The organism is Paenibacillus sp. J5C2022 (assembly GCF_025567625.1).
Taxonomy (GTDB): Bacteria; Bacillota; Bacilli; order Paenibacillales; family Paenibacillaceae; genus Pristimantibacillus.
In genome coordinates this window covers 115344-170055 of record NZ_JAOQJC010000011.1, presented here as the reverse complement: position 1 = coordinate 170055, position 54712 = coordinate 115344, and the positions used below count along the sequence as shown (strand labels likewise).

The window sequence follows — 54712 nt, the reverse complement described above, 5'->3', positions numbered from 1 at the left end:
GTTTCCGGCCTTGCTCAGACGTTGCGAACCGGTATTTCTCCGCCTCTTCTTCGACCTTTTTCCGTTCCCGGCCACGCTCGGACTCGTCGATGATACGGAGCAAGTCGTCGTAATACTTCTGCGTCGCTTTCTTCCGCTTGTCCAACGCATCTAGCTCGGCCTTCCGCTGTTTGTCGATATTGTCGAGGACGGACTTCGTTAAATCGCGTTGGGCTTTTTCCGCCGTCTCCGCCGCTTGTTTCGCCGCCGCTTCGTCCATCCGGCGCAACTCCATCCGCGCGTCGAACATCGCCTTGTCCGCCCGCTTATAATAGTCGGTATCGGCTCCGTAACGGTTTCGGACGCGCGTCCAGGCTTCGAGGGTCATACGGGCTATCGCCTCTTCGCTTTCGCCCTTTTCCGTCATCCGTCGGGTTTCCATTTCGATCCACTCGGCCGATTTATCGTAGGACTTCCGCTGCTCCGCTTCGGATTGCCGTGCCCGTTCTTCGGCAGACCGTTGTTGGTCCGCTGCCATTTGATCGACGACGCGCTGACGACGTGATTCGGCATCGATCCAAATATCGTCGTACTTTTCGTATTGCTTGGCGAGCCGAGCCAGCGTGTCCGCCTCTTGTTGTTCCGTAAGCTGTCCGAGTAACCGCCGCTTTTCCATGAGTTGCAGCGCGGCCCGGTACGCTTCTTGCGCCAATTGTTCGGCCGACGGACCGGACGATTTAGCGCCGCCTTTACCTCCACCGCTCCCAGGATTATCAGACGGTTTAACCGGCTTATCGTCCTTGATCAGTTCGCGCCAAGTTCCGTTTTCGATAGCAGCTAGCTCAAGTTCAAGTTCGTTGAGGCGCTTTTCCTGGCCCGCAACATCTGCCTGCACTTGTCCAGATACCAACACGTCCGACGCCGCTTTTTGACCTTGTCGGCCGAGAAAGTCCGCAGTTTGATCGGTTAAAAACGGAGCCGCTTCAACTTTACCGCCAGCAACGGCACTTAACGCTTTAAGGTGAGATTTCGCAAGGTTTAGCGCTTCTTTCGCTTCCTTTGCGCGGATTTCCGTCCTTTTCCGTTGTTCCGTCAGCAGCACCGCTGATGCATCCTTTTCGGCGGCAATCAAATCGCGGACAAGCGATTCATTCGTAATTAGCAACGAGCCTTGCTTGTCCAATTCGACGGCCAATTCCGGATATCGCTCCGATAGCTTACGCACGGTCTGCGTCAACTCGTCGTTTTCGTCCTTCGACCGTTTTGTCTGCGTCGTTAATTCGCTGTAACGATCAATAAGCCGCTCAGATTCCGCAGCCTGATCTTGCTTGGCTGCAATTTCGCGGAGTTCTTCCATACGGAGTTCCTTCAGCGCCGATGATGATTCCTCGATTGCAGCGTTCATTTTGTCGACCGCCTGCTCTGCGGTTTCCGCTGTATAACCCATTTCCTTCAGCCCACGGTCTACTTCCTTAACCGCGTCGGCCAGCTCGAAAAGGGCGTGCGTATTCTCGATGGACCCACGGCCAGCGTGCGCTTCCTTTTCACGTTGGTTATACTCGTCCATCAACTTGTTACGCTCGTCGAGTATACCGTTTAGCACCTCGATATCGGACTGCATCGCCTTGATATCGTCAAGTGTTCGATCTGTCGACGATCCCGCCAGCTTTTCGTTAAGTTCCGCTTGGCTTCCCGCAAACTTAAGCGCCGATTCCGATGCCGCATCCGCCGCTGCCGAATATGCCATAAATCCGGCCGCTGCCGTACCGATTAACGCCATTGCCCACCCGATTGGTCCGAGACTGAGGTTTAACGCAATAGCTGCTGCACGCGCCGCCCCCATGACGGTGATCAATGTCGTAAATGCCGCGACAAGCCCGCCGATCGTGACCGTGGCCGCCGACAAGCCCGCGATAACTTCTTTGTTCTCTTCGGCCCATTTCGTAAAATCGACGATGATTGGCGTCAACGTTTCCATTAACTCTTTAAGCACCGGTAAAAACGCTTCGCCCAATTCTGCCCGCGCCATCGTAAGCGTTTGATTAAATTGCGCCTGCGTACCGGCATACCCTTCGAGTGCCTTATCCGCGTTTCCGGTAAACAACTCGGCTTCCTTCATAATTTCCGTATAAGCCGCTTGCACCTTCTGCGCTTCCGTCAATTTGGCCGCCGTCGTCCCGATTGTTTTCGCGTATCGGTCGTACATGACGGATAGGTTCGTCGTGATACCGGCTGCGTCCGTCAGTTCCGAGTTGCCTGATTTGATACCGCGCATAACTTGTACGACCGCTTCGCCCCAGCCGAGATGCGCTTCCCGGTTATAAGCGGCAGCGTCGGCCGTTGCGTTAATCAGATCGCGTGCCTGTTCGAGATTAAGTCCGGCAGATAAGGCGGTCTTTACGGCATTTGATGCTTCTGCAATCGACATAAATCCGCGGCTAGCCAAGTCTTCGGCCAACTTCGTAGACTCCTCGATATTAACGTTCAAAGCCTTCGAAATCTCGACGAGTCCTTGCATTGACATAGCTAATTGGTTCGCTTCATCCGCAAGCGACTTAACGACGCGCGTTAATCCTACGAGCGAAGCCGACGCGCCGACCGCTATCAATGCCGACTCTAATCCGCGGAAACTTGTCGCTGTCTTGTCCGCACCTGTTTTAAGCATCAACATGTCGCGTTTAACCTTGTCTATATGACGTTGCGCCTGCGATATATCAAACTCTATTCGCGCCTTAATAGCGCCTATTTCCGTTGTCATCCGTTACCTCCTTTCTGCTACCGTCCTATCCGACCCCGCAGCCGTTCGACTCCGCGCCGGTCTAATCTATCCGTCTCGGCTTCCTGTCCGCTACCGATATCTGCCTTCAGCCCGTTAACAAATCGCTCGTATACGTCCTTGTCAACGCCTTGGCTGACCGTTGCGATCTGTAGCGCCGTTAACCGGTCGGCCGCCGTTTCTGCCGCTTTGTGCCGCAAAATTACCGGTAAATCAACGAGATAATATTCCGTCTCTATTGCTCGCTGACTAACGCCGAGTTTTACGGCCGCCAACGTAAGCCACTCGTCTAGCGTTAGTCCGGACTGCCGTCCTTGGCTTCCGTCCCTATCCGGAAGTGACCGAGGACGGCGCGGAAGTTTTTTAGCGCGCGCTGCAAATCGTTCTTTTCGATGGTCGCCCGAATAAACTCGGAAATCTCATTGAGATCGGCGTGCTTCTCGACGTACTCCGGTTCGACGTCTGCTAAAACAGCCACGATATTAACCGCTTCGTCCAGCGCCATATTCGCGCCAACAATCGCCGTCGCCACGAAGTCGTCCGATTGCTTGGCGGACAGTACACTGACGATAATCTGCGGCAACGTCTCGATCCGCTCGAATAACGCTTTATATTTTTCCGGTGTCAGCTTCGGGACTTTGACGGATTTTTCGCCCAACTGCACGTAGTCCGCGCCGCCGCCGCCCGCCGATTTATTGATAAACCGTGATATCACGTTCATTTTCGTATTCAGTCTCCTTTCGGATAAAAGCGATAAAAACGATGTAAAAAGACGGCCCCGTTAAGGACCGTCATGACTTCGTCAGCCTTACGCAGTGGCGTCAGGATCGCCGAAGGAAATCAATTGTCCCGTGTCATCGGGAAACGCTCGGAATGTCGTATTCGTTACAAGCTCGTTGTCGTACGAGTAGGTATAATTGAGGTTCGTGGACGGTGCGGCCTTGTGCAAGACTACGATATCGTCCGCCGTCGACGCCGTATCCAGCGGTTCCAGCTTAACTTTCTTGGCGAACGGAAATAGCCGCTCTACGACGAGTGCGGACACGTCAACTCGTTTTTTCGTCGGATCGGTTCCGTCAACAACGAGCGTCGCGCCCGGAATGATTTTCGCCAACTTTTCGAGGTCGCGTTCGACGATTGGTACGGCGATGCTCGCTTGGCGGCCGGTGATAATGACGTCGGCGGGCGTGGTGCCCAGTTGATCGACCGGTACGTCTCTCGTTGTCTCTTCGTATGTTAATACGACGCCACCCTGCGTCTGTTCAAACGTAACCGGCTCAAGTCCGTCGAAGTCAAACGTAACCTTGCACGGCCCGAGCTGGATTTTTTCGGATGCTACTGCCATATTCGGATTTCCCCCTTATAATTGCGCACGAAAAACGCCGGAACCGAAGTCCCGACGTTGATGGTGCGTTATTTACTGTACTAACAACGTAGCCGTAAAATTGACGGAATACATGTACCGCCCATTCTCGTCCGTCCCGAGATAGAGCGGCGCGGATTGATCGGCGAAGGAAGCAACGATGTGTTGCGTGCCGATATCGTAAAATCGCCGCTGATGGAACGCTTCGTATAGCGCCATTGCCACCGTTTCCGCCGCCGGTCCGACGTTACGGATTACGATTTGAAACGATGGCCGCCGCTTGCTCGTCCATTGATCAGGCCGATAGCCGCCCGTTATACGTACATACGCCGCGTTGACCGCCGCATTAACCGGAAATTCGTTATGATAGTACGTGTACGGTACGACGGACTCTACGTATGATTTCAATTCCCCTACGGTAAACACGCGCTACTTCAACTCCTTCCGGATTTCTTCGGCAATCATGCGCTCATATTCGTCGGCATTCTCTTTCAGCGGCCGTTCGAGGTACTTCGGCTGCGTGCCAGGCGTGGTTGGATTGGCAAACGTGTCGCCCAATTCGTGTGTAATCAGCGCATAGTTAACGCGGCCTTTTGCCCCCTGCTCTACCGCGCTATAATACACCTCACCGATAACAAGCCCGTCCGCTTCTTCGACATCTTTCCACGCCGTCGTCCGCAGTGTGCCTTTATCGAGCGGTGCCAGGTCGCGGCTCACACGGAGTAGATCGTCCGTCGCGTCGTGCATTCCACGTTCCGCGCCCTTCCGTACTTTACCGTCTAAGCCCGCCAGCGCCCGTTCCAGTTCGCTTGTATCAAACTGCATCGTCATTTAACGTACACCACCGTCAGTATCGCTTTGCCGTTGAGCCACCGTTTACGCTCCGTTTTTAGCGGAAGATACCGGCGTTCTGAGCCCGTTTCGTCCACGTATCCATATTCGTCCGTTGCCTTAATGGGCGCAAACTTATCGAAGAATATCTGCGCCGACGATACGACTTCCCGGCCGTGCTGATCCGTTACGACCGCCGTGCCCTCTTGAAATCGGCACTTTAGCGTAAAAGGAACGGAACCCGGCGAAGGATTCCACGGATCATCGGACGGTGCCTTCGGATATACGGTCACTTCCTGTTTTAACGGTATCAACGCCATAAGCCGCCGCCTCCCGTCATAGTACTGTCCATTTCACGGCCCGCCGGGACAGCTTTACGCCGTCATTGGCCGCCGAAATCAAGTCGAGGACCGTATCGGATATCAGCGCGTCCAGTCCCGTTTTTGCCCAATCCTTGAACGTAAAATTCGCCACGCCGGTAAGTCCGAACGCCGCGACGCCCTGTTGCTGTAGCCGATTCGTATCGTTAAATGCTACGGACAGGTCGTTCGCGTATTCGTAAACGGCGTCGTCAGGTATCGTGTATTGACCGTACTTGCTCGTCAGCTTCCGACCGGCGACGTTTAGTATCCGTAGTTTTCTCGCGTCGTCGGAAGATTCCCAGTCTTCGTTGTCAATACAGTTGAGCGTAATGTATCCGTCGGCCGCGCCTATATTTACCGCCATATTGCGTCACCTCCGTTTATTTGCCGGAGGTTCTGCGGCTTCGAGTTGGTGCGGGCTTTTGCGTTTCGGCCGGTGCAGGCTTCGGTTCCATCTCCGCTTTCGATACCTCCGGTTTATTTCCGTCACTAACTTTCGTAACCCATTTCGGCACGAGTCCGTCGAGTATCTTAATCTCCGCCGCGTCGTCCGTTTTGCATTCGCCATGATAATCGAAGCGTACCGTCTTATTTCCGACAGCCACAACATACCCCGGAGACGCTTTATATTTCGCCACTAGTTCGCTACACCTCCGTTATTTTATCGTCGTAAGAGGGGCGGCTAACCCCTCCGTTTACTGTCCGATTAAGATACGGATGTTGAGATGTTCTCGAGGACAGCGACTTTTTCCTTCGCATTTTTAACGGTGATTCCGTACTCGCCGCGAATCTGACGGGCCACGAAGTCAGCGCCCGGAATCGACGCGTCCACGTCGTACAGGCTACGTCCTTGTAACGCGTTGAGCGACAGGATTCCACGGTCAAGCAGCGCCACCTTGTTTTTCGGGAAGTTCGGGTCGATAACGACAGTTGCGACGCTGCCGCCTACCAAGTCGGTAACAAACGTCTGGATCTTGTGGCCGGAGCCCGTGTCCGTACGCTCTGTGCGGATGGTATCGCCAGCAAACTTCGTAATCTGACGCGCGCCCGCCGTATTCGTCAGGATAGTGTTTACGCTGCCGCCGCGCTGGAACGTACTTTCCGCCAGGTCGTTAAGCATTTTAGGTGTAATCTCTCCGCCGCTTGCATTCTGTTTCGCCGCGCCGTTAGTCTCCGCAAAGTACAGCAGACCGCCGGAAACGGATGGCTTATTGCCTTGGCCTTGGATACGGCGGCCGTAAATCAACCAATCGTTCAGCTCGCGGGAAGCCTCTTTCAGACGGAGTTGCACCTGATAGTCAAGCTCGTTGGCCACGTTGTAAGTACGTACGGATTGCTGCGTGCCGGATACAGCCGCGTAACGCTCGATAATTTGCGTGTAGTTGTAATCGGTGTAGCGGTCGTGCGACTCGTCAATACCCGGCATTGCGGCTTGGAGTTGCGGACGGGATACGATGCGTAGTTCGTCGCCAGCCCCGATTGCAGCCGCCGTCGTGCCGTCAAATCCGCGAGTAACCGTAATAACATCGCCGTTGATTGCCGTAACTTGCATGTACTCTTCGCCTGCAACTACGATGGCGTTAACGCGGAATTTCTCGCCGTCGCCCGCAGCAACGGTAATGTTCGTATCAACATCGGCCGCACCGCCGGGCACATTAGCACGGTTCGAGTTGAGGTTATCGGACATCCACTCGTATTTCGTTTGGAACAGCGATTCGCTGCCCATACCGACCAATCCGAGCAACGTTGGGGCGTCGTCGATAATTAGTGAGATTCCTGCTTCTAGTTGGCGTACTTGATCCTGAAAATCATAAGTCAATGCTGGCATTGATTATTTCCCCCTTGATATCGTTTAGTTTTTTATAAAATAAAAAGCCGACCGTTTTTGGGCCGACTTCTTACTTAAAGTTGATTAGCTTATTCGATAACTCTACGACTTTACTAAAGTTCTTCTGCTTTTTCGCATCTTCCAATTGCGCTTCTAGCGTCTTCTTCTCGTCAGGTTCCGGATTATTCGGTTCGCCGATCTTCTTCGGCTTTGCCGGTGCCTGTTCGATAAGGTACGGCTTTGCGTCTACTAACGCTTCCAGCGCTTCTTTAACGCCGACCACGTTCCCACCGTCATCGACCGAGATTCCTGCCTTATCGACGAGAACATATGCATCGTCCAACGCATCCTTCCGGATGTTAGCGCCAGCCGCCGCAATCTTAAATTCCGCTTTGATTACGCGTTGGTTCGCCGCTTCAATTGCCGCCGCCGATTTACTGTCCGCTTCTTCCGCCGCCCTCTTCGCCGCGTCAAGCTCCGCCTGGATACGTTCTTGTTCCGTCATGGCCGCTTTCTGCCGCTCGGCCTCGGCGGTCTCAAATTCTGTGAGCTTCGCCTTCAGATCGTCATAATCGGCGTATTTCTTGCGTTCGCGGCCGAGCCGTTCTGCAATCTTCGCCTCGAGTTCCGCCTGCGTAAACGTCGGTTCCGGCGTTGGTTCCGGATCAGGATCGTCACTAAACGTCTGCAAATCGAGTGCAAGGCGGTATTTGTTCGTTTCGATAACTTCGTTACTCATTCGTATACCTCCACCGTATAAAGCCCGTCGGCTATATCCGTAGCAGTTTAGCGACTTATACGTTCGGTCGAGATTACGCTTAGTTAATAATTCCGAGCTTAACCGTCATTGTTCCGGTCAATATTGTTGATACATTGCCGGATGCGTCCGTTATCTCCGCTTCGTGAACGTAGTTACCGGATAGTCCCGCCGTATCCTCCGGCTTCAGTGGTATCGTAAATTCTCCGGCCGCCGCGCCCGTTACCGTAATACCGGCGTCCGTATCTTTATACAACACGTACTCCGCGTCATACACCGTCTTTTTAACCGCCCATTTTACGGTCGCGCCGCTTAGGTTGACGCTATCCACCGTTACCTCAATGTTCCGTGTATCGCCCGCCGTTAGCGTAAAATCTTGCCCTGTCGCCATTACGTTACATCACCTCGCAATCGCACTGTTATCGTCCGGCTGCCGACAATATAGGCCGTTAACGTCCGACTACCTTCGAGCTTGACCGTAGCCACGATGTCCTTTACGTCCGGCGGTCGGATAGCTACGTTATCTTCCGCCAAGATGACGTCATATAAGCGTACATCTCGCGCGGCCGCCGGGGTCACGTTATCTACTACCGCCATCCCGTCGGCGATCGCTTTGTAAACCGCACGGCCTACGTCATCGGCTGCGCTGACAACGTCAAATAACGTCACAAGCTTGCCGCTGGACGTTTGTATTGCGTCTATTATCGATATAGAGTCGGTCGCGCTTCGGTCATAATCGCCTTGCCCGCCAAAACTATCCGCCGTGCCGATCCCGTCCGCCAGTCCTGCCGATACTGCTTTACGGAGTGCTTCGGACAGCGCGAAGGCATCCGAAAGCATGACGGATTTGCCGGAAGTTACGGAGACGCTGTCTATGCCGCTAATATTATCCGCCAGGTACCGGTCAGTTCCGCCGCTTACTCCGTCGCCCGTATTGATTGCGTCCGCTACTGCGATCGTCAGGCGTTTAGATAACGAGTCGACAACGGTAAAGCCGTCAGACAATGCCGCCGTATATTCGGTCCCGCCGCCTTCGCCGTCGTCGAGCCACGTGCCGCCCGTGAGCGTAGCGTCATGGCCGTTTCCGGATTGATCGGCGACTGTGCCCGTAGACATATCGTAATGGGCTACGAGAGCGCCGCCGTTGTAATATTTGATGTCATAGATTTTACCGCCGCCAAATCCACTAGATCCGTTGTTAGATAGGATATATGTCGCAAGGGAAGTTCCTGACAACGTCTCTATGTCGTACAGATGCCGAGAGTCTAGCGAGATAAACGGTGTCAGGTCGGCCTGCTCCGAACCATCCCGTCGTACTGAGATTACGTGGTCGGGGTTCCACTGAAAATTCTCGGACGCCGAGTTGCGCTGGACCACGAACCCGAACGGTTTCCCTATTACTTTTCCCCAAGACGGCACTTCCTCGATCGTAGCGTCAAGCAGTATTCGTGAGAACGTTATCTGCGGTATAGTTAATGCGTCATCTACGCCATCCAACTGTAAATAGACCGTCATTACTCCCCACCTCGGTACGTATCCACGATCACGCAAGGCTGCGGATTAGGCTCGTCGTGCGTGCATTCATGCCAATCGATACGACCGCCATGTCCGTCAACATACGGTTTCAGCCGATCAAAAAGCGCTACTCTGTCAGCCGCCGAATTGATCCACGCTTCAAACGTAAATAGCGGAATCCCCTGTTCGTCTTGCGTATTATCCGAGATCAGACGCCACAACGTATAGTCGTTAATAACGTCGATAATCGGGCCGCCGTCACTCACCGGTAAAAATCCCCGAACGCTATACTTCATCGTCAGCTGACCGTCACTTGCCACGTTACCTGTAGCGAGTCGGATGCGGATGATAGCGTAACCGGACCGGTCAATTGGTGCGCGAAAAGCGTCCCGCCCGTGTCCGCGTCAAACAAGCCCGCCTCTTCGACGGTCACCTCGGCGGACAAGCCCGTCAATGTTGCCGTATATTGCACGACGTTTCCGCTCGGATTCGATCTGGCGACGGCCACTCTTCCGTAGCCATTGCCGGACAGTTCCGTTCCGAGTGCCGCGTCGGCCACGTTGACAGGAGCGCTAGCTGTGCCGAAGCCCATGTGCGTAACGAGCGATGTTCCCGCGGCCGCCGACGTAAGTAACGTAGCCAGCGCATTTTTACCGGCCGTCGTAATCACGTTATCGCGTTCGGCCGCCGCAATTACTTCGCCGTTCCGGACGTGCTTCCACGATAAACGGCCTTTCACCGTTAACTCTTCGTTCATTTATCGTCACCTCTTCGTCTAATTTCGCACTCTTGCCGGATCGCGTACCGGAGTTACCGTGTGGCGGCAACATGGATGGAAAATTTTTCTACGTGGCAGCTCGCCAATATAGGGATAATCGCCGGGCGCGTCCGGTATCAACTTTACGATTTTACCTTCGTACTCTCGGCAGGCGTCCGTCGCACCGTGCCGCGATATAACGCCATAATACGCCTCACGCTGTATAGCTTCGTTCGTCGCCGCGTTCCGGGACATTTCGGCCGTCTTTGTCCGCGTGACCATATCGACGTATACTTCAGGCTTCCACCGTCGGCCTGCCGAGTCTATGATTCCGGTATCGACCGCTTTGCCGAGTTCTGCCCGTAATCCTGCGAGAATGTCCCGGCTTATTGTCCGCCACCCGTTAATACCCGCCGCCATATTCGCCCGGAACGAGTCCGCCGCCACTTTCCGGACGGTCGCTTTCGTCCGCCGGTCGATGTTTTGCGTTACGGCGAGTAAATCGGACTGCGTATCGGCGATGGCGGCCGCTACCATGTCCGAGTTAATACGGTTAAATTTCGCAATTTTCTCGGCCGCTTCAACGGATTCCGCAACGCCAAGGTCGATTATCGCCTTTACGACTCCGACACGTGCAGCTTCCGGAATATTCGTCGCAACCCACTCGGCCGATTCCTTGTTCAGCGCCGATAATATACGGGCGACCTCACGTAAGGCGGCAGCCGTGTTAGCCCGCGACATGTCCGTCAAGTCCATCGAGAGTAGTTCCGCCCGAATACGTTTAACGGCGTCTTTATATGCGGCCGCGAGATCGGTCATTATACGACCACCTCGTTAAACACCGTACCATCTACGGTTCCGGCCGCTTTCTCCTCGTCTTCGTCAATCCTCGTCATGATTTCGTCGGCCTGTGCGTCATCTAGTGCGTCCATCCGTTTGATTGCGGTTCTGACGTCGGCCGTCGGTTTTGCCCCCGTTCGGATCGCATATACTTCGGCTTCCTCTTTTTCGTTGCGCGGGATGCCGTCGCGCCAGTTAATCTTCGGATATACCGGTTCGTATGGATTAAAGCCTTCGACGCCTTCGTTCGCGTAGTTTTCAAGTTCCATCGCCGTCCATAACGCGTCACGGAGGGCACGGTCGATGTGCGAGCGGATACGCTTCACCTTCGATAAGATCGGCATAAAGCGTGCTTTGATCGCCACGCCGTCCGTGTGCGACGTGCCGGTTCCGCCTTTGTCCGCTCCTGCTACGATCGTACCGAATAACCACTGCGGTGTTTCCGATTGCGTAAAAACCAACGATAGCAGCAAGTCGAGTTCCTTAAAGGCTCCGTCAAGCTGCGAGTCCCACGTCATGTAACCGGGAACCTGGTCGCCTTTTTCAACGGGGATATATTTACCGCCCCACCGTACATCTCCGTTACCATCATCGCCTATGTCGTCGGGCCCGTAGGCAATCGGGTCCGAATGCTTCCACAAGATGTAATCGATCTGCACGATACGGTCGTTAATAGCCGCCAGTACCGATTCTAACTTTTCGATGCCGCCCACGCCTTGCCACGTATCGTCAACGGACTTGTACGGTGCATGGAAAATGAGCGGCCGATTGACGCCGGTTTCGACGATGTCCGTTTCCCGTCCGGTCGGTACTGCGTCGCCGATCGTAAACACTGGAATATTGACGCCGTATTCTGCGTTGACGCCGCGGGCCGTCAGCTTGTACCGTTCATAGACGATATAGCCGGGTAAATGGCGCTCGACGTTAAGGTACGGCGTTTCGTCCGTCTTCTGACCGGATAGCACGGTTTCCATTACGCTCGTCGATTCCGATACCCACTCGACATAAGCAACGTTGACGGCCGTAAACTTCTTACGGCTACCTTTCGCGAGTTCGGGGAATACGTAGCAGCCGTCGACCGCTTCGATAATCGGCTCGGGATCGACGTCGGGGACCGGAAGACCGGACTCCGTCAAGGCCGAGAAGTCCTGCCGGACGGAATAGTACGTCTTAAACCACGCGTCGCCCCGTATGCCGCCGCCCGTTACCGCTTCGTGTACGAGCTGGACGACGTCGTTTTCTTCGACGATTCGGTTAAGCGCGGCCTGTTCGGAGCCGTCCGATTCCTTACCGGATTCGAACGTTGGGGGCTCGCCGACCATCAAATCGGCCGGTTTACTAATTATCGTATCCATCAAGTTTACGGCGATATATAACTTTGCAAGCTGCGGTGCGGCGGGCGTGTCCTTCAATAGCTCCGATGCCCGTTCGTACACATCGTAAAGCCGCCCGTCATAGATTGCGCGGGCACGTCGGTACTTCGCGATCCGTTCGATATCGGCGGCTGGCGGGTACTGGGCGTCAGGCTTAAATAGTTTCGGCACTCTTCATCCTCCTTTCGTTCATCTATCGTTGAGTATTAATTTTCATTCCGCAACTTTTTCGTAAGTTGCATCGAATATTTCCGGCTTACACGGGTAACACTCGCCCTGGATTCCTTTTATAACGTAGTCTCCGAAATCCGCCCGCACGGTCCCTTCCAACGTTCGAATATCGCACGAACCGTTGTCATACGTGACAATCTCATTGCTGTTACGTTTATGGTTGAACCAATCCGGCATGTGTTCGTCGATCATAAACCGGAAAGCTTCGATAACTACGGGCTTTTTACGGTATTTCGCCATTTCATACCCCCGTCTATTTACCGGCTTCGCTTAACGATAGAATACGGACGGTTTGTTCCGTACCTTTTTCCGGCCGGATTTCGATATACTCACGGCCATTTCTGCCGCGTCAATTACGTCATCATGCGAGCCGGTTCCGTATTGCTCGAATTGTTCGAGAAGCAACGCATGCCGCCGCGTAAATTGAATAGCCCCGGACTCGATGTCGGGGGCCATCGCTTCGATCCGGAGTTCCTTCCGTGACCGCTGATATATCTCTTTGACGCGGGCGCGTGCCGGGTATCCAGCGGACGTGAGCGCCTGCTTCAGCTTATGAACGAAAAATTCCTGCGCCGCCTGCGCTTCGGCCGCGATACCGTTCGGCTGATACTTCGTAACCTTCTCCGTAATGATTCGCAGGAATACGTCGGGATGCACCCGCTCGCCCCACGCATCGATAACGTAGATGGTCCCCGTTTTCTTATGCCGGGCGACCGTAACGACTGCGGAATAATCGCCGCGCTGCTTGCCCATCGCGAAGTCAACGCCCATGTATACGTCAAATTGGTCGGTCGGCCGTGGGTACTGCGTCAGTAGCGCGGATATTTCTTTCCCGTCCCAATACGAAAAAGAATCCGGCCTGAACACGGCGGACTCTTCGTCAATCGGATTATTCATGTACTCCGTGTTGAACGCCTTGCTGCCGTTGTCCCATTTCCACGTCATCAGCTTCCATAACGATTGCACTTCCGGCCACAATACGGTCGCGCCGCGGTCCATTTCGGCTTTGTTCGCTTCGTACAAGGCTCGCGCTTCCGCCGTCCGTTCAGCCGCCGCTTTATCCGGGTCCTGGTATACGAGTCGGCACGCTTCCCACAAGTCCATCCGCTCAGGCCATTCGATAATCGCCCGGTAAATCTTCGTCCGAAAGTCGGACCTTTCGGTCAATATCCGTATGAGCAGCGCGTCATGATGTACCGTCGTTCCCATGTATACGATTGCCGTCCGCAGCCCTTTCGGATCGCCTAGCGGTATAACGACTTGCGCGAACCAATCCCGCATTTCCTGTCGAAGCTGCTCCGTATTTGTGTTCCGCTTATCTTCGAGATCGTCGCATACGATCAAATCCGGCCGCACGCCGTTCCAATTCCGGCCCCGCAACGCCTGACCGGTACTAGCGGCTTCGACGCGGGCTAGGGGGCGCTTGCTTCCGGACGTTCCGTCTATTTCCGCCGCGATAAATTCCGCCGAATTATCCTTTACGTTTTCCTGCTGCTTAACGGATAGTAACGGACCAAAGTCGGCTCGAAGCTTTGCGTTATGCTTAAGTTGCGTCGCGATCCAATCGAGATTGCCTGACGATACCGAAGGCGTTTCCGATATAAGGATGCAGTATTTCCGTTTCCGATAGCAGATTTCGCGGAGTGGGAACGCCTTTGACAAATACGTCGATTTGGCGTGTGACCGCGGGGCAGCGACGGCAACCTTCGCATTCACTTCGTTCCCGGATACATCGTCCATGATTTCGGCAATCTCGCGGTGGAAATCGGGCATATCGGCCACAGACTCGCTGTCGAATCCGTCCCAGTTGCCGATGTTGCCGGGGTTTCCGTACTCCGAGAAATATTCGAGCGCAAACGTTAACAGGTCGTCCTCGGCCGCGTTGATCCGCTCTAGCCGTTCGAGTTCGGACGCTGACGCGTCTAGTTCCGTTAACATATCGGACGGTAACGAAGCAATATCGATGTCGGCCGCCGATTCGATTAGCGCGGAATACTCCGCAATCTTACTATTCCGTTCGTTACGAGTAAGCCAGCGTGATTGTCCGTTTAGCCATGACATGCCGAAGGCATTCCTCCTTTCGTAATTATCTCGTTAAATTTACGTTAAATTACCGTCCTATATCGTTAATAGACGGATTATACTACCGAACGGCTAGGACGGCTTACAGCGGAAAATAGACGGCCTTTAGCAGGCGTTTAGCCCGGGTTATTTTACGTGTCAGCAAGCTTCGTCTATTCTCCGTCTGTACTCGGCAACCTCGACGGCCAATTCCGCAAGATCTTCGTCAATGCGGCCGCTGAACTCGTAAATTAACGATTCTCCGTCGCTGGCGTAGTGTTCGAGTAGTTCTAACGCGATCTTCCGTAACTCTTCCATCGGATAACCTCCGTTTCGATTACGATACTAGCAGCGCCATTAGCCTCGCCCGTTCCCGTTGGTGCGCTTGTTCAAATTCGTGGGACTGTGTTAGCAGTCCGTTAACTTGTTCCGTAGATTTACCGGACATTGCAGCCATGTTAGCGATAATGGCGTCGTATCGATCATCCGTCAGCGAAGCCGTACGGCTGTGGAAATCGGCGAGCGATGCCGAACCTTTCGACGAATTACAACTAGCGCATACCTTTACGAGATTCCAACGGCTATTCGGCCCGCCCTGAACCATCGGAATGATATGATCGATATGGAATGCGCGCTTGCCGTCGTTTGGCCCTCGTTCTTTGCCGCAGTAACCGCAAGTGTCTGGCGTATGGTGAATGTCGTATGCGTCTTCAAGCGTTAAGTCCGAGTATACTCCCGCTTTGCCCGCTAAGTATCGAGACGTCATGTGAAACGGAGTATGCGGGTACTGCTCTCGAAAAGAGCGCGCCCTCGCTCCGCCTTTACTTTTTATCCCTGTACCGTATGCTGCACGTTTCTTACGATATCCCTTCGCATAGCATTCGTCACAGATTCGTTTGCAATTAGCAATAACTCTAACCGGTAAGTCCTTCGAGCAGTTTTCGCAGATTGTTACGTCTACCATCGCTAACCTCCGAATTTCAAAGTTATTTTTTGATGCGTAGATTTTACTACCGCCTAAAGCGGCCTCTTGACGATACCCCCCTTGGGGGCTTGCGTGTGCTACCGTAATAGTACAGTATATCATCACAAAATCCGTATTTCACGTAATAGTCCGCCAACTCTCCGAATCCCCCGCACCCCGCACCACTACGCCATTCTCACCCGTTCTCACTCCGCCACCGCCCGTCCACGTCCGCCAATTCACCGTCAAATTTGCACTATTTTACGTAAATGGCGGTGATTTTCGGGTCGAATGCGGCCGGTTCCGAAAAATTCCGGAGGGGCGTCCGTCAGAAGCTCGTTGCAGATATTTACGTCAAAAGTCGGAACCAGTCGGAAGCCTCTAACGCCACCTATCCGTATTCCTACATCTAATAACGTCAATTTGACGGTATCATTCCGTATCCGACGGACGAGCCTCCGTCTGCCTACGAACCTTCCGCTTTCCGTTCCGCTTTAAGCGACTCAATCCGCTGCCGCAACGCTTCTATATCCGTATCAACGACACCTTTCGTCTCCACCTCGACCTTATCCGTAAGCAATCCGTTAATCTGTAACGCTAGCTTCGCCATGGCCGCATTACCGTCTCGTATCGCTATCTTCGGTAGTGACTCGATAAGGTCCGGCAACATGTCCGTACTGTTACGTACCATCTGCCGTTTTAACTCCGCCTCGAATAACGGGTCCTTCTTCCACTCGAATATAGTCGATCGATGTACGCCAACTTCCGCCGCTATTTCGTCTACAGTCGGACGTTCCGACTTAGGTAACGCTAAGTATCGGATAGCTGCGTAATGCTCCGTATTCAACGTTTTCATACGTTAACCTCCGTTTCTATAACGAAAGCTCTCGACTGGACGGGAGCTTATCGCAATTTCCGTTTATATACAGGGGAAAACCGCCCCTGTCGTCCAGCCACAAAACCGTGGCTGTCCGGCTTATTCTCTTTCTACGTGTGATCTTTTACGATAAAGACCAACGCATAAGTATAGTTGTCCCGGACTTTTCCGTCAGGAAAAGGACGGTAATGTTTACGCTCTTTACGAACTATGCAGTATTTGAACCAGTAGTACCGTTATCTACGCTTACTCCCGTATAAGATAAGATACAATTTCCGGATTTTTAGCGGAAAATCGCCGAAATCCCGCGCCCTGTCTACGATCTCAGCGATTGACCGCCGTGCAAAAAACCTTACCTATTCGGCCGATATCGTGCAAAAAACCTTACCTATTCCGGTTGAACAGCGCTATGACCAGCGAATCCGGCGCGCCTTTTTTACGATAAAACACGTGCGGATTAAGTATCGTAAACGTGTCCCGGCGGTTCTCAGCGTTAATATATCCGCGCAGAATGTTCGATTTCCGCAGCCGCCTAAGTACCGCTATCGTCTCTTTTTCATGCATCCCGATAAGTCCCGCAATCTCTTTTTCGTTGAGGAATCGGATTTCTTCCGGGCTGGCGAAAGGATCGGCGCACACGGTATTCGTTTCGTAGTGAACGTAAGGAAGCAGTTTGTATACGAAGCCTAAGTCGGCCGCCGTCATGTCGAATTGCTTCAACGTAGTAAAATACGTGCGGATCAGCGCATTCACGCCCTCGCCCGCTTTGTCTCGAAAGTGATAGCGTTCATTTACCGCGAATTTGCCATCCATTTCGAAAAGGATGCTCCGCGCTTCTAATTCGCCGACGACCGTACGTGCCGTCCGTTTAGTGACGTTCCATACGCGCGCCAAGTCGTTGATATTGAGCGGAGCAGTACCGTGCCCTTCCGCTACAAGTACGTTGGACTTAAACGCGATATACGGCTGCAATAATAGTAGATAGCCGCAATACTTATTCGATAGCCCTTGCGTAATTTCACGCATATATTGCATGTGACTGAACGAAAAATGCCGCTTATCACGCGCAACCCATCGGCGGCGTTTAGCGGCTTCTACTCGTTCAGCTTGCGTATATTTGAATAATGCGCCTCGCTCGTCGCGTGCCCATTCGGCGCTTACTGGCGTCAAGTTTCCGACAGGTTTGCCAGACTGTAGTCGTGCTACTTTTCGTACATGTTCTTTCGGCACTTTCTACGCTCCCTTCGAAAATAGAGCGTTAATCGGACGGAGTTCATGCCGCCACATTCGTTTATTAACGCAAATAAAACCGCCTTAAACCTGCGGTTGTATCGTATAGCCGTAAGAATGACGGAAAGTAAAGTACGTATATAAATACGTGCATTTTGTTGACACGTATAATCGTACGTGTTATAATAAATACAGAAAGGAGGGACGAAGACTTGCGGGGGAAATCATCAAGGTACATAATAAAGTTGCTGGAAGAACACGGATGGTACCTTGTCCACACTAAAGGCAGTCATAAACAATTTAAACATCGCACTAAGAAAGGCCGAGTGACGGTACCCCACCCGAACAAAGACTTACCAGCTAAGACAGTCGAAAGTATCCTAAAGCAAGCGGGGCTTAAATAGCCCCCTTCGCTCAAGGAATAACATAGAACGGAGAGTGAAGAACGTGAGCAAGCCGAAAGACCGCTATATCTATCCGGCAATATTCAGCTACGAACCGGACGGCATTTCCGTCGAGTTCCCCGATTTGCCCGGCGCATTTACATGTGGCGATACAGACGAAGAAGCGCTGCGTATGGCGCGCGAATGCATGGCGCTTCACCTTTACGGTATGGAATCGGACGGCGACGGAATACCGGCTGCGTCCCGTACCATCGACGTGAAAGTCGGCGATAACCAGGCGGTCGTCCTCGTCGAAGCGTGGATGCCGCCATTCCGCGACGAAATGGAGCAGAAGGCCGTCAAGAAAACGTTAACGATTCCGAAATGGCTCGACGAATTGGCCGTCGAGAATAACGTTAACTTCTCGCGTATACTCCAGGACGCGCTGAAATCGTACCTTGACGTCAAGTAACGGAAGTATCGAAGTACCGAATATGCCCGTCGTAATTGGCGGGCTTTTTGCCGAGGTGACGAACAATGACGAAAACACGCACGTTAATATCGCCGATCCACTTTCATACGGCCGCGCTCGATCGGGCCGTTATTCTCGTATTCCAAGACGGGGAACTAATCGGTAGCGGCCGCATTTCCGAGATCACGGATAGCGACGTTAAAATCCGCGACGAGTATTTTGTAATCGAAAATTGCACGTTTCAGTATGCTTGGCCCTTGAATACGAACGCACGTTCCGCTATACTTGCGTTGAAGGAGTGATAACAGTGCTAAATCAACGTAAGAAACTCGAAGGTAACGGATTGTGGGAATCGTCGCGCATGATGCTGCCGGAGCATATCCGGGCCTTAAACGAACAACGTCGGGAACTTAGCGCAAAGAAAAAACCGCTATTGGACGGCGATGCCATCGAAGACATCGAACGCGCCATAGCGGAGTCATTTAACGAAAAGGTTAGCATATCGCTGCATATTTACGATAAGTACGAGGAGTTACGGGCCGTCGGCGTTGTCGAGCGAATTGATACGTACGGCCGCCGCGTTATGATCGATGGCGAATGGTTCCGACTGAATGACGTAATCGGCGTCGGCTAGTATACGAGACTCAGCGAATCACGCCAGCGGGCCGCCTGCTTCCGCGCCATAACGAACGGCTCCGACATCGTAGTAATTACCGGGCCGGGCGCAGTATCACGCCGGTATTGCGCCTTTCTAGCGCGGTTGTCAATCCGAATACCGCGATCCATGAACGTATGCTCCCATTTGCTACGCATCCGCTTTTTCTTCGGCTTATGATCCTGTCCGTCGGCCCCGAGATTTTCCGCAACCCATAAGGATACTTCGCGGCGGTGGCGGCGGTCAAATTGATGCTCGCTCAAAAACGGATATTCTTCGTGCTGTACTTTATGCGTATCCATACTCGTCAACTCTTCGCGCAAGATATAGTCCGCCAGCCGCTCGAGCTGCTTAGTATCCGGCGTTTCGCCCGTTGCGGATATATACTTATCCGTAAGCGTCCGTACGGCTTCGATACGTTCCGCTCTATCGTCGATTCCTTGTGCTATTAATTCCGTTACGGCCGCGGCAAATTGATCCTTATTCATCCTCTGCGCCATCCCCTTCGGCTTCGATCTCTACCGCAATTTCCCCGTACTCCCAACGTTTAAATACGTCAGCTATCCGACCGGCCGCGCCATCCACGAAGGCTTTAACGCCCTGCTTCGTACAGCCCATGATTTCGCCCGCCTTCTCCAGCGTAATGTCAGCCCCGTATACCCACGCTAGCGCCTCTGTTTGCCTGTCCGTCAGCCCGGCGGAGTTGATAGCGGAATGCAAATCGATCAAAATATCGGACGCGGCCGTATCGCCCTTGAATCGGCGGGCCGCTATCCGGTGCCGATCGCGGAGCAATGCTTTAACGCCAGCGGCCGAAGAAAGCGAATAGGTTTCCGTGTACTTTCGTGTCTGCTTCGTTAAATCAACGTTGCATGCGCCCATCTATTCGGACACCTCCGTTTCTACTTCCGTAACTTCGACGTTTATATCGAGTTGTTCCGATCCGCCGTCCAATTCTTCGGTAAAATAACGCCTGACCTCCGCCTTTACTTCGCCCATCATCATGCCGCGCTGCACGTCCGTCAATCCCGCCCAGTACTCCGCCTCTTCACCGTATACGGCCGTCCGCGCCGTTACCTTTACCGTCATTTCGTACCCTTTAGTGTTGTTCATTCCGCATCCCCCTCCGTAATGACTCCGTCCCACGTCGCGAAAGCTTCCGCTGATTGGCGTTTGCGTTCGGCCAGTTCGCGGGCTTCGGGTAGAAGTCCTTGTTATCCGTGTATATCACTATAAAGCCGCCTCTCTTTCGTCATCCTTCGTCATTTTTTCGTTTAACATCGCGATTAACGGCTTGCCTATTGCCGCAATTACGCTAACCGTAACGGCATTTCCCGCCTGCTTGTAACGTTGGCTATCGGACACGCCCGCCGCTTTTACGGTTTCGTGCGAGCTATCGCTAAACCCTTGCAACCGCCAGCATTCGAGCGGCGTGAGTTTACGGATGCGGTAGAGGGATCTTTCGATAACATGAGTCCTCCGCCCTTTGCCGACATCGCCCGGCGACGTACCTTTTGCGTAAGTAGCTTGAACGCAGTACGCAATGCCGGAACCGTCAGAAAACTCGGTGACTTTCACGCCTTCGCCTTTATTCGTCGTAAGCGTCGGACTGAGTCCGTTCGAATCGTAGACACTCCCGTTCATCCCGCGCCCCGACGGATTAGTATTGCCGACGACCACAACCTTCGTTACCGCGTTTCCGTGCTGATTCAAGCAAGTCGGCGCGATTCCGTCTGTTCCGTAAACTCCGCCCGTCTGTCCGCTATCTGATGGTATCTGTCCGACTTTTTCGATCTGCGGTTCGCCTACGTACGTCAACCGCTTCTTGCCAAGCGTCTTTTCGGTCAACTGCGTCTTGTGCCCGTAGGACGCCGTTAACGCATACGATAACCCACATCCTTCGTTGACTTCCTGCGGTTCTGCAATCTTCTGTTCACGCCCGCCGCCGCTAACTACCGTAATCGTAGGCGCAACGCCATTAACGGAATAAATACGACTCATTTGATCGTTGCCGTAGTGTTCGAGCGACCCATAAACGATTGGCTCCGTGTAATCTATACGTTCGTTAAGTTGCGCCAACAACTTCGCCGTCTTCTCTTCGGATAAATAGTATTTCTCGTCAACATTCGGTTCCAGCACGTCGCGCAACCGACTTGTTACTGTGCTGATCTCTGGCCAATCGAAGTTAAACGTCCGCACGCCAGCTTCGGCCGCTCTACGTTTCGCCTTCGTCACAACATCGTTGCCTTTTCCGATATTCCACGGCTCGTACGCGGCGTCACGGCTGGCTACGATAAATATCCGCTCACGGTTCTGCGGTACGGAAAAGTTTTTGCTATTAAGCACGCGGAAATCGATTGCGTAGCCTATATCGTTAAGCGCCGCACACATGACGTCGAATGTCCGACCCTTATCGTGCGATAGCAAGCCCTTAACGTTCTCTAACAGAAGTAAACGGGGTTTCTTTTCGGCTGCTATACGGGCGATTTCGAAGAACAACGTACCCCGCGTATCTTCGAATCCCTTACGTTGACCCGCGACAGAAAACGCTTGGCACGGGAATCCGCCGACCAATATGTCATGATCCGGTATATCGGCCGCCGCGATAGCCGTAATATCTCCATGTAGTTCCTGCGCTCCGTTATACAGCGCTTTATACGATTGCGCCGCAAACTTATCGATTTCGGAAGCGAATACGCACTCTCCGCCCAGCGCATCCAACGCCTGCCGGAATCCGCCGATCCCCGCGAACAATTCGATATATTTAAATTGTGCCTTCGTAATTAAAACCGCCTCCTACCGTTTATTGTTGTATTAGCGGAGCGCTAACGTTATAATTGCGTTAGTAACTCGTTAAATATCGGAGCTGATCCCGTGTCAAAACGTTTTAATATCGATGCAATACCGCTCGTCACGCTATACGTCGCCACCGACAAGCACAAACGGCTGAGGCTCTCGGCCGATTTCGTAAAATTGTACGGACTTGATGCCGGTAATCGCGTCGCCCTCGGATACGACTCGAACGCCCGCGCAATTGCCCTCCGACAGTCCGCCAGTTCGTCCGACCCGACGGCGGCGAACGTAGATAAGCGCGGATACATATCGGCCAGTCGTTTTTATAACAAGACGAAGCTAACGGCGGAGCGCGGCCGCTTCGTGTTTGCCGCAGAGCAGGACGGTTGGCTCGTGTTTGTTAGCGAAACAGAAGAGTAGTGATTGCCTATTTCGGCACTCCCCGGAAAACTACGACCATTGATGGAAACGGTGCAGAGTTTTTAGCGTCGCCGAACTTTAATCGTCCCTTTACGAATCGGATCTCTTCAGCCTTACCGTAAACATAGTCGTGAAACCACCGCGTATCCGTTCTTGCCGGAACGAGACAAACTACGGTTGCGCCTTTCCGAGACTCTTCGTACGCTTTGCGAATCCAGTTCGCAATTTCGCGACCGTACGGCGGATTCATAAATACCGTATGAGTCGCCCATTCTTGCATGAGTCCGTCGTCTTCCTTCGTGAAGAATATCGGACATTTTGCGTTGTCGGTCGTTGCGCAAGGGTCTAACGTAAAGTTAAACTCCGCATGAAGATCGTCGTAAAACGTTTGTGGAGTCGGCCACAAATCAGTTTCGGATGAAAATAATACCGCTGTATTCACGAGGCACCTCCGTCAATTTCCGTCATAAGCTCGTCTACACGCCTGTACAACTCGTCCAACGTCCCGTCGTTTACAATCTCATAGTCCACGTCGAAGCCGTCCGTATGCTGCTCCGTCTCATGCGTTAAATCGGCGGCCGCAAACGTATCGGACGATTCGACCGCTCGCTGAATGCGAAGCCCGGCCGCCGCCTTTACACGGATGATGACGAAGCCTTCCGCACGACACCGCTCGTACTCGTTCGGCTGGCGTAGGTCGGTGATTACGGCGCGCTCGACTATCCCGTAGTGGCCCGCAATTCCCTGCGAGTCTTCGATTTCCGCGAAACATTGCCGCACCCATATGTCTTCGTCGAATTGGCGAAGCGCCTGCCCCACGCCCTGAAGCAACGCTCGGGGCTTTTTCCTGTTACCGGCTTTGTCTGCGAATCGGTCCGGATATAAGCGTCTGCACACGTCCTTGATTCCGTCGCCGAACGCGAACCGTACGTAGCCATGCCGCTGACAAAGACGATTGCCTATTTCGTCTTTGCCGGAGCGGAGCGGTCCCGTAAGGGCAATATTCGGCCTTGCAACGCCAGTCGGTAAACTCATTCGAACACCTCCGTCCATTCATCGTTATCGTCGATGATCCACGCAAGCTTTATCGCGCGCTCAACGTATCCAATTCCGTACTTTTCCGTTCGGGTGCCGTAATGGTAACGTAGTGCTAATTTTGCCGACGATAACTTAACATACGTTTTATCGCGGACGACTTCGCCTGTCTTTCGGTCCATAATCGCATACAGCCTCATTCGGACACCGCCCCATCACGGCTGTCGTCGTAAAAGACAAGGATATCGAACCCTTTACGCAAATCACCGCCATTCGCCATATTACCAACACTATCGCCTCGGACTGACGTCAGAATCCGTAAATTGTCGCCCTCATCCAACGACGTAACCTCGTATGTGACTTTTCCGTACCATCCATCGCAGTCGTCAACCGGAAACGTAACAACGTCGCCCACGCGCGGCACCGTCGGCTGTGGCGCATTAACGTACTCGGACGGAATCGGCAGGCGGAGCGCCCTTCGTAACGCAATCGCCTTACCGATCCACACGTTAAAGCAGTCGCCGGGGGCAGTCTTTGCCTTACCACGGTAATTAACAGGGCCGCCACCGATGTACTTAACTAGTGCAACGACGGTACGTTTCTCGCGGTTGATGACGTATTCGACTTCGTGAACAGCACCATATCCACGTTTCTCGCAACCACGCGGCCAATACGATACGCCGCCTGATCTGTCGTAATGCTCCGTACATTCCAACTCCGCCACGTCGGCCTTCGCGCGCTCCACGATTCCGTCGCGGTCGTCGGCCTTAGCGGTCATTTCCGCCGACTTTCCGCATAGCCTTGCCGTCAATTTCGCCACGGTGCCGGTCAGCCCGTCAAGTTGCGCGCCAGCCTCGTCCAGTTTCGTTTCGGCTTCGCTCAACTTCGTTTCTGCATCCGTCAACCTTCCCGTCAATTTATCGATTTGGCGCTGTAGTACGAGCAACTCGGCGGCCTCTTCGGTCGGGTCGGGCTGGTCCGATTTTAACGGCCTCTGCTGTGAAACCGACTCAAGTACGCGGTATTCTCGCTCATATAGCCATCCGCAGAATACATTGCCAGCCTTGCGCGTCTGCTGCGAGTTGTGTTCGTTCACTTCCGTAATCGTAAGCACATCGCCAGTACGGTGAACGCTCGTTCCGGGATTAAGTACGATAATACGCTCGCCCTCCGCTGCCGCCCGTTCGACCATTCGATACCGGGTGCCGTCGACCCGTACGATATCGGTCGGTTCGAGGACGACGTACTCGTTGTCTCCGATGCCCTGGTCGTACTCTGATGACACGACGTAGCCTCTCACTCCACCGTACCCCACCGCACTCTCCACGGTAAGCACATCTCCGACGTTATACTTGTTAAGTGGTAGATGTAGTACGATCTTAATCCGCTCGCCCACGGCCGCCTTCCGGCTGACGCTGCGATATTCCCGCTCAACGCCGAGGACTTCGTCCTTTAATACGGTAACGTTCGTCAACCCCCTGTCTTCCTCGATTACGAACCAAGTAGCGTACGACAAGCCCTCATCGTCCGGAGTTTTCGAATAGCTAAGTTCGTGACCACCGTCTCCGTTAATTACGTAGTAATTTCGCGTTTCCTCTACGATCTCATACCTTTTGCCCTTCGTTGTAAATTCGTTAGACTCTGCCACCATTACGAGATACCGCTTCTCCATTCGTCATTCCTCCGCTTCATATTCGTTTATAATCCGTACTTCCACGTCCTGCCGCCCGAAAGCATACGCGGCCTTTTTCGTTGCGTGCGCGATATCGATCCGCCGCCCCTTAATTGCGGCCCCGACGTCTTGCGCTGTGCCTTCGATAATCGCTCCGTCGGACAGCCGTATTTCCACCGCCGAGCCTAGCGGAATCACGTCCGGATCGACGGCGATTACGGTTAACCCCTCGTACATTACCGATTCGCGGATATCGACGCCGGTCTTTGTGATACCCGTACATCCGTCGCAGCGTGCCGTGTATGCGGTCGCTTCAAACGTAACCCAACCTTCATCGGCAATTTCCACGACTTCGGTCTGTTCCGGCTGTGGCACCGTAAGAAGCACCGACACCAACGTTAAAATCAACACTATAACGTTAGCTTTACGCATCCCCCTTTTCGTCATGCTTCGTTAAAATCTCGTCAATAGCAACGGGAAACCTCGGCTCTATTAGCGCCAATATCGCCTTCGCATAATCCTGAATCTCGCGCTGTGCGTCGTGTTCAAGCCGCTGTGTGAGGAAGTGACAAACGGATTGTAGCGATGCCGTCCAATACCACCGGACGTACATGCCGTAAGCTGGCAGGAATAGTCGCGCTTGTTCGGCGCAGACTCCGCTTTTCATCGCGCGCTCGTACAAACGCTCTCCATACGCCACGTAATCAAGTAAATCTTGCGTCGCAATCTCGCCCTGTTCCGTCGGTATCACTTCGCCGCTACCTTGCTTAGAATTATCCGGAGCCGACCGCCATTCGCCCGGCGAAGGCACGTAAAATTCCAGTTCCTCCGTGATATAGCGACGACTGCTTTCGTTCCAGGCGTCGAGACTATCGCCTGTCCCTTCGTAGTGGGCCGATCCGACAACGTATTTCCACCATTGGCGGGCGACCATCAACGGCGCGTACACTTCGAACTGAGCGATAGCGTGCCGGAACGGTGACGTATGACCTTCGCGGGCGAGGAATGCGATTAGCCGCCGGTCGCGGTCGGATAGTGTAGCCGACTCCTTCGCATAGGATACGCGGGCCGCATTGACTACGGTCAAGTCGGAACCCATTACGTCGACCAGGCGGACGTATCCGCGATCTAGTACGTTGATTTTATTCAAACAATCACCCTCCTTCGTCTAGTCTCGGAACATTCTGAAAGACATGTACGCAAGAAATGCGAGGAATCCGCATACCGCAATCGGTTGTACGATAAATTTGCCGATAGCCTCGATTAGTTCAACGGTCATTCCGCCACCTCCCTTTCTTCAATTACGTAAATCTCGCCGCGCTGCTCGACGATTTCCCACCTGGCCGCGTCGATAACATGTCCGGGCTGGACGGTTACTTCGTAGCGGATCGGCTCGATGCGGTCTGCGAACCAAAGTACCGAAGCCGCCCCGCACAATATCGCCAACGCAGTTATCCCGGTCGCAAAGAACGTCTCTCGCTCCGCCGACAACTTGAATGCGTAAAATAAACACCCTGCCGCCATTAAAGCGTACATCACCGCCAATACGATGGCCGCTGCCGACGGCCCACCGCCCATTTCGTTCAGTACGTTCAATCCCGTAAACTTTTCGTCCATACTTCGTCGCCCTCCTTTCAGGCTTACGGGACCGTCATCACTAACCGGTCCCTCTACGTATATAGTCGTAGCCGCACGCCGTTTCGCACACTTTACGGTCAAATACTTCGCTCGACTATCGGCCTTCCCTCGAAAATAAAATCGGCATCCGTCATCTTCTCGATATTCAGCGCCATTACGTACCCGTCGCCCTTCTTCGAAAAGAAATCGTGATTCACCGTCCCTAACGACAGTCCGTTCGCCACGATCGCGCTGAATGGTTCCGGATTGAACACCGGCTCCAGTCCGAGATTCATGAGCGCCTTATTCGCGTTGTACTCGACGAAACGCAGCACGTCGGCCGTCAACCCTATTCCGTCATAGATTTCGCGCGTGTATTCCGCCTCGTTATCGTACAAGTCCGTTAGGAGCATTTCCGTTTCCTGTTCGGCACGCTCCCGTTCGGCTGCCGTCAACTTCGCCCGCAACTCCTGCGCCACCATACCGACGAACAGTCCGTGGATGGATTCGTCGATCATAATTTTGCGGATGACTTCGCCGGATATCGTCATACGGCCTTGGCCCGCCTGATACAACGGATAGTAGAATCCGGAGTAGAACAGGAACGATTCGAGGAAGACGGACGCGACGCACGCCATGTAGCGTTCGTATACGGTCGGCCTTTGCGTCAACAGCGCGCGGTAATAAAGTCCAATCCGCTCGGCCTTGTACGTTAGACGGGGATGTGACGCGGACCAATCGTCCAGCAGATACGCCGTGTCTTCCGTCGTGATAAGCGTCGAGAATATCGACGAATACGACTTCGCATGAACCGACTCCATAGCAGACATAAACGTCATGACCGCGGCCTGGCGGTTGTTATCGGTATGGACGGCGATTAGCGGCATGCCTTCGCCGCCTTGCTGCGTATCCAAGCCGGTAAGTCCAGCAAGGACGCGCTTATATACGGCACGCTCGGCGGAGGTCAGCGAATGCCAATCGGCCAAATCGTCGGATATCGGGAACTCTTCGTCGGTCCAAAACTGCGCGATATTCTGATTCCAAAACGTGTTGACGTAATCTTCCGGTACATTCCAGTTAACGGCTTTCACGTTGATATCATCGTCTCCTTTTCGTCGTAGTAATTAACCCCAAATCAACCATCCAACGAATACTCCTGCGCCGAAAACAAGCGATATAAAACCGACAATCTTCACAAATGCTTCAGCTGCGATTGAGTCAAATCCGCCCACTTAGTCGTCCTCCTTCGTGATATGAAACCTATTAGATAGCGCAGCTCGTACATTCCGACGGATCAAGCCGTTTCGTACGGGTATAGTAAAGCGATTTCAGCCCGCGATGATGTGCGTAAGCATACAACCGGCCGAGCATCCGCGTCGACACATCCGAATTAACGTAAAGGATCGTCGATATGCCCTGGTCAATATGCGGCTGAATCTCCGCTATCAAATCTATAAGCGCGAACTGGTCCACGTTGTACGCCGACTTGTACACGAACATATTATCCGGAGATAGGAACGGCATCGGAAAGTACGTCGTGGCGTTCGCATACGTCCGCGTCTCGATATGCTCTACGATCGGCATAACGGACGACGTGGCGTTTTGGATGTACGAAATGGATTGCGTCGGGGCGATCGCCAGCCGGTACGCGTGATATAGTCCGTATTCGCGTATGTCAGCGGATAGTGACGCCCATTCATAACGCGAGGGTAGCGTGAATCCAGCGAACAATTCCCGTACGTGGCTCGTCCTCGGCACAAAGTCTTCGTTGATATAACGTTCAAAATACGTGCCACTCGCGTAATCCGACCGCTCAAACCCTTCAAACGTCCGGCCGCGTTCCTTCGCAATCTGCATCGAACGTTCCAGCGAATAATAGTTCATCGCCGCGAAGAACGTCCGGCAGAAATCGCGAGCCTCCGCCGACTCATACGGAATACCGTTCTTCGCAAGGAACCCGTTAAGGTTCATGACGCCAAGCCCGACGGAATGCAGCTCGGCATTTGCCTTACGTACTCCTGGCGCATTCGGAATACGTGACCGGTCCGATACGACCGTCAGCGCGTCCATGCCGTCATGTACGGATTCGCGCAGCTTGCCCGTCTCCATTACGTTGACTATGTTGAGCGACGCTAGATTACAGGAGATATCGCGGCGGTATACGGTGCCTTCTTCGCCGATGTCCGCGATAGTGGACGTTTCCTGCAAATTAAAAATTTCCGTACATAAATTAGACATTTTGATACGGCCGAGTACGGAAAGCGCGTGCTGCTTATTCGCGTTGTCCACGTTAGCGATATACGGATATCCCGATTGAAGCTGCGTAACGGCGATCCTTTCCAACATGTCGCGGGCCGTGCCGACTTGACGTTTCTTGACGGCCGGATTGGCGACCAGTTCGTCATACATCTCCGTCATGTCCATATCGTCGAGATGTACGTTATACTCCTTGTATACGGAGTACGGCCCGAAGACATATAGCGGCATGTTCTCGGCGGCCAACTCGTACAATTTCGATGGGACGATTAGGCCGATGGATAGCGTTTTGATCCGGACTTTTTCGTCTGCGTTGATTTTTTTCGAATCGATGAACTCGATAATGTCCCATCCGAACACGTTATAATACGCCGCGCCGGACCCTTTACGCTGTCCCATTTGATCGGCGTACGAAAACGCGTCCTCCATCAATTTCATAACGGGCATGACGCCTTTTGCCGCGCCTTCTACGCCTTTGATCGGTTCGCCCCGGCCACGGAGTTTCGATAGATTGACCGCCACGCCGCCGCCAATTTTCGATAGCTGCATGCAGGTGCTTAGCACGTAGTTTATCGAGTTCAGCGCATCGTCCATTTCGAGTAGAAAGCAAGATACAAGCTCGCCCCGTTTCGTCTCCGCCCGGCCAGCGTTCATAAACGTCGGCGTCGCGGGCTGTAACCGTTGCTCCATCATTGATCGCGCATACCGTTCAGCCGCCGCATAGTCGCCGCCTCCGAGCCATAGCGCCACGATTGCGATATGCTGCTCGTAATCTTCGAGATACTGCGCCTTGTCGTCCGTTTTGAGCGCGTAATCCTTGTAAAACTTCGACGCGGCCATGTACGAGGCAAAGCGGAAGTTGTACGAGTAACAGACGTTTTCGACCGCCAGTATCTCCGTAGCGGTGTATTGCCCTTGCACGTTATAGTAGTATCCGTGGAGGAGCAGCCAGTGGTAGCGGTGCATAGGTTGGCGGAATTTACGTGTCTTCGCGTCCACTTCCGCCAAGAAAGCGTCAATGGCCGCCTGGTCGCGGTCGAGCCGGTACCATCCGGATTCGTCGCGCTGCATAATTTCGTTGTTTAATTCGATATGGTTCGTAATGATTACGTCACTCCTTCGTCAATTTATCGGTAATTGTATCGAGTCAAGCCGTTTATTGGCGGTTGTGATATGATCCGCATCGAGTTCGAACGAGATGAAATTACGACCGGTTTTCGCTGCAGCTACGCAATCTGTACCGGAACCACAGAATGGCGAAACTACAACGTCACCTGCGTCGGACGATTTACGGATGAGAAACTCGACAAGCTCCTCCGGCTTTTCGTGACTATGACGTAATTTTCCGGACGAAACACGGTTAAAATGCAAGATGTCCGGATGTCGAGTTTTACCGTCAACCTCGTTTAGTAATCGCCGTCCTTTCTGCGCGAATAGGATATTTTCGTACTGACCGGCGTAAGCTCCGAAGAGATCACCCATCGACCAGTTATTCTTCGCCCATATCAGCGAATTTTTGACGGTGAAGAAGCGTTCAAGCAGCGGTTGCTGCTCAGGCACTTTATCCCAACGCGTAAACCAGTAAATGTGCGCGTCCGGTTTTAATATGCGACTTAGTTCCGTAATAACCTCCGCCAAAAATCCCGCATTATCTACGCCGTCATTAGCGATTCCGCCCGTAGTTTTGAGAATGCTTGACTTGCGGTGATTACTCCGGAAATTTATCCCGTAAGGCGGATCGACTATCGCAAGGTCAACGCTTCCGTCCAGAATCATACGCATACCCTCGATACAATCACGCTGATATATCCGGTTAAGCTCGATTTCGCCAAGCATTCGCTTCCCCAATCTGCGTCACCTCTTCGTTAAATTTTCGAACATCTTCGTCCGTTCCCGATAACTCAAACCGTAGCAGTAACGGAACGGCATACGCTTCCGCTATTTTCTCACCGGCCGCGCCAAAGTTCCGGCCCCAATTCCGATTACCGCTAACGGCCACGCCGCGGATTTCATCGGCATTGTACCGGATAAACCTGTCGACCTTTTCCGGAACTTGCCCGAAGCCCGTCGTTGGCGTCACGATGATATAAGGCTCGTCCACCACTTCGTACGGTCCCGCAATCTCCCGGAAGGGGAGGCCGATCCGTTGGACAAACCTCCGCACATTCCCGGTAATCGAGTAATACACGATTAAAATGAATGCTCGCCTCCTTTCCGTAACGGCTCCATCGCAGTGATTCGGGCTTCGATCCGTGCCAGCTCCGCACGTTTTTCCGCCAGCCACGTTTCGGTCCGCTCGATGTTATACGCCATTTCGTCACGCTGCCGGAGTAATGACGCATATAATCGGTCCATCATACGTCAATCAGCTCCTTTTCGATCAGCCACGCTAGTACGATTCCGGCGGCATCAGACTCGTCGTCCGTGGCGAAATAGTAATCGTCTGCTAACCCGAGAATCCGCCGGACGCCCGCCGCCACTTCGTCCTTTTCCGCCTTGCCGTGTCCGCCTATGATCCGCTTAACCGTTGTGGCGTTAATTTCGTCGGTGACCCGTAATCCGACCCGTTGCAGTCCCGTATCGACCGCAGCCCATGCGCCGAATACCGTCTGACCTTGCCGCTTGCTGGCCGGACGCTTGTAATCTTCGCGCACCACCGCTGACGCGTTCGTGTACTGACTAACGAAAGCGACCGTACCGGCTTCGACCAGTGAGTACCGTAGGCCGTCGGATTGTTTCGAATCCGTAGTAACTGCATCCGTTTTGAGCAGCGTAGGCTTGCGGTTTTTTACGGAGATGGCGGAAAATCCCGGCGAAGTTAGCGATATGTCCAATCCGATATACGTGGAAATCTGCGGCGTCTTCGCCATCTATACCGCAACTCCTTTCGACTCTCGTATCGCCTTAATCTCCGCCAGCGCCTCCGCATATTGCCGCTTCTGCCAGTCCTTCAGTCCCGACCGTTGAATTGCGTCAACTTGTCGTTCGAGCTGCGCTACCTCGTCTTCCGAAAGCCCGGCCGCGCACGCCGTTTTAAACGAATTGAACGTCCAATCTTCGATACTAAGCGGCGGCGGCGTTCCTTCTTCGGCATCTAGTACGATGCGGGCGAAATGCTCCACGACGGCGGCCCGGTCCGCGTCCGTAATCTCGATGCAATGCACGGCGATGTCTGGATTCTTTTCGTAATCCTCAGCGGACATGTTCCACGCCCTCTTCGATCCGTTAACGTAGAGAATGACGTAGTAATCCAGCGGTTCGTCGGCTTCGCTATACATTAACGAGTAGCAGACGCATTGCTTGGCGTGCTTCTCTTCGGGGCCGTTTCGTTGAGCGAAGCTTGACGTCTTACTGTACGTACCTTGCTTCGATTTAACCTCGAGGCCAACGCGTATAATTTCGCCGTCGTCCGTCACATAGCGCATAATACCGTCGCAAGTACCGTACAGGTTAAATAGAAGGTGGCCGTCGGGACCGTATATCGGCTTGTTCATCTTTGCGAAGTCCTCGAACATTGGCTCGGCCTTACCGTTCCGCTCGAGCATAAACCGCGGCCGTTCCGTATGCTCCTCCGCAAACAATAGTTCCCGCTGGATTACGTCGCCGATCGCCGTACCAATCGATGTCCAGCGGCCTTGATGCGGAGGCTGCCCCGTAATATCACGTTTAGCGCCGCGCAGCCTTTCGTACTGACTTCGAGGGTCCGCGCTTACTGCCGATGGTCCGAAATATGGACGCCTCGGCCATACTTTGCGTTGCCTATTCGCAAGTATGTCGTAGTACCACCGATGGATTTGCGCATCTAGGGCGTCATCGTACACTTCCGGGCGGCTAAACCAGTCGTCGAGATGTGTGCGGAAATTGGCCGCGATTTCTTCCGTTAGAGATGCGTTATTTACTCGTTTGAATATCGTTATCTAAACCGCCCCCTTCGGCTTCGCTACGTATCGCGTTACCGTTACTTCGCGTGGAACAACTTCGTCCAGCTCGTACGAAAAATCCCCGCCGTCCTGTATCTCCGTCGCCGGTAATTCACGCCACAGCGAAAAGTACGCTACTGTCCCGGATTCCTCTTCGATTTTATGAACGGTTGTCCGGTAATTGCTCCAACGGCCGCCGTCTTCGAACTCTTCGTCGACTTTCTCGGCAGTATACGGACTGACGCCATCCTCTCCGCTCAAGTATCCGTCGAACGCTACGTCAATCTCTTCGTACGCTTCGTCCCATACTTCGCCCTGCTTACCGACGTGTTTACGCAACATCTCGATAACGCTATTCATTACTCGTCCGCCTCGCTTTCCGGCTTCGTACGCCAGCTTAATTGCCGCCGCAATCGAATAAGCCCCGTTCAAATCGCGGTAGAATACGGCGTCCTCAGGTTCGCCCGCCATGATGTCGACCACCTTGCTGTTTCCAGCGTCGTCCTCGACCGTTACCGTCAACGATCCTTTACCGCAGTATTCGTATGCATCAAAATCGCCGATATCGTGAGTTTCCGTAATCTTCATATTTCCGCATCCTCCTCGACTTCGTCAATTATTCGTTGAATATCGCGGCCCGGCACGTCCTTATACGCCGGATACGCCAGCGACGCGAAACTAAACGCATCCGCAACGCCGCCGGATCGGAGGTAATCCCGGATATCGGCCCGCAGTCGTCGTTCGCTGTACGGTTCCCATCCGCAGCGGCCGCACGGATGATCACAGGCCTCGTCCGCCAGTTCACGGTTCCTGGCGTGGCAATTCGGGCATGTCCACGTTGTTGTTTCGCGCATACGTTACGCCTCCCTACGTTGAATATTTATTTTCAAACTCCGGCTTCGGGCGGCACTCGGCGTAATCCCACTCGTCCGGCCCGAACTCTTGCATCCAGCGCGGCTCGATTACGATATCCGTTACGAGAGGAACCGTTAAGTCAGCGCCGCACGTTCCCGTCATAATGTCGTCGATTAACGTTATGGTTTCGGGCGTCAAATCCGCGTTCGGGACCGAATTTTTGATTTCATCGTGAATTGACGCGTTAAACTCCCATCCCCTCGCCTTGCATTCGCGCGCGTTCCGGTTTCCGTTCATCTTCAAGATGTCCGCGCCGGTTCCTTGAATCACCGCATTGAATGCCGCCCGGTCCCAGTATCCGATAAGCCCTCGGTCGGCCGCTAATACGTCGATTTCGTCCTGGATACGCTGTAATCGTTCGGCATCCCGCGCTGTCAACGATTCCCGATTCCGCAGCGCTTTCCGCTCCGTATACAGCCGGATAAGTTTCTGCTCGTTTCGGGCCGCCGCGACCGCCACCGACTTATAATCCGGGAACCGGCGCTTCCTTCCGTACAACGTCTCGACGTACCCGTTCGTCCGCATGAACTCGCGAATATCGGCGACCATTTGCGTAAATGACGGGAACGCGGCGTCGAAGCTTTCGAAAAAGTGCGTGGCGACTTCCATCGTTACGCCCATTTTCCGCGAAAAGGCTTCCGGCTTCTGATCGTAAGACTTCGCCAGCACGCCGGTTTTCATAAGGCCGCGCGGCTTAAACGTGCCGGTCGGATCATACGCCTTGTCGACGCAATACTTCTCGTCGATTCCGAATGTCTGAACGGCCATCGTCGTATATAGATCGAGCCTGCTTAGGAAAATCTGCCGGAGCGAGTTATCTCTGTATCGTTCGTACATGATGTGCGCTTGGATACGCGGCTCAATTTGGCCGAGGTCAGCGCCGACGAATGTATAACCACGTTTGGGAACGAACTGGTTCCGTACAAGGACGCCGCCGCCCTTCGATGGCATATTTTGAAGATTCGCTCCCTTCGGAACCTTGCGGTCGTCGGCGATGAGCTTTCGGACGATGGCGTGGTAATTAGCGTCAGTAACTACGAGACTCATTCGTAAACTACCATCGCGGAAAACTGTGGTCCGACCTCGGTCTGCTGAATAATTTCGTACTGAATCCGTAATACTTCATTAGTACAGTTACAGATAAATCCGTTTATTTCATCTGCAAGTTTATCGTAATCACTATGAACAAAGAACGTAACGCTAGGCTTCACGCAATCCCTCCGTTTCAAATTCACGTAATATATCGATAGGACGCCCACTATACCCTGACGAACTATATCGTCCCGTCGCCGTTCCGCCCGCCTTGAACTCCGAATGAAGTCGACCATCCGCCTCAACCGCCGTCGGAATCTTCGTCACGTACGTATTCAGCAGCTTCTCGTACGCCGCAACAGTCGCCAGCGGCTTCAGCGCATCTTCTTCTTCGTAATACGCCTCCAATACATCAGCCGCCGTCGATCGGGCTTTGCCACGCTTAAACTGGCCGGTTCGGTCGCGGATGCTGAGATGGTCGTAAATGAGATACGCGAGATGGTTCCCGTTCGTAATCGAAAACTCTTCCGTAAACAACGGCGCGTGTTCTTCGTCGGCTGGCGTTAAATCTTCGGCTTCTAACTCGGCCAGCTTCGTAACGTTTTGTTCGTATCGCTTTAGATGCGTTTTTCCCGCCGCTTCGTCCGCCGCTATATCTGCCTTCAGTTTCGCGGTCCGCTCGGCGTGCCGATCGATCTTCCGCTGCTGTGCCGCAATCCATCCGTCGATTTTACGTTTATTAATCGTCCTGTCCATCTTCCGCACAAACGAAGCATCGATTCCGTACGATTCGAATACGGCTGTGCGGGCTTCTTCGAGCTTCGGTTTAAACTCGGATTCCAACGCGGCCAGACCGTCCAAGTCGATACAGAATCCGCACCGCGCCAGGAACACGTCCGTCTCCGGAAGCTTACTGTCGATTTTGGCGTAACATTCGAGTAGATTGCCCGCCGCATTCGCCATCGCCTCGAATTGCCACTCGAACAGTTTCCACCCGTACTTTACGTCATTAATGGCGTAGATTCCGACAAGCTCCGTATTGAACGGCGCAGGCGATCGGTTTCCGAACAAGTCCTCGAACGTGAAGATCGGTCCGGGTATTCCGAATAGCGCGCCGTACTTCGCAATCAACGCCTTCAATCCGTAGCTCTGCTCGTGTTCGTTCAGCGTGTGCATTGCGTCGAGCGTGTCCCATACGCAACCGCCGATTTCGTAACCGTCTTTGATCGCGACGTGTAAATCGTAACGCGCCGATCCCATATGGAACGTTTTGCCGTGTTCGGGCCGCCTGAGATACGGACTAATCGCGGCGATTACGGCCGACCGCGTAAGCTGCTTGTCCGTTGATCTGAACGCCGACTCTTCCGTTAGGAAATAGAAACCATCCGCCGGACTGCCGCCATTGAACATATCAACGTGACCGTACGGAAGGTAATAGCCCTCGTCGAGTAGCGGAAGCCATATCGAGAATCCGATTGATAAGTCGATATACGTATCAACGCCGGTACCCTCGAAATCGCCCGCCGTCATGCTCCGTACGCCGAGAATATCGAAGCGGTCCGTCCACTCCGCCATTTGCCGTCGGCATTCTTCGCGGATTCGTTCGATAAACGCGGGCAGTTCCGAATCAGCCGTTAGAATCCGATAATTGTCCGGTTTGGATAGGAGGACGGACTTAATCCGCCCCTCCCGTTCCATCTCGGCCGCCGCCGCCTGTAACCGGTAACCGGCGGTTGTGACGTCCGCCTTCGTCCACTTCTTCCCGTCAGATCGGACGTTGCCTATTCGTCCATCTCGGAAAGCTTGGCGAGCCACTACGAATGCCGCCCGTTCCTTATCCGTTAATGACATTGCGGCGATTCGGCTGAACGCTTCCTCGGCCGATTCCGGTTCGGACGCTTTGCGTCGTTTTACGGCTTCCTTTACGGCGGCTCCGGCGTCCATACTCGGGCTGCGTGCGTTTTCCTCGTTTAACGTTATCTTTATTTCGATGACGCGCCGCCTCCTTTAACGTCGGCATCGAACCGCTGCTCGACCGGAACAATTAATCTCATATCGCTTAGCTTCGTCCAATTCGAGGTATCACCGTAGCCTGCGTCTACTCGGTAACTTCCGGTCGATGATCTACGACCTTCTGTTATAATACCGAAGGCTCCGATTTCGTTAACGCTGCTGTTCGTATTAGCTATGACCTCTACGACGTCGCCCGCCTTATACTCGGCTACCGCCCGCCCGATTGCGGCCCATTTCGCCTCTTCGTCCGACAATACTTCGAGCTGTTCCGGTTTATACCAATCGTAACCGTCTCCGTTGAGTAATTCGCATTTGTACGGCCAGCTTGAGCGGTCGGCCGCCGTCACTTTAGCGATAGCGTCTTTCGGCAGCCTTTCGGAATCGGTCGTAATTCTAACGGTGCTGCCGACTGCGATGCGGGCCGGTTCCGGCTTCGGTGCTGCGGGCTGCGGCTTTGGCTCTTCGTACTTTTCGAACTGGTTCTCGCCGAGCCAGCCGGAACCTGCCGATGTACGCCACGCCAGTCCGTAAGAGCTGCCGTCAAATTCCGGGCAACGCTCCTTTAGCGTAATAGGGCTCTTAGTGTATTTCCGCCATACCGTTTCGCCGGGCTTGTACGTCGGCTTCGGAACCAGCACGACATACTCCGAATCACTTACCGTAACCTCCTTGCCGCCGATATCCGCACGGCCGACTCCGCTAAGTGGCCGCCCCGTTACCGTACCAATCGCGCCAATTCCGTACCGTGTTTCGCCAGGCCACTCGTTTACGATAAGGATGCGGTCGGACACGGCGGCCGTCCGTTTCTCAACCGTAAATTCTTCGTCGATCGTTACGGATTCGGCCGGTACGAGTGCGTTGTATTCTCGTTTATATACGTAATGTTCCGAGTCGATAAGCACGTCGCCGGTCGAGTCTATGCGGACGTTTTCGTACACATAGTCGTCCTTCGCCGGGTTAGACGGAAGGTGATCATCCGCATCGAAATTGACTACGATAATCGTCTCGCCTTCGGCCGCAACACGCGCCTCTTTCCGGTAAACTTGTCCGCCGTGGATGACGTATTCGGAGGGGAGCGACGGCAACTCCGATTTTACCGGTTCTAGTACAGCGTAATTGCACGACCACAGCCATGTATCCGAGCCTTCTTTGCGAATAGGTCCCTCATCACTAACGTAATCCGCTCGATAAACGCAGCCCTCGAGGTAGTTAATTCCGCCACCAGACGTTCTGACGACGAGTTCGCCGACGGCCGCTTTACGGGCAACTTTCCGATATTGACGGCCTTCGTGCGTAATGATATCGGACGGCACTTCCGACTTCGGCTCCGCAACCTTTTCGTAAACTTCCAACTCACAACCGCACGTATCGAACTCGTCTCCGTCGTCATCCGTCACCTGAGCGTCGCCGAACGAATCCACCTCGTCGACCTCGTAGAATCCGCCGTCCGTGATACACGAAACCTCTGCGTCCGTAATCTGCACGATATCGCCCGCCTCCGCAGCCCGATCAACCTTGCGGTACTTCACGACAGCCCCGTCCGCTTGCTTTACCGTTACCTCTGCGGCTACCGCTTCAACCACGTTAACTACGTTCAATTTCGCCATTTACACATCGCTCCCATTCGGATATTTATTCGATAATTCCGCGCTTGCTTACCGTTCCTTCTGCGTCATAAACTCGTTCCTTTGCGTACTCGGCCGCGCAGACCGTCTGCCACCCGTTGTGTACGAATCCGTCGCCGAACGTTCCGTTTATCCGCACAACTTCGTCGCCTTCGTAAATCTCGCCGCGGCAATGTTCGCAATAGGTTACGGCGACTACCTCCGCTGGATCACGGCTATGCCGATACATTTGCTTCGCTAAAGGTACTCCGGTCTAACGCGATAGGAAGTTCGATCCAGCGTTCGGCCGCCTTCGCCTCCGACGCCCAATACTCGCCGATGCCCCGATTCTCGAACATAAAAATCCGAGGGATTTCGCCGTCGACCGCCCAAACGCCAACGATATAGTCAGCGTCGGATTTGTCGTAGGTCGATCCGTCATTCTTTTTCGCGTAGACGACGAGTTCGTTACCGCGGTCAATACGCTGCCTAATCGTTTTGACTTGGATTTTCGAGTGGCTTCCGGTTAGTGGGTCGGTTGCCAGCACGTCGTACGATTCGTCCGTGACCGCGTCGTGAACCGTCCACCCGGCAGCCAGTAGCGCAACTTTCGCGACCATCTCCGAGTATCTTCCGGTTATCTCCGTAATATGTGCCGTGTTAACCGCTCCTCTCCGTATTTTCCGTAATGCCCGAGGACTGCCGTATTAGAACGGCAAGGTATCCTCGGAAATTTCGATCGGGCGGGCATCGTCGTCGTCGGGACCGTAAGATGGCGTGCCGATCGTCAGTCCGAGCCGCCCGATATCGAATCCGGCAATGACGAGATTCTTCGTCTGTTCCGCCTCGTCCGCTTCGAACAGGAATCCTTCGAACGCCGCGAAATCGAAAGGAACTGCGCCACATTTCTCGAAAGCCGCGCGTTCCTTGTCCGTCAAGTCTTCGTCCATATCGAGGACTGGTGAAAGCGATACGACGGTGTTCGTAGAGGAACCGGACTTGGACAGCTCAAACGCAATCTTATCGAGCTTCTTCGCGTACTTCTTGATCGCGGCGAATACCCCTTGCGCTTGTTTCGGCGTCAGATCGACGAATCCGTCCTCGCCCGTTTCCAGGTTGCCGAATCCGACGAGGTAACGCGGCTTCGATTTCAGCAGATACGCCTGCTTCCGGATTTCCTCGGCGGCCGCTTCGTCTCCGGAATCTTTCGCGGCCTTGGCGTCGGAATATAGCGCGTCGGCCGCCTGATCCCATACGGAAGGATTCGCCGTGACGTAGCCTTTCGGATTTCGCTCGGCCGGGACCTTCGGTACAAACGTGTTAACTTTGCCGAAGATACCGTGCGCATAATACTCCGCGCTGTCTTCCGCCGACTTGATACGGACTTTCAGCGTTGTGCCGGACGGGAACGGTACGTGTGCCGACGTTCCGTTATCTTTCTCCGCCGTTGCTGCTTCGACTGCTGCCGTGCCTTTACGTGTAAATTGACTCATTTAACCGCTCCTCTATGTTTTATTTCCGGCTTATCTCACACGGCCGGACGTTCTTCGCTGTCGTGCGCCCCTTAACGGGGATATCTAACGGCGACTAAAAGCCCGTTTCCGTGTCTTATTTAACGTCCCCACGGCGTGGAATCCGTCGTCGCCCAAACGGACAGTTTTCGTGCTACATCGTTCTCACCTCCATATAAAATTCGGACAACATCGTATTGTCGTCGTCCGCGAGACGGCACTAACCGCTGGTCACGCCCAGTTAATACCGCCTCGCCGACGAGGGATTATCGCAATCCCGTCGTTAGCATTTCGTCATATGTACGCTATTAATCCGCGTGCAATCGCCGACTTTTCCTTTTTCACTGCCAGTACTTCCGCATCAATCTCCGCCATTCGCCGGTCAATCTCGCGTATTCGTTTTGTATTCGCCTTGATAACGGCCGCGCTCGGCGTAACCGTCATGCGATAATCGCATTTCGCCCGTTCGATCGCTAACTCGGCCCGCTCAATCGCTGCTTTGCGGACGGCGGCGGCCTCTTTTCGTTCGGCGCGCGTCAGTTCTCGGTTAAGTAACGTCTGCACGCGGCCGCTTATTGAGGAAAGCGAGTGGTGCTGCGCATACACCGTAATGACTCGATCCATGTCCATTGCGAGCAAGTACGCTACACGCTGCCATACGAATAGCCGCGATTCCTTGCCACCATCCTCCGCCGATACCGTGACGGAGACGAATCTCGCCTTTTTAACGTTATCGCGTACCCATTGTTCCGCCTTTTCCGGCGCAATGCTGAACCGCTCGACGGCACGGTCGATAGCATGCTGCGATACGTAAACTTTTCCGATAAAATTGCGGCTTTGTTCCTTCACGCTAACCTCACCGCCTTTTCGGGTGGGACCGCCATATAATCGGCTGCATCTTCGTTCGGATCGGGCCGACCCTCATAGCGAAAAATATTCTGAAGAATTTCGGAATTATTCGAAACCGGCGCGTTATTAGCTCGTATATAGTTACGTAAAGCTTCGTTAGACATCGTTAAACCTCCGTTCGACTTCGTTAAAATTGAATATCGTGTGACAACGCTACTAAAACACCATAAATGACCGTCAATCGTATTGACACGTATAAAATTCTACGTTATAGTAGAAACTGTAATTGTAAGGAATAACCAACAACATCGACCGCAGTTAACGGGGGTCCTATCACCCGACGCAATGCCTAAGCGCCGGGAGCGTGGATTGAAACCGTTAAAATATACTCATTTAGCGTATGACTGCGGATATGTTATACTTGAATTGTTAAACGGCAAGGTAATCGTGGTAATCACCGAAACGATTAGCGTCGTAATAACGTGACAATGCGGTCAACTTACGTTTAACGGTCTGATGATGCATCCCGATACTTTTCGCGATTGCGTTATCGGAAGCGCTGGCTGGCGCACTTAACATTGCTTCGACGATTGCAGTCGTCGTTGCGTCGGGATTGCAGTCCCGGAGGAAGTCGATCACTTGCAGGTGGTCGGCTTTCCTATTTCTAATCGTATCTATTTGTATAACTTCGGATTCTAGGTCGAAATCGCTACGTAAAGCATCAGGAGTTGCAGCTCCTTTGCTTTCAGCTATCTCTACTATTGCGTTTAGAGACTCTACCTTTCGTAGTCCATTACCTTTTCGTAGAAGATCGATCCTCCTAGATTTTAATCTGCTATTCAACAATGCTTCAAAGTTCTTATGTACTTTCTCTTGATGCAACAAGTCCATTATTGTATCGTCGAACAGTGCGAGTGCGTCTGCTTCATCGAATCCAAAGTACTTTTTAACGACGTGACATGTGACTTTTCGTTGCCTTTCGGCTGCTTTATAAACTTCAGCAAAAGATGCATCGCCTCTTCTGTACTTCAAGTATAGAATATTCAGTTTTGGTTCATACAACAGTTATCATCTCCTTATATTAATTAAACCGTAAGACACCTATGTTTCGCACACTTTTGCTAGAAATAATTTAATATTTTTTTCGGAGGGGCACCGATGCGCATTCAACCGCGTCGTTGCGCCATTCCGGACTTACTCGAAAAGTACGGCTGGACACAGCGCCAGCTTGCGGAAAAGTCAGGCGTCGACGAACGGGAAATCTCGTTCTACACGACTGGCCGCCGAATGCGTATGTCGCTCGCGACCGCCGTTATGCTTGCGGATGCGCTTAACGTAAATCCCCGCGAATTGTACGAGTGGTCATCGGAATGAGCGCTCGGCCGGGCGAAGTTCTACGCTTTGTTAGAAACAAACGGTGCCTTTCCATTGTAAACGCTGCGCATTCCGACATCAACGTAAATTAATCGATATATTTCGACATTTCCGACTTCTCCCGCTGCACACGTCCCATCCGTTCATTACGGCCTCGTTAACGTCCTTCCCGAATCGCGCCGGTACCAACGCCAGCCGCACGTCAATCTTTCCGGCCAGTTCGTCCACGATCCGATTCCGCCAAGCGCGGCCCGGCCCGTCGTTGTCCCGATATATCGTTAACTCTTCGATCGGGCTACGTAATATTAATTCCGCCTTCGCCGCCGTGAACGCCGTCCCGCCGGTCGCAATCGCAAATATTCCGTGTGTCATAAGCGTTAACGCATCTACTTCGCCCTCTACGATAGCAACCTTCGTTATCCGGCGGCCATACACGATATTGATACCGTAGAGCATTTCGCGGATTGGACGGGCATTTTTCGCATACCAAAACGCCTTTCCCGACACTTTACGGTATTTGACGTTACCGAGCGATCCGTCAAGATTAAACCACGGAATTGTAACGGCCTTTGTACGCTTATCGTACCCGATCCGCATAAGCTGCTGGACAGGCTCCGTTATCCCCCGGCGGCCAAGATACGGTGATCGCCAGCGGTACTGATCGAGTATGTCGGCTTCGCTTGCGTCGTTGCCTATTCGATATACTTTCGGCTTGTCCGCCAGCAGTTTCGGAACCTTCAGCGTAATGTCGGCGTCTGATCCATCCGCATTATCACCGTACTTCACCGCTAAATACTCGGCCGTTTCCTCGACCGTCTCCCGCCGTAAGAACGAAAGTAACCGCACGAAGCTTCCGGACTGCCAATCCGAATCGGTCGCGCCATAGTCACGCCATCCGCCGTGTTCGAGTATAACGGCAAAACTCGGATGCCGCTCGTATCGGAACGGACTGGCTGCGACGAGTTTATTATCCGTCCAGGTTACGGACGTCCATTCATGCTCCGCAAGTTCGGCGCGGATATCGACAGGGAGTTCCGTTTCGACTCCGTCTGAACAGCGCATCGTTATCATGACGTCACCTCTCTGCTAAAAATTCCCGACGAACTTCGCCGCCATATCCTCGGCAACCGGTTCCCTTACGATGCCGAAATTCGGAAGGTATACGATCTCGATCCGCGTATCCTCCCCGCCGTCCCGTCCTTTCCGCAACGCGATCATGCCTCGGCCTTCGTGCGCCAGCGAATCGAATGCGAAAAGTAGCGACGCATCTTCGAGTACGGCTTTCGTTTTCTTCACTTCGGCCCGGACCGGCGGTTTCAGCTCGCGTTCGTCGCCGTCTTTTTCGGACGTGTCCTCATCCGCCTGGGTAATAATGTGGATGACCGTATTCGTTGCGCCCGCCAATCGACGGAGGCCTTTGGACGTTGCCGCAACATCGCCGCCCGCCGTTTTCGACGTGTTCGCCTCGTAATCCATATAATAGATCGGATCGATAACGACAACGTCCGCTCCCACTTCTCGAATATCGGCTTCCAACTGGCGAAGGCTGCGGTCGCGGAAATCGGGATCGTCGACGGCGCGAACGATAATACGCCCCTCGATTGCGGAATTGACGGAATTAACGAACGTTTCGAGCTGCGCTTCCGTCTCTTCCGTTAGCTTCCCGGAAAGCATCGCCCGGTTATCGAAGCCTGCGTCGTAATCGATGCCGTCGATATTGGCGTTGAATATACCTTGCCGCCCGCTGATTGACGTATAAGCGCGCGCCATAACCTGGTACAGTATCATCTCCATCGTCCAAATTAGCACGGTCGCCCCGTGAATCGCCGCTTCGATCGCTTCCTCCAACGTTATGACCGACTTGCCCCGGCCCGACCGCGCGAACCACGTGTACATATTTCCGCTGTAATAACCGCCGCCCGCCGCCGCATTGACTCCCGGAAATTTCGACGGCCAAATTTTGAACGAGCGGCCATCCTTCCGCGCGCGGTATTCGGTCATGAACCGTTCGGCGGCCGCAGACAGGTCGATACCTACGGATTTACGGATACCGGACTTTACCGTTATTTCGGCCAGTTTCTTCGTCAGTTCTCCGAAAAACCCTTCGATATCCGACGTCTTGCCGATCTCGCCGAACATCGCGTTAATCTCGCCGGACCCGAAGAACTGCGCAATCTCACGCTTCCCCCACGTTTCTTTCAGCTTGCGGGTAAGGTATTCGTAGCTGTCCGTCACCGCCGGTATGTACGTAAAGTCCGGCACATTGGCGACGAGCGTAGCGTAAGAAGGAGCCTGTCCTTTGTTCTCGGCCGCGTACCGCCGGATAAACGACTCGGCCGCTTTGCCTACGGTCGATTCGAAGTGTTCCGCGCGGATACCGAAACGATCCAGCGCTAAGACATCGTTGTTATCGACCACTTTCGAGAGTAATGATTCCTCTGCGCTCAATTATGCGTCACCTCCGGTAAATATTTCAATCGCCATATTCGGGCATTTTCGCGATTCGATAGTCTCTAATAATAAAAGGGAAATAATTTTATTTCCCTTCGAATTGCTCTCGTTTCCTCCGTTTTTCGCAATTTCGATTTCCGTATATTTATTATGTTTCATGCTTTCCGTTATTCCCGAACACCCCCTTACGAATTTTCTGTTATAATCTCGCTCATCCTCTCTCATACGCCGTTTTTCGCAGTTTATCGAATCCCCCGTTTACTCTCGCCGCCAAACGCCAGCTCTAGCGTCATGTCCCGAATCCGATCCGCAAGCCGCCGGTCGAACAGCGTCTCCATCTCGGACATGGCGATATTTGACGTGTATATCGTTGGTAGCCCGTCCTTGATTCGCGCGTTAATCAGCGTATGCAAATCCGCCCGGAATGCTTCGGACGCATCGCGTACTCCGATATCGTCAAGCACGACGTACGAGGCCGACATCCCAATCCGCTGCGTCAAATAGTACCGCTCGGCGGCTGACGCGGCGATCGATTCCGGCACGCGTGGCCGGTTAAAGGCGTTGTAATCCGTTTGCCACTCGTTGACGTCGACGAAGTAGATTGGCCGTTCAGAAACGTTCCGTTTCCGTGATACCGATCCGATATAATAAGCGGTCAGATACTCGTTAAGCAGCGCGGCCGCCGTCGTCGTTTTGCCGGTGCCTGGTTCGCGGCTGTATAGATATAGCGATTTGATGGCGGGGCCGTCCGGATCAAACTGGCGTACAAATGTCGCAACGTAATCGGACAAGGCCGTATAAACTTCGGGCTGGCCGCCGCGGGCCGGACTGCTATCGAGCGTCAACAGCCGGTACTCTTCGGGAATGCACGCCGCACCGTTCCGGCCGCCGTCACCGCCGATGCCGTGTATTGCGATATATGACGAGCAGAACCGATTGCATTGGTCGCTTCCGGCCGATCCGCAGGGCTTGCGTAAGATACATCTCGATGAATGTGTAAGTTCGAACATCGACAGCCTCCTGAGATTATTTTAGTAAAATTAACCTATTGCTTCAATTAAACATTTGATTCCTCCGTTTCCTCTCGTCGGTCACCCGGCAGTAATTCGCCAACCACACGCGGCGTAGTTTTTCGTTCCCTTCCGCCATATCCGCCAACGTCAGCAGCAGCCGTCCGGGATTGCCGATGTAGTCCGCTACTTTAGCGTTGTAACCAGTCTCGCTTAATCCGTTCATTTTCCGCTAACCTCCTTACCGCTGATTTATACGCCATGAGCCGCGCGAACCGGGTAGAGGGGATTGCGTTCCCCTCCGCGCGGTTTCGGCTATATGCGGCCGATTTCCGGGCATAATACCGGATGCGGTCGAATGTGCGTTTACGATTCATATCGTCATCTCCGCCAGCCGCATAAGTCTATCCGCCTGCTGCCGTGTATATCCGCATAGCGATATCCATTCGTTAAATCCGCCGATTGAATCCGCGAGTCCGAGCCGTTTGACACGGAGCAAATGACGGCCGGTTGCGATGCGGGCTGCGAGTGATTGCGTTTGTTTCATTTCGTCGCCTCCTTAATAGAGCATACGTTCCATCTATGTTAACCATACTAAATATGGTAAAATATGAAATACCTTGACGCTTGTTGCAGATGCTACGTGGGAGTAGATGCCTATTACCCTCATAATAGTACAAGCCGAAAGTAGGTGATATGATGGAGTTCAAAACGGGAAAAGGTTTCAAACTCCGTATTTCCGAGAGCGTGATAATAGCTCTGGTATGTTCCTTCTGCGGACCATCCGTTGCGACCGAAATTATCAAGCTCTTAACGTAATCGCTGCGGGAATACGTAGACGGGGCGCAACCCGTCTATCGTTGAACCGTCGGACTACACTAATCTTAAAGCACGATTACTCTCACCGCGTATCCGCCTGTTAACGTGCCTAAGCATTATATCCCCCTTATCTTCGTATATCATTGCGTTAAGCCGCGACTCCTGGTACTCGCCTATATCAACATAATTGCGCTTCCCTTTCGGGATGATATCTCCGTATTCTTGCGCCAATTCCTTATAAATCTCCGTATAGAATGAACTAATCATTTGAGCGGTTACGGCATCTCCATACGTCATTTTAGCGAGTTCGGTTACTGCTTCGACGATTTCCGCCCGTTGGTCGCTGTGCTTCTGTTGTAAATCGCTCATGTCTTTACGGCGACGTTCGTGTTCACGGAGCTTCATCTCTCGCACGGCGTCCTCGGTAGATGATGGCTTGTTTAACGTTACCTGTACGCGCTCTTCAATATTACCGGAACGCTTCGCCTGTCTTAATGTCGCTGTTGATGACGTCGGTACTGTTAGTGGTTTCGTCGGCTCCGGCGATTCAATATGTAACTGTCCGCTCTCTGCGATACCTTGAGCAATTTGGACGAACATCTCGAATGCCTGCTTACCGTTCTTACCGAAGCTCAGACTGTAGTTGCCGGTTTTGTCACTTTGATACAGCCCCATAATCAAACTCATCGTTAGTTCCTCCCTTTAATTGGCTTTATATTCGTTAATATCGATGATTACCGCTTTTCCCTTCGGCGTCGCGCTCATGACGCGTTCCATTCCGTTGACAAAATCCTTCAGCGCGTCCAAGCTTGTCCGGTATTCGTCGTAAGATTCGTCGGACAGTCCGGTAAATGTTGACCGGTACGTTGTCAGGTGCGCATACCGTAAAAGTAACGTCTGCACATCGTCTGAAAAGGCCGACGCCGCGCCATCTACTTCGGTATGATTCGTAATCCGCTCCGTCACCTCCCCGTCAATATCCCCGAACCTGGCTTCGTATCGGGCTAACCGGTCAGCCAGCGTTGGGTCGGCGTAGACTTCACGCTGGACTTCGATACGTGGTGGAACGGACTTTAACGATTCGAGCGTATCCATTAACGCGTGATTCGTTTCGGCAGCGGCGTCCGCCCGTGCTTCGGCTTCCTTGCGGGCTTTTTCCTCCGTCCCCAACTTCGCCACCAGTTCGCGGTACTCTTTCAGCGTCGTAATGTCGCCGTTAAGTACGGCCGCTTTCGCTTGACGTTTTGGTTCGGATTTCTCGGCGGACGGGGCGGCGATTTCGTACGATAGGGATACGGGTAAGTCTTCGAGTAACTGTCGCTGCTCTCCGTTTTCACAATTTGTTAAAGCGGCATACCTTTGCATAAGTCGATATACTTGCTGCGTACTATATCCGAGAGACTCTATCCATTTTACGAATACACCGTCATATCGGCTTCCTGCTAGTGCATCTTGCGCTTCTTTCAATTCCCGACCAAGCTCCGTGTATGCCCGGCCAACAATTTCCCGCATGTTACGTTCTTTCGTCCTAAGGAAGTCCGCCGTCTTGCCGTCGAGCTGCCCGTAGTCGAACGTTGTCAACTCCGTGGTCATATTTGTCAACCCCTTTGCGAACATTTGTTCTCATTATACATACGTACAAGGCGCTTGTACATACCCATTTTACCCTCAATTTACCGTCAGCCTTTCGGCCTATACTACGAAAACACGCAAGATAGCCCTGCGCTGCTTAACGTAAGAGGTACGTCAAGCTGTCGTCAGAGATACGTGAGGGGCACGTATACCTCTGTAACATTTTAAGCGGAGGGTATCTTGCGTGGTTAAGCTTCCGATCAGCATAGACGGGGATGTCTGCGGGGCTGGTCGTTGGCTTGCGGTATGTACTGCGTGGTGAGGACCGGAGATCGTCCGGCTTGTTGCGTGGTGTATTTCGTGTCGTTCGTGTGTCTTCGTTAACCTTATGACGTAATACTAACTCTATTTGCATGTGTTGTCAATCACTTTTTGTGAGTTCTCATTCAAAATGTCTAAAGTCACCGTCCATGTGTTAAAATAAAACCATCCCAAGATAGATAAGTAGGTGCGCTATGAGACTAAAACCAAGTTATAAACCGTTGCGAAAAATACTAGTAGACCGTGACATGAAACCCTCATCCTTATACAAAGAAATGGGAGTCTCCCGTTCTACAGCTTCTGCCATTAACCAAGATCGTTTCGTAGCCATGGAAACTATTGCCGTAATATGCAACTACCTTAATTGCGGCATAGAGGACGTCGTCGAATTCGTTGACGAAAACGGACGTCCCATGAAATACCGCGCTGACGAGCTTCTTTAAACGTCATTTCACACGGACAAGTACGTTCACACTCCGCTTTTTCTTACCATTTTTGCGGTCGGCTTCCGCTTGTTTGACCGTCCGCAAATACTCCGCTCCGATAGCGTCCGGTCCCGTCTCCGGCCGTATCCCCTTACTCGCTAGCAGCCGGTGAATGAATATCCGTCCAGCCTGCGTCCATTTCGTATTCATAACGGATATTGTCTCGTCAATTAACATCGTCTGCGAATCCGTATATCCTTGTCGCGCGTAAGCAGCCGTAAGCAGCCATTGATTTCCGCGTTTATATTGGACGCCCTCCGCTTTCAGTACGAGATTAAGTTCTTGCGCGGTCAATCCGTAATCCTTCGCAATTTGCGAAACAAGTAACGTACCTTCTGACGCTAGTATTTGATCGTAGTAGTTCACTTTCGGCGCTTGTTCCGCCGTGACCATTTCTAGCCGCTGCCTTTCCGCGCGCTCCGTTTTAAGCTGCGTCGCCAACTGGATAATCGTATCCGGGTTAAGCAGCGCCTCTTCCACTTTCTCCGGCGTCAGGTATCCGCCGTGCTTACGTATTGCCGGGAGGACTTCGGACGTGACCCACCGTTTAAATGCGCGGGCTTCCGGCTTGCGGCTGGAAATAATTGCAGAGTATAGGCCAGACTCGTTAATCACGGTAACGGATTGTTCGCCAGCAACGGTACGCACATTCTGCGTACCCTTTTCGTCATCATCCAGATTCCTCGTCATGTCACTAGCCATTCGGTATCCTAAAATTTCAGCTACATCCTTCGCAACAAACCACGGCTCGGCTTCGCTTTTTCCCTCGACCATCACCGTTCTGACTTCGTTTTCACCGTATTTGAATAGTTGATTCATTCCGCATTACCTCCGTTTATTTGATTTCGTCACCTACGAAATAAAACCGTCCATCATCTCCGCGCACAACTAGCGGACTATTACACGAGTCACACGTATAAAATCCGAGCTTTCTATCGTTCCATTTCGGATCGAAAAGATCAACGAAGTGGTACCCGTCGCCGCCGTGACATTCACAGTTTACCCGCACAAACTTGGCCGTGATCTGCCCGCCGCCTACCATATCGCCTTCAACTCCGCGGCATTAACGGGCGTGGCCGCCTTCTCCGATTCCCTCCGTTCAGCATCGGCTTTCTCCGACAGCAACCTCGGAACTATCGAATTAATCCGATACGCCACCGCGAAGCCAGCCGTTAGAATCGGATACGCCCGCGTCGGCCGATAGCCATTGAAGCACTCGTCGAAGGCGGCACGGAGGATTTCCGGCCCGTATTCGTCCAGCGCCCGCTTGATTACGCCCTGTTCAAATCGCCAGTTGCGTAACGGCGCGTATTCAACACCGTAAAGCTCACGGTTCTTGTCACGGAAATACTCCGTAAACGTCAACGTGTTCCAGTGTTCGGCCGGAAGTGTGCGCCAATTCATCCGCTCAGTTTTCGTTATTCGGCCGCCACCTTTACGTTTACTCGTCATCGTCCGATTCCTCCTCGTAATATTTTTCAATAATCTCCCGCGTAGATAGTGAACAATCGTGATCGTCTAATATTTCGGTTACCATTTCGTCTACTTCGGCCGCCCACGTTTCTGCATCGTACACATCGAGACGAAGTTGCCTATTCTCCGCCTCTAGTTCGCTGATCCGATCCAATGCCGCGGGCCAGCCGGTATGGGCTTCCGCGATGAAACGGGCTTCCTCCTTCGTATCTAACTCGCCGTAGAATAGCGGGTACCAGTCGCCGTCATCGTAATCGAAGTACATTACCGTTTTGCCATCCGCCTTCCAAACGCCTGGTCCGCCCGTCGCCGCATCACATACCGCCCGATCTGCCGCCCAATTACGTTCAGATCCGTTACTCTTCGTCATCTACGGCCCACCCCCTCATAATCCGTTGTATTTTTACCGCATCCCTACCGCGAACACTAACGCCACACGGGAATTGAACGTACGCATCCGCTGCCTGACCGTGACCACAGCAAGCGTTCATAACTCCGGGCAGCGTGCCGAGACAACCGTCATGTCCCTCTGCCGTATTCCATTTTCCGCAGTGTCCACACGGCCTACTTTCGTATGTTCCCGCCGTCGGCCCGCCTGTATCGGAAAATACCCACACGCCGCCCCGCCGCTCGATTTCGTATCCGCGGAGGTATGATTTATTCGTCATCTATTCGTCCTCCCATTCGGATAACTCTTCGAAATGTTCGGTAGGTTCGCCGCCAGGGTAGCGTCTCTTTACGTAGACCAACCCGCCATCGACCGCGATTTTACCGCACTTACACTGCCGGTAATCGTGCCTATACGTCGATTCCACCACGCGTCCACACGACAAGCACCGCGCCGCATTCCGTTTAAGCTTTGCCATCGGCCGTATCCTCCTTTATCGCAGCTCCATACGCAATATCCGCCCGCATCGCCATCTCTGCGTAAACGTCCGCGCGGCCTAGATAATAACCTGTCATCCGTCCCGTCACGCACATCTCGGCCGCCGCTTGTTCCCGTGCATAATCGCCCATCGCTAAGATGTTCGTCCTCAACCGGGCAATCTCCGCTTGCATCTCGGATCGCCGCTCCGCATGATACGCCTGCACCGTTTGGAGTATTTCCGTTGCTGATTGCGTAAAGTCGGCCGTCATTCAGCGGTCACCTCCGGAATCATAGCCGCGCTGATCAACGTATTCAGCCGTGATAACTCCGCCTGAATTGCCGCAAGGTACCCAGCCACGTTCGTTCCGGCAAAGTTATCGTTAACCGTCCGGTGCGTCACGTATAGAAGCATCGATTGCATTCCGGCAGGCTTCAGCGGATAGTACCGGCTGATTGGCCGCCAGTCTTCGTATGGTTCCGGAACAGGCGCGCCCTCAACGGGTTTATATGCGGGAGATTTCGTCGGATCGATCGTCATAAGCCGGTATAACGCGTACTCCCGGTCGGATACGGTAAAGCCGTATGTTTCATTGATGGCGATGATTTTCGGGCCTTTAGCGGTAGCTGTCATTAATCGGTCACCTCCGGGATATCGATATTTAACGTTCTGAGCGTGTATTGAATACCGTCTGCGAATCCGGTCTGTTTCGACGCAAGACGTTCTGACATCCACTCGTATCTTCTCGCGTCACTTCGCTTTGACATGTATTTGTCACGTACCTTCTCAAGCGCTTTCTGATGTTCCTCTTCCGCCGTGAGTTCGATTTCGTAACCGTTGACGAGTGCGGCCATCAGCGTATCTAACGGGATGGATCGTAGAAGCACCGCCATCTCACCGCTCCCAGTTGCGGCATGATCGGTAATTCCGTAACTAGTGTAGCCTTGACTGCGGAGGTAGCCGAATGCTTTCGCAACATCACGTGGGATTACGGGGATTTCCGGATTCTTCTTCGTCATATATACGTCACTTCCTTTTCGTAAGTGGATGTAAAATAGTGCAAACTTTTCGGACGGCCGCGGGTGTTTTCGTTAAGTTTGCGTTGGACATACGTTACGACTTCGCTAAAATAACGCTTGACATTTCGCAAATTAGCGCTATAATATAAAATCTTTTAAAGATCTTAAAGAACTTAAAAGATCTTAAGTATTAATATCACTACGTTCTATTAATACTTCCGCCATTCAAACTAAAAGCATGTTTGAATAACGGGATATATACACATATCTGATACGTATAAGGTTTTAACCCAAAAGATAATACGTGCCCCGGCCACCTTTTTCCGGCCCCGCCCGAATCTCCGCCATACCCGCCCACCTCCTCACGTGATTTAACCCGTAGATTTTCCGTTGTAAGCCGTCCTAGTATCGAAATAGTGTTACGATAGCCACCCGCCTATTTTGACGGCTAATTCTCCATGATTTTCAGGGGACATATTTTGTCCCACTTAAATCGGCGTAGAATGAACGGGATTGTTGAACGGGGCCGTCCGCAGTATACAAATAGTGCAAATACGAGTGAATACGTCGGGATTACGTTATTTGCGGCTATATTGAATAAACCGTAATACATACCCGTTTCGCACACATTCGCGCAAAATAACCGTAAATTTTCCTTCGTAGAGGCGTCCGACTTTGCCGGAAGGGGTATCGTAGCCTGGACGTGGTGGGGCGGTAATTTGACGGGAAATTTACGGGAGGATTGCGCCACCTACTACAGTAAGTACACGTTGTCGGGAAATTGGGACATCGGGAGGAGAATTAATTTTGCGGTCGCCAATATTCGGACAAACTGGTAAAATTGAACGGGGAGGTGAATCGAATGAAAGCGTGGATGATCGTGTTATATATTGCAGCTGTCGGTTTCGCGATTGCCGGATTCTACGTCATGTTTTACTATGATGCGGATGATATGTCGACAAAGATAGTCGGAGGGGACGCGTACAATTACATAATTATCGGAGTGCGCGGCGTAGGAATCATTTGCGTAGGGATTATATCGGCATTGATTGCGACAGGTATGGCGATATACGATTCCAAGAGCGGAGAACATACGGCAAATACGTATGAAGCGCCGAAGCCCAACGTTAAGCTCGGCGAAGTTAGCGATTATAAGATGAAGAACGTTGACTAAACGAAGAAAAAGCCCCGTACAAGACCGGCCAATTATCGGCTGATCCCGTACGGGGCTTCTTTTATATTCGCGTCGATCCTCGAACCAACGTATTAACAGGCGAATAGCTATCGTGGCTATCTCGCATTTCCTTCGTATCCATCTGAATATAACGCCGCATCGTCCGAATATCGGACCAACCGCCAAGCTTTTGCAACGTGAATGGGTCGCAGCCGTTGAGTATCATACTCTTCGCCCATGTATGCCGATAAACGTGCGCCGTATACTTTTTAGCGCTGACGCCCGCTTTCTCGGCGTGATGCTTCAGCCGTTTATTAAAGTGGTTCGCCCCGATCGGCTCGCCGTTCACCGACAAAAATACGAAGTCAATCGTAAAATGCCGCCGGTTCTCAGTCACAAGTTGGAGTAGCAGTTTTGCCGTGTGCGCCGATATCGGTACAAGCCGTGGCTTGCGGTTCTTGCTCCGGTCGCCGGGCAGCTCGATAAACCTCGTTTTAAAATCCACGTCGGATACGCGCAGGCCCAGTAATTCGGATACCCGAAGGCCCGAATCGAGCAACAAGACGATACCTACGTAGTCACGGAACCCTACGAAATCCCGACGGTCCGGCTGCGCTAAGATCGCCTTTACCTCATCGTCCGTTAGGCAATTCGTCAAATCAACGTCCTGCCGGATTAACTTAACGGCCGCAACCGGATTCTCGGCGATAAGCTCGTCCCGTTCGAGCTGGTTGAATACCGCTTTCAATACGCGTAGCCGAATATTGATCGTAGTATCGGACAGTCCCGTTCCATGGTCGCGATTATTGTTATACTTGTGCCCGCCGTACCTTTTCGCGTCGTACTTCATCCAGGCGACGTGATCACGAAAAATTCCGGCGTTTAATTCGTGAACGTATTGAATATCCGGATGATGCTCCGCCAGCCACTTCGTAAAGTATCCGAAATCCTTCGTGTAGTCCTGTAGCGACCTTTCGCGAAGCCCCTCCGCTTTTTTAACGGAGATCACCATATCCAACGCTTGCTGAAGCGTAAGCTCCGGATAATCCTTACGAGCCATGTCGATGCGCCGCTTCCTTTTTGGTAACGCCATGTAAAAAACCTCCCCAACGGTATGGTACGTGTAGATACCGTTAGAGAGGCCGCAGTCCCGCAATTAACAACCCTTAATCGCCCTTTTCGGGATTGTTAACGTACAATTTCGGAGCTGTGTACGCGCAAATTTCGCGTGTAATTAACAATCCTAACCGTCATTCC

75 protein-coding genes (1 of these 75 running past the window's edge) are annotated in these 54712 nt (G+C 52.9%); 8 read left to right on the top strand and 67 right to left on the bottom strand.

The features are described 5' to 3' along the window. From M6D81_RS11545 to M6D81_RS11435, 23 genes are all read right to left on the bottom strand, one after another. On the bottom strand, positions 1–2737 hold the 5' portion of the coding sequence (locus tag M6D81_RS11545; RefSeq protein WP_262677031.1) for a hypothetical protein. The gene continues 800 nt to the left of window position 1, outside the view; only the first 2737 of its 3537 coding nucleotides appear in the window; its start codon is at positions 2735–2737; the stop codon falls past the left edge of the window. A gap of 17 nt (positions 2738–2754) precedes the next feature. Next, positions 2755–3030: a hypothetical protein gene (locus M6D81_RS11540; RefSeq protein ID WP_262677030.1), complete on the bottom strand. Its 276-nt coding sequence runs from the start codon at positions 3028–3030 to the stop codon at positions 2755–2757. 20 nt (positions 3031–3050) lie between these two features. After that, positions 3051–3476, bottom strand: coding sequence for a hypothetical protein (locus M6D81_RS11535; RefSeq protein WP_262677029.1), 426 nt, complete (start codon positions 3474–3476; stop codon positions 3051–3053). Between the two features lie 87 nt (positions 3477–3563). Next, complete coding sequence (locus M6D81_RS11530; RefSeq protein WP_262677028.1) at positions 3564–4100, bottom strand: hypothetical protein; 537 nt, start codon at positions 4098–4100, stop codon at positions 3564–3566. A 72-nt stretch (positions 4101–4172) separates the two neighbouring features. Further along, on the bottom strand, positions 4173–4544 hold the full coding sequence (locus tag M6D81_RS11525) for a minor capsid protein (protein WP_262677027.1): 372 nt from the start codon (positions 4542–4544) through the stop codon (positions 4173–4175). Positions 4545–4547: 3 nt separating this feature from the next. Beyond that, positions 4548–4949 carry an HK97 gp10 family phage protein gene (locus M6D81_RS11520; protein ID WP_262677026.1) on the bottom strand — a complete coding sequence of 134 codons (402 nt, stop codon included), beginning with the start codon at positions 4947–4949 and terminating at the stop codon, positions 4548–4550. Beyond that, entirely contained in the window at positions 4946–5269 is a 324-nt protein-coding gene (locus M6D81_RS11515; RefSeq protein WP_262677025.1) for a hypothetical protein, read from the bottom strand. Before M6D81_RS11515 ends, M6D81_RS11520 begins: the two co-directional genes overlap by 4 nt. 16 nt (positions 5270–5285) lie before the next feature. After that, the gene (locus M6D81_RS11510) at positions 5286–5675 is read right to left on the bottom strand and encodes a hypothetical protein (protein ID WP_262677024.1); all 390 of its coding nucleotides are present in this window, start codon (positions 5673–5675) and stop codon (positions 5286–5288) included. A gap of 16 nt (positions 5676–5691) precedes the next feature. Further along, positions 5692–5949: a hypothetical protein gene (locus M6D81_RS11505; RefSeq protein ID WP_262677023.1), complete on the bottom strand. Its 258-nt coding sequence runs from the start codon at positions 5947–5949 to the stop codon at positions 5692–5694. Positions 5950–6017: 68 nt separating this feature from the next. Beyond that, complete coding sequence (locus M6D81_RS11500; protein WP_262677022.1) at positions 6018–7139, bottom strand: SU10 major capsid protein; 1122 nt, start codon at positions 7137–7139, stop codon at positions 6018–6020. Between the two features lie 70 nt (positions 7140–7209). Next, positions 7210–7878, bottom strand: coding sequence for a phage scaffolding protein (locus M6D81_RS11495; RefSeq protein WP_262677021.1), 669 nt, complete (start codon positions 7876–7878; stop codon positions 7210–7212). A 79-nt stretch (positions 7879–7957) separates the two neighbouring features. After that, entirely contained in the window at positions 7958–8287 is a 330-nt protein-coding gene (locus M6D81_RS11490; RefSeq protein WP_262677020.1) for a hypothetical protein, read from the bottom strand. Next, positions 8287–9411: a hypothetical protein gene (locus tag M6D81_RS11485; RefSeq protein ID WP_262677019.1), complete on the bottom strand. Its 1125-nt coding sequence runs from the start codon at positions 9409–9411 to the stop codon at positions 8287–8289. Before M6D81_RS11485 ends, M6D81_RS11490 begins: the two co-directional genes overlap by 1 nt. Next, on the bottom strand, positions 9411–9677 hold the full coding sequence (locus tag M6D81_RS11480) for a hypothetical protein (protein WP_262677018.1): 267 nt from the start codon (positions 9675–9677) through the stop codon (positions 9411–9413). The genes M6D81_RS11485 and M6D81_RS11480 overlap by 1 nt, the downstream gene beginning before the upstream one ends. Before the next feature lie 32 nt (positions 9678–9709). Then, positions 9710–10168 (bottom strand): phage tail fiber protein, encoded by a 459-nt coding sequence (locus M6D81_RS11475; RefSeq protein ID WP_262677017.1) that lies wholly within the window; start codon positions 10166–10168, stop codon positions 9710–9712. Between the two features lie 18 nt (positions 10169–10186). Beyond that, positions 10187–10987 carry a phage minor capsid protein gene (locus M6D81_RS11470; protein WP_262677016.1) on the bottom strand — a complete coding sequence of 267 codons (801 nt, stop codon included), beginning with the start codon at positions 10985–10987 and terminating at the stop codon, positions 10187–10189. After that, positions 10987–12552 carry a phage portal protein gene (locus M6D81_RS11465; RefSeq protein ID WP_262677015.1) on the bottom strand — a complete coding sequence of 522 codons (1566 nt, stop codon included), beginning with the start codon at positions 12550–12552 and terminating at the stop codon, positions 10987–10989. Before M6D81_RS11465 ends, M6D81_RS11470 begins: the two co-directional genes overlap by 1 nt. 42 nt (positions 12553–12594) lie before the next feature. Continuing rightward, positions 12595–12852 (bottom strand): hypothetical protein, encoded by a 258-nt coding sequence (locus tag M6D81_RS11460; protein WP_262677014.1) that lies wholly within the window; start codon positions 12850–12852, stop codon positions 12595–12597. 30 nt (positions 12853–12882) lie between these two features. Continuing rightward, on the bottom strand, positions 12883–14673 hold the full coding sequence (gene terL / locus M6D81_RS11455; RefSeq protein WP_317259116.1) for a phage terminase large subunit: 1791 nt from the start codon (positions 14671–14673) through the stop codon (positions 12883–12885). A gap of 159 nt (positions 14674–14832) precedes the next feature. Beyond that, positions 14833–14991, bottom strand: a complete 159-nt coding sequence (locus M6D81_RS11450) for a hypothetical protein (protein WP_262677013.1) — start codon at positions 14989–14991, stop codon at positions 14833–14835. A gap of 19 nt (positions 14992–15010) precedes the next feature. Then, positions 15011–15439: an HNH endonuclease gene (locus tag M6D81_RS11445; RefSeq protein WP_262677012.1), complete on the bottom strand. Its 429-nt coding sequence runs from the start codon at positions 15437–15439 to the stop codon at positions 15011–15013. Positions 15440–16103: 664 nt separating this feature from the next. Further along, entirely contained in the window at positions 16104–16493 is a 390-nt protein-coding gene (locus M6D81_RS11440; protein ID WP_262677011.1) for a phBC6A51 family helix-turn-helix protein, read from the bottom strand. Between the two features lie 405 nt (positions 16494–16898). Continuing rightward, the gene (locus M6D81_RS11435) at positions 16899–17744 is read right to left on the bottom strand and encodes a hypothetical protein (protein ID WP_262677010.1); all 846 of its coding nucleotides are present in this window, start codon (positions 17742–17744) and stop codon (positions 16899–16901) included. Between the two features lie 155 nt (positions 17745–17899). Between M6D81_RS11435 and M6D81_RS11430 the strand changes: the two genes are divergently transcribed. The 4 genes from M6D81_RS11430 to M6D81_RS11415 all read left to right on the top strand — a co-directional run bounded on the left by M6D81_RS11430 (position 17900) and on the right by M6D81_RS11415 (position 19233). Continuing rightward, positions 17900–18148, top strand: coding sequence for a type II toxin-antitoxin system HicA family toxin (locus M6D81_RS11430; RefSeq protein ID WP_410795722.1), 249 nt, complete (start codon positions 17900–17902; stop codon positions 18146–18148). A gap of 43 nt (positions 18149–18191) precedes the next feature. Beyond that, entirely contained in the window at positions 18192–18599 is a 408-nt protein-coding gene (locus M6D81_RS11425) for a type II toxin-antitoxin system HicB family antitoxin (protein WP_262677008.1), read from the top strand. Positions 18600–18664: 65 nt separating this feature from the next. Then, complete coding sequence (locus M6D81_RS11420; protein ID WP_262677007.1) at positions 18665–18901, top strand: hypothetical protein; 237 nt, start codon at positions 18665–18667, stop codon at positions 18899–18901. Positions 18902–18906: 5 nt separating this feature from the next. After that, on the top strand, positions 18907–19233 hold the full coding sequence (locus M6D81_RS11415; protein WP_262677006.1) for a YolD-like family protein: 327 nt from the start codon (positions 18907–18909) through the stop codon (positions 19231–19233). Here the strand turns inward: M6D81_RS11415 and M6D81_RS11410 are convergent. The 4 genes from M6D81_RS11410 to dcm form a co-directional block, all read right to left on the bottom strand. Next, complete coding sequence (locus M6D81_RS11410; protein WP_262677005.1) at positions 19230–19742, bottom strand: hypothetical protein; 513 nt, start codon at positions 19740–19742, stop codon at positions 19230–19232. The genes M6D81_RS11415 and M6D81_RS11410 overlap by 4 nt on opposite strands. Then, complete coding sequence (locus tag M6D81_RS11405) at positions 19735–20136, bottom strand: RNA polymerase sigma factor sigma-70 region 4 domain-containing protein (RefSeq protein ID WP_262677004.1); 402 nt, start codon at positions 20134–20136, stop codon at positions 19735–19737. The genes M6D81_RS11410 and M6D81_RS11405 overlap by 8 nt, the downstream gene beginning before the upstream one ends. Continuing rightward, a complete protein-coding gene (locus M6D81_RS11400; RefSeq protein WP_262677003.1) occupies positions 20137–20367 on the bottom strand; it encodes a hypothetical protein in 231 nt (76 codons plus the stop codon). A 117-nt stretch (positions 20368–20484) separates the two neighbouring features. Further along, on the bottom strand, positions 20485–22038 hold the full coding sequence (gene dcm, locus M6D81_RS11395) for a DNA (cytosine-5-)-methyltransferase (RefSeq protein WP_262677058.1): 1554 nt from the start codon (positions 22036–22038) through the stop codon (positions 20485–20487). A gap of 90 nt (positions 22039–22128) precedes the next feature. On the opposite strand from dcm, the gene M6D81_RS11390 reads away from it, so the two are divergent. Further along, positions 22129–22467, top strand: a complete 339-nt coding sequence (locus M6D81_RS11390; protein ID WP_262677002.1) for a hypothetical protein — start codon at positions 22129–22131, stop codon at positions 22465–22467. Positions 22468–22474: 7 nt separating this feature from the next. Here the strand turns inward: M6D81_RS11390 and M6D81_RS11385 are convergent, their stop codons facing one another. The 24 genes from M6D81_RS11385 to M6D81_RS11270 form a co-directional block, all read right to left on the bottom strand. Continuing rightward, a complete protein-coding gene (locus M6D81_RS11385) occupies positions 22475–22909 on the bottom strand; it encodes a phage N-6-adenine-methyltransferase (RefSeq protein WP_262677001.1) in 435 nt (144 codons plus the stop codon). Continuing rightward, positions 22906–23502: a deoxynucleotide monophosphate kinase family protein gene (locus tag M6D81_RS11380; protein WP_262677000.1), complete on the bottom strand. Its 597-nt coding sequence runs from the start codon at positions 23500–23502 to the stop codon at positions 22906–22908. Before M6D81_RS11380 ends, M6D81_RS11385 begins: the two co-directional genes overlap by 4 nt. After that, positions 23499–23702 carry a hypothetical protein gene (locus tag M6D81_RS11375; protein WP_262676999.1) on the bottom strand — a complete coding sequence of 68 codons (204 nt, stop codon included), beginning with the start codon at positions 23700–23702 and terminating at the stop codon, positions 23499–23501. Before M6D81_RS11375 ends, M6D81_RS11380 begins: the two co-directional genes overlap by 4 nt. Then, complete coding sequence (locus M6D81_RS11370; RefSeq protein ID WP_262676998.1) at positions 23699–25174, bottom strand: hypothetical protein; 1476 nt, start codon at positions 25172–25174, stop codon at positions 23699–23701. Before M6D81_RS11370 ends, M6D81_RS11375 begins: the two co-directional genes overlap by 4 nt. Positions 25175–25177: 3 nt before the next feature. Beyond that, positions 25178–25606 carry a 3D domain-containing protein gene (locus M6D81_RS11365; RefSeq protein WP_262676997.1) on the bottom strand — a complete coding sequence of 143 codons (429 nt, stop codon included), beginning with the start codon at positions 25604–25606 and terminating at the stop codon, positions 25178–25180. Further along, complete coding sequence (gene thyX / locus M6D81_RS11360; protein ID WP_262676996.1) at positions 25599–26324, bottom strand: FAD-dependent thymidylate synthase; 726 nt, start codon at positions 26322–26324, stop codon at positions 25599–25601. Before thyX ends, M6D81_RS11365 begins: the two co-directional genes overlap by 8 nt. A gap of 125 nt (positions 26325–26449) precedes the next feature. After that, a complete protein-coding gene (locus tag M6D81_RS11355) occupies positions 26450–26791 on the bottom strand; it encodes a hypothetical protein (RefSeq protein WP_262676995.1) in 342 nt (113 codons plus the stop codon). Positions 26792–26889: 98 nt separating this feature from the next. After that, positions 26890–27882 (bottom strand): class 1b ribonucleoside-diphosphate reductase subunit beta, encoded by a 993-nt coding sequence (nrdF, locus tag M6D81_RS11350; protein WP_262676994.1) that lies wholly within the window; start codon positions 27880–27882, stop codon positions 26890–26892. Positions 27883–28054: 172 nt separating this feature from the next. Continuing rightward, on the bottom strand, positions 28055–30151 hold the full coding sequence (gene nrdE, locus M6D81_RS11345) for a class 1b ribonucleoside-diphosphate reductase subunit alpha (protein WP_262677057.1): 2097 nt from the start codon (positions 30149–30151) through the stop codon (positions 28055–28057). An 18-nt stretch (positions 30152–30169) separates the two neighbouring features. Further along, the gene (locus tag M6D81_RS11340; protein ID WP_262676993.1) at positions 30170–30895 is read right to left on the bottom strand and encodes a DNA-methyltransferase; all 726 of its coding nucleotides are present in this window, start codon (positions 30893–30895) and stop codon (positions 30170–30172) included. Further along, the gene (gene nrdI / locus M6D81_RS11335; RefSeq protein ID WP_317259115.1) at positions 30861–31235 is read right to left on the bottom strand and encodes a class Ib ribonucleoside-diphosphate reductase assembly flavoprotein NrdI; all 375 of its coding nucleotides are present in this window, start codon (positions 31233–31235) and stop codon (positions 30861–30863) included. Before nrdI ends, M6D81_RS11340 begins: the two co-directional genes overlap by 35 nt. Positions 31236–31237: 2 nt before the next feature. Next, positions 31238–31405, bottom strand: a complete 168-nt coding sequence (locus M6D81_RS11330) for a hypothetical protein (protein WP_262677061.1) — start codon at positions 31403–31405, stop codon at positions 31238–31240. Then, positions 31402–31917: a crossover junction endodeoxyribonuclease RuvC gene (locus tag M6D81_RS11325; RefSeq protein ID WP_262676992.1), complete on the bottom strand. Its 516-nt coding sequence runs from the start codon at positions 31915–31917 to the stop codon at positions 31402–31404. The genes M6D81_RS11330 and M6D81_RS11325 overlap by 4 nt, the downstream gene beginning before the upstream one ends. Further along, a complete protein-coding gene (locus M6D81_RS11320) occupies positions 31918–32868 on the bottom strand; it encodes a hypothetical protein (RefSeq protein ID WP_262676991.1) in 951 nt (316 codons plus the stop codon). 96 nt (positions 32869–32964) lie between these two features. Next, entirely contained in the window at positions 32965–33555 is a 591-nt protein-coding gene (locus tag M6D81_RS11315) for a hypothetical protein (protein WP_262676990.1), read from the bottom strand. Further along, complete coding sequence (locus M6D81_RS11310; protein WP_262676989.1) at positions 33552–33821, bottom strand: hypothetical protein; 270 nt, start codon at positions 33819–33821, stop codon at positions 33552–33554. Before M6D81_RS11310 ends, M6D81_RS11315 begins: the two co-directional genes overlap by 4 nt. 13 nt (positions 33822–33834) lie before the next feature. After that, positions 33835–34929: a DNA polymerase gene (locus tag M6D81_RS11305; protein WP_262676988.1), complete on the bottom strand. Its 1095-nt coding sequence runs from the start codon at positions 34927–34929 to the stop codon at positions 33835–33837. A gap of 153 nt (positions 34930–35082) precedes the next feature. Continuing rightward, positions 35083–36858, bottom strand: coding sequence for a DNA polymerase (locus M6D81_RS11300; RefSeq protein WP_262676987.1), 1776 nt, complete (start codon positions 36856–36858; stop codon positions 35083–35085). A 38-nt stretch (positions 36859–36896) separates the two neighbouring features. Next, entirely contained in the window at positions 36897–38534 is a 1638-nt protein-coding gene (locus M6D81_RS11295) for a hypothetical protein (protein WP_262676986.1), read from the bottom strand. A gap of 25 nt (positions 38535–38559) precedes the next feature. Beyond that, positions 38560–38691 carry a hypothetical protein gene (locus M6D81_RS11290; protein WP_262676985.1) on the bottom strand — a complete coding sequence of 44 codons (132 nt, stop codon included), beginning with the start codon at positions 38689–38691 and terminating at the stop codon, positions 38560–38562. Positions 38692–38767: 76 nt separating this feature from the next. After that, entirely contained in the window at positions 38768–39151 is a 384-nt protein-coding gene (locus tag M6D81_RS11285) for a hypothetical protein (RefSeq protein WP_262676984.1), read from the bottom strand. Positions 39152–39238: 87 nt separating this feature from the next. Next, positions 39239–40024 (bottom strand): hypothetical protein, encoded by a 786-nt coding sequence (locus M6D81_RS11280; RefSeq protein ID WP_262676983.1) that lies wholly within the window; start codon positions 40022–40024, stop codon positions 39239–39241. A gap of 312 nt (positions 40025–40336) precedes the next feature. Then, positions 40337–40891 carry a hypothetical protein gene (locus M6D81_RS11275; protein ID WP_262676982.1) on the bottom strand — a complete coding sequence of 185 codons (555 nt, stop codon included), beginning with the start codon at positions 40889–40891 and terminating at the stop codon, positions 40337–40339. 429 nt (positions 40892–41320) lie between these two features. Next, the gene (locus M6D81_RS11270; RefSeq protein WP_262676981.1) at positions 41321–41953 is read right to left on the bottom strand and encodes a hypothetical protein; all 633 of its coding nucleotides are present in this window, start codon (positions 41951–41953) and stop codon (positions 41321–41323) included. A 96-nt stretch (positions 41954–42049) separates the two neighbouring features. Between M6D81_RS11270 and M6D81_RS11265 the strand changes: the two genes are divergently transcribed. Then, a complete protein-coding gene (locus M6D81_RS11265; RefSeq protein WP_262676980.1) occupies positions 42050–42265 on the top strand; it encodes a helix-turn-helix domain-containing protein in 216 nt (71 codons plus the stop codon). Between the two features lie 78 nt (positions 42266–42343). Here M6D81_RS11265 and M6D81_RS11260 read toward each other — a convergent pair whose 3' ends face one another. From M6D81_RS11260 to M6D81_RS11230, 7 genes are all read right to left on the bottom strand, one after another. After that, positions 42344–43336 carry a toprim domain-containing protein gene (locus M6D81_RS11260; protein ID WP_262676979.1) on the bottom strand — a complete coding sequence of 331 codons (993 nt, stop codon included), beginning with the start codon at positions 43334–43336 and terminating at the stop codon, positions 42344–42346. 15 nt (positions 43337–43351) lie between these two features. Continuing rightward, positions 43352–44713: a DnaB-like helicase C-terminal domain-containing protein gene (locus M6D81_RS11255; RefSeq protein WP_262676978.1), complete on the bottom strand. Its 1362-nt coding sequence runs from the start codon at positions 44711–44713 to the stop codon at positions 43352–43354. A gap of 245 nt (positions 44714–44958) precedes the next feature. Further along, positions 44959–45726 carry a P-loop NTPase family protein gene (locus tag M6D81_RS11250; protein ID WP_262676977.1) on the bottom strand — a complete coding sequence of 256 codons (768 nt, stop codon included), beginning with the start codon at positions 45724–45726 and terminating at the stop codon, positions 44959–44961. Positions 45727–45769: 43 nt separating this feature from the next. After that, positions 45770–45952, bottom strand: coding sequence for a hypothetical protein (locus M6D81_RS11245; RefSeq protein WP_262676976.1), 183 nt, complete (start codon positions 45950–45952; stop codon positions 45770–45772). A 147-nt stretch (positions 45953–46099) separates the two neighbouring features. Further along, positions 46100–46273, bottom strand: a complete 174-nt coding sequence (locus tag M6D81_RS11240) for a hypothetical protein (RefSeq protein WP_262676975.1) — start codon at positions 46271–46273, stop codon at positions 46100–46102. 326 nt (positions 46274–46599) lie between these two features. Next, complete coding sequence (locus M6D81_RS11235; protein WP_262676974.1) at positions 46600–47232, bottom strand: hypothetical protein; 633 nt, start codon at positions 47230–47232, stop codon at positions 46600–46602. Between the two features lie 15 nt (positions 47233–47247). Further along, entirely contained in the window at positions 47248–48138 is an 891-nt protein-coding gene (locus M6D81_RS11230) for a hypothetical protein (protein WP_262676973.1), read from the bottom strand. 494 nt (positions 48139–48632) lie between these two features. On the opposite strand from M6D81_RS11230, the gene M6D81_RS31795 reads away from it, so the two are divergent. Then, positions 48633–48881 carry a helix-turn-helix domain-containing protein gene (locus M6D81_RS31795; RefSeq protein ID WP_410795721.1) on the top strand — a complete coding sequence of 83 codons (249 nt, stop codon included), beginning with the start codon at positions 48633–48635 and terminating at the stop codon, positions 48879–48881. Between the two features lie 3 nt (positions 48882–48884). Here M6D81_RS31795 and M6D81_RS11225 read toward each other — a convergent pair whose 3' ends face one another. From M6D81_RS11225 to M6D81_RS11195, 8 genes are all read right to left on the bottom strand, one after another. Beyond that, complete coding sequence (locus M6D81_RS11225; protein ID WP_262676972.1) at positions 48885–49742, bottom strand: phage antirepressor; 858 nt, start codon at positions 49740–49742, stop codon at positions 48885–48887. A gap of 216 nt (positions 49743–49958) precedes the next feature. After that, entirely contained in the window at positions 49959–50375 is a 417-nt protein-coding gene (locus M6D81_RS11220) for a hypothetical protein (protein WP_262676971.1), read from the bottom strand. After that, on the bottom strand, positions 50365–50766 hold the full coding sequence (locus M6D81_RS11215) for a hypothetical protein (protein WP_262676970.1): 402 nt from the start codon (positions 50764–50766) through the stop codon (positions 50365–50367). Before M6D81_RS11215 ends, M6D81_RS11220 begins: the two co-directional genes overlap by 11 nt. Further along, positions 50753–51064, bottom strand: coding sequence for a hypothetical protein (locus M6D81_RS11210; RefSeq protein ID WP_262676969.1), 312 nt, complete (start codon positions 51062–51064; stop codon positions 50753–50755). Before M6D81_RS11210 ends, M6D81_RS11215 begins: the two co-directional genes overlap by 14 nt. Continuing rightward, positions 51065–51262, bottom strand: a complete 198-nt coding sequence (locus M6D81_RS31985; protein ID WP_486187831.1) for a DUF7695 domain-containing protein — start codon at positions 51260–51262, stop codon at positions 51065–51067. After that, a complete protein-coding gene (locus M6D81_RS11205; RefSeq protein ID WP_262676968.1) occupies positions 51249–51533 on the bottom strand; it encodes a hypothetical protein in 285 nt (94 codons plus the stop codon). The genes M6D81_RS31985 and M6D81_RS11205 overlap by 14 nt, the downstream gene beginning before the upstream one ends. After that, positions 51530–51895, bottom strand: a complete 366-nt coding sequence (locus M6D81_RS11200) for a hypothetical protein (protein ID WP_262676967.1) — start codon at positions 51893–51895, stop codon at positions 51530–51532. The genes M6D81_RS11205 and M6D81_RS11200 overlap by 4 nt, the downstream gene beginning before the upstream one ends. After that, a complete protein-coding gene (locus M6D81_RS11195; protein WP_262676966.1) occupies positions 51895–52281 on the bottom strand; it encodes a hypothetical protein in 387 nt (128 codons plus the stop codon). Before M6D81_RS11195 ends, M6D81_RS11200 begins: the two co-directional genes overlap by 1 nt. An 862-nt stretch (positions 52282–53143) precedes the next feature. On the opposite strand from M6D81_RS11195, the gene M6D81_RS11190 reads away from it, so the two are divergent. Continuing rightward, on the top strand, positions 53144–53455 hold the full coding sequence (locus tag M6D81_RS11190) for a hypothetical protein (protein WP_262676965.1): 312 nt from the start codon (positions 53144–53146) through the stop codon (positions 53453–53455). Positions 53456–53516: 61 nt separating this feature from the next. Here the strand turns inward: M6D81_RS11190 and M6D81_RS11185 are convergent, their stop codons facing one another. Continuing rightward, complete coding sequence (locus tag M6D81_RS11185) at positions 53517–54548, bottom strand: tyrosine-type recombinase/integrase (RefSeq protein ID WP_262676964.1); 1032 nt, start codon at positions 54546–54548, stop codon at positions 53517–53519. Positions 54549–54712: the final 164 nt, after the last annotated feature.

Excerpts from the sequence above, each read along its gene's own strand:
- M6D81_RS11295 (WP_262676986.1), bottom strand. The coding sequence starts at position 38,534 with ATGGCGAAATTGAACGTAGTTAACGTGGTTGAAGCGGTAGCCGCAGAG.
- M6D81_RS11265 (WP_262676980.1), top strand. The coding sequence starts at position 42,050 with ATGCGCATTCAACCGCGTCGTTGCGCCATTCCGGACTTACTCGAAAAG.
- M6D81_RS11365 (WP_262676997.1), bottom strand. The coding sequence starts at position 25,606 with ATGCGTAAAGCTAACGTTATAGTGTTGATTTTAACGTTGGTGTCGGTG.
- M6D81_RS11410 (WP_262677005.1), bottom strand. The coding sequence starts at position 19,742 with ATGAATAAGGATCAATTTGCCGCGGCCGTAACGGAATTAATAGCACAA.
- M6D81_RS11220 (WP_262676971.1), bottom strand. The coding sequence starts at position 50,375 with ATGACGAGTAAACGTAAAGGTGGCGGCCGAATAACGAAAACTGAGCGG.
- M6D81_RS11510 (WP_262677024.1), bottom strand. The coding sequence starts at position 5,675 with ATGGCGGTAAATATAGGCGCGGCCGACGGATACATTACGCTCAACTGT.
- M6D81_RS11400 (WP_262677003.1), bottom strand. The coding sequence starts at position 20,367 with ATGAACAACACTAAAGGGTACGAAATGACGGTAAAGGTAACGGCGCGG.
- M6D81_RS11190 (WP_262676965.1), top strand. The coding sequence starts at position 53,144 with ATGAAAGCGTGGATGATCGTGTTATATATTGCAGCTGTCGGTTTCGCG.
- M6D81_RS11495 (WP_262677021.1), bottom strand. The coding sequence starts at position 7,878 with ATGAGTAACGAAGTTATCGAAACGAACAAATACCGCCTTGCACTCGAT.
- M6D81_RS31795 (WP_410795721.1), top strand. The coding sequence starts at position 48,633 with ATGAGACTAAAACCAAGTTATAAACCGTTGCGAAAAATACTAGTAGAC.
- M6D81_RS11535 (WP_262677029.1), bottom strand. The coding sequence starts at position 3,476 with ATGAACGTGATATCACGGTTTATCAATAAATCGGCGGGCGGCGGCGGC.
- M6D81_RS11325 (WP_262676992.1), bottom strand. The coding sequence starts at position 31,917 with ATGGCGAAGACGCCGCAGATTTCCACGTATATCGGATTGGACATATCG.
- M6D81_RS11205 (WP_262676968.1), bottom strand. The coding sequence starts at position 51,533 with ATGACGGCCGACTTTACGCAATCAGCAACGGAAATACTCCAAACGGTG.
- M6D81_RS31985 (WP_486187831.1), bottom strand. The coding sequence starts at position 51,262 with ATGGCAAAGCTTAAACGGAATGCGGCGCGGTGCTTGTCGTGTGGACGC.
- M6D81_RS11445 (WP_262677012.1), bottom strand. The coding sequence starts at position 15,439 with ATGACGTCTCGATACTTAGCGGGCAAAGCGGGAGTATACTCGGACTTA.
- M6D81_RS11305 (WP_262676988.1), bottom strand. The coding sequence starts at position 34,929 with ATGAGTCTCGTAGTTACTGACGCTAATTACCACGCCATCGTCCGAAAG.
- M6D81_RS11200 (WP_262676967.1), bottom strand. The coding sequence starts at position 51,895 with ATGACAGCTACCGCTAAAGGCCCGAAAATCATCGCCATCAATGAAACA.
- M6D81_RS11470 (WP_262677016.1), bottom strand. The coding sequence starts at position 10,987 with ATGACCGATCTCGCGGCCGCATATAAAGACGCCGTTAAACGTATTCGG.
- M6D81_RS11450 (WP_262677013.1), bottom strand. The coding sequence starts at position 14,991 with ATGGAAGAGTTACGGAAGATCGCGTTAGAACTACTCGAACACTACGCC.
- M6D81_RS11260 (WP_262676979.1), bottom strand. The coding sequence starts at position 43,336 with ATGATAACGATGCGCTGTTCAGACGGAGTCGAAACGGAACTCCCTGTC.
- M6D81_RS11300 (WP_262676987.1), bottom strand. The coding sequence starts at position 36,858 with ATGGACGCCGGAGCCGCCGTAAAGGAAGCCGTAAAACGACGCAAAGCG.
- M6D81_RS11370 (WP_262676998.1), bottom strand. The coding sequence starts at position 25,174 with ATGGAGAAGCGGTATCTCGTAATGGTGGCAGAGTCTAACGAATTTACA.
- M6D81_RS11210 (WP_262676969.1), bottom strand. The coding sequence starts at position 51,064 with ATGACGAATAAATCATACCTCCGCGGATACGAAATCGAGCGGCGGGGC.
- M6D81_RS11330 (WP_262677061.1), bottom strand. The coding sequence starts at position 31,405 with ATGATGGACCGATTATATGCGTCATTACTCCGGCAGCGTGACGAAATG.
- M6D81_RS11490 (WP_262677020.1), bottom strand. The coding sequence starts at position 8,287 with ATGGCGACAGGGCAAGATTTTACGCTAACGGCGGGCGATACACGGAAC.
- M6D81_RS11245 (WP_262676976.1), bottom strand. The coding sequence starts at position 45,952 with ATGAACGGATTAAGCGAGACTGGTTACAACGCTAAAGTAGCGGACTAC.
- M6D81_RS11225 (WP_262676972.1), bottom strand. The coding sequence starts at position 49,742 with ATGAATCAACTATTCAAATACGGTGAAAACGAAGTCAGAACGGTGATG.
- M6D81_RS11460 (WP_262677014.1), bottom strand. The coding sequence starts at position 12,852 with ATGGCGAAATACCGTAAAAAGCCCGTAGTTATCGAAGCTTTCCGGTTT.
- M6D81_RS11285 (WP_262676984.1), bottom strand. The coding sequence starts at position 39,151 with ATGGTCGCGAAAGTTGCGCTACTGGCTGCCGGGTGGACGGTTCACGAC.
- M6D81_RS11230 (WP_262676973.1), bottom strand. The coding sequence starts at position 48,138 with ATGACCACGGAGTTGACAACGTTCGACTACGGGCAGCTCGACGGCAAG.
- M6D81_RS11375 (WP_262676999.1), bottom strand. The coding sequence starts at position 23,702 with ATGAGGCTGTATGCGATTATGGACCGAAAGACAGGCGAAGTCGTCCGC.
- M6D81_RS11405 (WP_262677004.1), bottom strand. The coding sequence starts at position 20,136 with ATGGGCGCATGCAACGTTGATTTAACGAAGCAGACACGAAAGTACACG.
- M6D81_RS11530 (WP_262677028.1), bottom strand. The coding sequence starts at position 4,100 with ATGGCAGTAGCATCCGAAAAAATCCAGCTCGGGCCGTGCAAGGTTACG.
- M6D81_RS11440 (WP_262677011.1), bottom strand. The coding sequence starts at position 16,493 with ATGAAAACGTTGAATACGGAGCATTACGCAGCTATCCGATACTTAGCG.
- M6D81_RS11215 (WP_262676970.1), bottom strand. The coding sequence starts at position 50,766 with ATGACGAAGAGTAACGGATCTGAACGTAATTGGGCGGCAGATCGGGCG.
- M6D81_RS11185 (WP_262676964.1), bottom strand. The coding sequence starts at position 54,548 with ATGGCGTTACCAAAAAGGAAGCGGCGCATCGACATGGCTCGTAAGGAT.
- M6D81_RS11475 (WP_262677017.1), bottom strand. The coding sequence starts at position 10,168 with ATGAACGAAGAGTTAACGGTGAAAGGCCGTTTATCGTGGAAGCACGTC.
- M6D81_RS11420 (WP_262677007.1), top strand. The coding sequence starts at position 18,665 with ATGACGAAAACACGCACGTTAATATCGCCGATCCACTTTCATACGGCC.
- M6D81_RS11280 (WP_262676983.1), bottom strand. The coding sequence starts at position 40,024 with ATGAGTCAATTTACACGTAAAGGCACGGCAGCAGTCGAAGCAGCAACG.
- M6D81_RS11355 (WP_262676995.1), bottom strand. The coding sequence starts at position 26,791 with ATGGACGAAAAGTTTACGGGATTGAACGTACTGAACGAAATGGGCGGT.
- M6D81_RS11500 (WP_262677022.1), bottom strand. The coding sequence starts at position 7,139 with ATGCCAGCATTGACTTATGATTTTCAGGATCAAGTACGCCAACTAGAA.
- M6D81_RS11250 (WP_262676977.1), bottom strand. The coding sequence starts at position 45,726 with ATGTTCGAACTTACACATTCATCGAGATGTATCTTACGCAAGCCCTGC.
- M6D81_RS11235 (WP_262676974.1), bottom strand. The coding sequence starts at position 47,232 with ATGAGTTTGATTATGGGGCTGTATCAAAGTGACAAAACCGGCAACTAC.
- M6D81_RS11380 (WP_262677000.1), bottom strand. The coding sequence starts at position 23,502 with ATGAGTTTACCGACTGGCGTTGCAAGGCCGAATATTGCCCTTACGGGA.
- M6D81_RS11515 (WP_262677025.1), bottom strand. The coding sequence starts at position 5,269 with ATGGCGTTGATACCGTTAAAACAGGAAGTGACCGTATATCCGAAGGCA.
- M6D81_RS11520 (WP_262677026.1), bottom strand. The coding sequence starts at position 4,949 with ATGACGATGCAGTTTGATACAAGCGAACTGGAACGGGCGCTGGCGGGC.
- M6D81_RS11485 (WP_262677019.1), bottom strand. The coding sequence starts at position 9,411 with ATGACGGTCTATTTACAGTTGGATGGCGTAGATGACGCATTAACTATA.
- M6D81_RS11195 (WP_262676966.1), bottom strand. The coding sequence starts at position 52,281 with ATGACGAAGAAGAATCCGGAAATCCCCGTAATCCCACGTGATGTTGCG.
- M6D81_RS11310 (WP_262676989.1), bottom strand. The coding sequence starts at position 33,821 with ATGCGCGAAACAACAACGTGGACATGCCCGAATTGCCACGCCAGGAAC.
- M6D81_RS11315 (WP_262676990.1), bottom strand. The coding sequence starts at position 33,555 with ATGAAGATTACGGAAACTCACGATATCGGCGATTTTGATGCATACGAA.
- M6D81_RS11240 (WP_262676975.1), bottom strand. The coding sequence starts at position 46,273 with ATGAAACAAACGCAATCACTCGCAGCCCGCATCGCAACCGGCCGTCAT.
- terL (WP_317259116.1), bottom strand. The coding sequence starts at position 14,673 with ATGTCATGGCTAAACGGACAATCACGCTGGCTTACTCGTAACGAACGG.